General features: G+C 46.4%; 44 protein-coding genes (1 of these 44 only partly in view). 12 read left to right on the top strand and 32 right to left on the bottom strand.

Translation table 11 applies throughout. From position 1 onward, the window contains the following. From EOO49_RS16090 to EOO49_RS16080, 3 genes are all read right to left on the bottom strand, one after another. Positions 1 to 261 (bottom strand): hypothetical protein (locus EOO49_RS16090; RefSeq protein ID WP_290847553.1); only part of this gene is annotated, 261 nt, incomplete at its 3' end. A 380-nt stretch (positions 262 to 641) separates the two neighbouring features. Next, positions 642 to 848, bottom strand: coding sequence for a hypothetical protein (locus EOO49_RS16085; protein WP_290847552.1), 207 nt, complete (start codon positions 846 to 848; stop codon positions 642 to 644). Beyond that, positions 848 to 2104, bottom strand: coding sequence for an FtsX-like permease family protein (locus EOO49_RS16080; protein ID WP_290847550.1), 1257 nt, complete (start codon positions 2102 to 2104; stop codon positions 848 to 850). Before EOO49_RS16080 ends, EOO49_RS16085 begins: the two co-directional genes overlap by 1 nt. A gap of 78 nt (positions 2105 to 2182) precedes the next feature. Between EOO49_RS16080 and EOO49_RS16075 the strand changes: the two genes are divergently transcribed. Further along, a complete protein-coding gene (locus EOO49_RS16075; RefSeq protein ID WP_290847549.1) occupies positions 2183 to 3508 on the top strand; it encodes a DUF1343 domain-containing protein in 1326 nt (441 codons plus the stop codon). A 70-nt stretch (positions 3509 to 3578) separates the two neighbouring features. Then, complete coding sequence (locus tag EOO49_RS16070; RefSeq protein ID WP_290847548.1) at positions 3579 to 3812, top strand: hypothetical protein; 234 nt, start codon at positions 3579 to 3581, stop codon at positions 3810 to 3812. Positions 3813 to 4367: 555 nt separating this feature from the next. Here EOO49_RS16070 and EOO49_RS16065 read toward each other — a convergent pair. After that, positions 4368 to 4862, bottom strand: a complete 495-nt coding sequence (locus EOO49_RS16065) for a YkgJ family cysteine cluster protein (RefSeq protein ID WP_290847546.1) — start codon at positions 4860 to 4862, stop codon at positions 4368 to 4370. A gap of 65 nt (positions 4863 to 4927) precedes the next feature. On the opposite strand from EOO49_RS16065, the gene EOO49_RS16060 reads away from it, so the two are divergent. After that, entirely contained in the window at positions 4928 to 5629 is a 702-nt protein-coding gene (locus tag EOO49_RS16060; RefSeq protein ID WP_290847544.1) for a class I SAM-dependent methyltransferase, read from the top strand. Here EOO49_RS16060 and EOO49_RS16055 read toward each other — a convergent pair. From EOO49_RS16055 to EOO49_RS16005, 11 genes are all read right to left on the bottom strand, one after another. Next, positions 5621 to 6121 (bottom strand): hypothetical protein, encoded by a 501-nt coding sequence (locus EOO49_RS16055; RefSeq protein WP_290847542.1) that lies wholly within the window; start codon positions 6119 to 6121, stop codon positions 5621 to 5623. The two genes, EOO49_RS16060 and EOO49_RS16055, sit on opposite strands and share 9 nt — an antisense overlap. A 1-nt stretch (position 6122) precedes the next feature. Beyond that, positions 6123 to 7295: an aminotransferase class V-fold PLP-dependent enzyme gene (locus EOO49_RS16050; protein WP_290847540.1), complete on the bottom strand. Its 1173-nt coding sequence runs from the start codon at positions 7293 to 7295 to the stop codon at positions 6123 to 6125. 55 nt (positions 7296 to 7350) lie between these two features. Then, positions 7351 to 7731, bottom strand: a complete 381-nt coding sequence (locus EOO49_RS16045; RefSeq protein ID WP_290847538.1) for an energy transducer TonB — start codon at positions 7729 to 7731, stop codon at positions 7351 to 7353. Continuing rightward, positions 7731 to 8363: a 7-carboxy-7-deazaguanine synthase QueE gene (locus tag EOO49_RS16040; protein WP_290847536.1), complete on the bottom strand. Its 633-nt coding sequence runs from the start codon at positions 8361 to 8363 to the stop codon at positions 7731 to 7733. The genes EOO49_RS16045 and EOO49_RS16040 overlap by 1 nt, the downstream gene beginning before the upstream one ends. Before the next feature lie 103 nt (positions 8364 to 8466). Then, the gene (locus tag EOO49_RS16035; protein ID WP_290847534.1) at positions 8467 to 10140 is read right to left on the bottom strand and encodes a tetratricopeptide repeat protein; all 1674 of its coding nucleotides are present in this window, start codon (positions 10138 to 10140) and stop codon (positions 8467 to 8469) included. 27 nt (positions 10141 to 10167) lie between these two features. Next, positions 10168 to 11070, bottom strand: coding sequence for a PstS family phosphate ABC transporter substrate-binding protein (locus tag EOO49_RS16030; RefSeq protein ID WP_290847532.1), 903 nt, complete (start codon positions 11068 to 11070; stop codon positions 10168 to 10170). After that, positions 11067 to 11219, bottom strand: a complete 153-nt coding sequence (locus EOO49_RS16025) for a hypothetical protein (RefSeq protein ID WP_290847531.1) — start codon at positions 11217 to 11219, stop codon at positions 11067 to 11069. Before EOO49_RS16025 ends, EOO49_RS16030 begins: the two co-directional genes overlap by 4 nt. A gap of 76 nt (positions 11220 to 11295) precedes the next feature. Next, on the bottom strand, positions 11296 to 12087 hold the full coding sequence (locus tag EOO49_RS16020; protein ID WP_290847529.1) for an energy transducer TonB: 792 nt from the start codon (positions 12085 to 12087) through the stop codon (positions 11296 to 11298). 15 nt (positions 12088 to 12102) lie between these two features. Next, positions 12103 to 12666, bottom strand: coding sequence for a biopolymer transporter ExbD (locus EOO49_RS16015; protein ID WP_290847527.1), 564 nt, complete (start codon positions 12664 to 12666; stop codon positions 12103 to 12105). A 15-nt stretch (positions 12667 to 12681) separates the two neighbouring features. Then, a complete protein-coding gene (locus tag EOO49_RS16010) occupies positions 12682 to 13299 on the bottom strand; it encodes a biopolymer transporter ExbD (RefSeq protein ID WP_290847525.1) in 618 nt (205 codons plus the stop codon). A 63-nt stretch (positions 13300 to 13362) separates the two neighbouring features. After that, complete coding sequence (locus tag EOO49_RS16005) at positions 13363 to 14184, bottom strand: MotA/TolQ/ExbB proton channel family protein (protein ID WP_290847523.1); 822 nt, start codon at positions 14182 to 14184, stop codon at positions 13363 to 13365. A gap of 304 nt (positions 14185 to 14488) precedes the next feature. Here EOO49_RS16005 and EOO49_RS16000 point away from each other — a divergent pair, with 304 nt between their 5' ends. The 3 genes from EOO49_RS16000 (at position 14489) to EOO49_RS15990 (ending at position 17850) form a co-directional block, all read left to right on the top strand. Further along, the gene (locus EOO49_RS16000) at positions 14489 to 16054 is read left to right on the top strand and encodes a helicase HerA-like domain-containing protein (protein WP_290847521.1); all 1566 of its coding nucleotides are present in this window, start codon (positions 14489 to 14491) and stop codon (positions 16052 to 16054) included. Then, on the top strand, positions 16051 to 16422 hold the full coding sequence (locus EOO49_RS15995; RefSeq protein WP_290847519.1) for a DMT family protein: 372 nt from the start codon (positions 16051 to 16053) through the stop codon (positions 16420 to 16422). The genes EOO49_RS16000 and EOO49_RS15995 overlap by 4 nt, the downstream gene beginning before the upstream one ends. Positions 16423 to 16587: 165 nt before the next feature. Further along, entirely contained in the window at positions 16588 to 17850 is a 1263-nt protein-coding gene (locus tag EOO49_RS15990) for an NAD(P)/FAD-dependent oxidoreductase (RefSeq protein WP_290847517.1), read from the top strand. A gap of 97 nt (positions 17851 to 17947) precedes the next feature. On the opposite strand, the gene EOO49_RS15985 is transcribed toward EOO49_RS15990, so the two are convergent. Beyond that, a complete protein-coding gene (locus EOO49_RS15985) occupies positions 17948 to 19285 on the bottom strand; it encodes an NAD(P)/FAD-dependent oxidoreductase (protein ID WP_290847514.1) in 1338 nt (445 codons plus the stop codon). Between the two features lie 452 nt (positions 19286 to 19737). Here EOO49_RS15985 and EOO49_RS15980 point away from each other — a divergent pair, with 452 nt between their 5' ends. The 3 genes from EOO49_RS15980 (at position 19738) to EOO49_RS15970 (ending at position 22480) form a co-directional block, all read left to right on the top strand. Then, a complete protein-coding gene (locus EOO49_RS15980; protein ID WP_290847512.1) occupies positions 19738 to 19884 on the top strand; it encodes a DUF2256 domain-containing protein in 147 nt (48 codons plus the stop codon). After that, positions 19881 to 21413 (top strand): cryptochrome/photolyase family protein, encoded by a 1533-nt coding sequence (locus tag EOO49_RS15975; RefSeq protein WP_290847510.1) that lies wholly within the window; start codon positions 19881 to 19883, stop codon positions 21411 to 21413. The genes EOO49_RS15980 and EOO49_RS15975 overlap by 4 nt, the downstream gene beginning before the upstream one ends. A gap of 104 nt (positions 21414 to 21517) precedes the next feature. Next, positions 21518 to 22480, top strand: coding sequence for a mechanosensitive ion channel family protein (locus EOO49_RS15970; RefSeq protein WP_290847508.1), 963 nt, complete (start codon positions 21518 to 21520; stop codon positions 22478 to 22480). A gap of 2 nt (positions 22481 to 22482) precedes the next feature. Here the strand turns inward: EOO49_RS15970 and kynU are convergent, their stop codons facing one another. Further along, positions 22483 to 23760, bottom strand: coding sequence for a kynureninase (gene kynU, locus EOO49_RS15965; protein WP_290847506.1), 1278 nt, complete (start codon positions 23758 to 23760; stop codon positions 22483 to 22485). Positions 23761 to 23952: 192 nt separating this feature from the next. On the opposite strand from kynU, the gene EOO49_RS15960 reads away from it, so the two are divergent. Beyond that, positions 23953 to 26688 (top strand): fibronectin type III domain-containing protein, encoded by a 2736-nt coding sequence (locus EOO49_RS15960; protein WP_290847504.1) that lies wholly within the window; start codon positions 23953 to 23955, stop codon positions 26686 to 26688. Between the two features lie 1101 nt (positions 26689 to 27789). On the opposite strand, the gene queA is transcribed toward EOO49_RS15960, so the two are convergent. From queA to EOO49_RS15895, 13 genes are all read right to left on the bottom strand, one after another. Beyond that, positions 27790 to 28839, bottom strand: coding sequence for a tRNA preQ1(34) S-adenosylmethionine ribosyltransferase-isomerase QueA (gene queA / locus EOO49_RS15955; RefSeq protein WP_290847501.1), 1050 nt, complete (start codon positions 28837 to 28839; stop codon positions 27790 to 27792). Between the two features lie 171 nt (positions 28840 to 29010). After that, positions 29011 to 30240 carry a 3-phosphoshikimate 1-carboxyvinyltransferase gene (locus EOO49_RS15950; protein ID WP_290847499.1) on the bottom strand — a complete coding sequence of 410 codons (1230 nt, stop codon included), beginning with the start codon at positions 30238 to 30240 and terminating at the stop codon, positions 29011 to 29013. Between the two features lie 60 nt (positions 30241 to 30300). Next, positions 30301 to 30627: a nucleotide pyrophosphohydrolase gene (locus EOO49_RS15945; RefSeq protein WP_290847497.1), complete on the bottom strand. Its 327-nt coding sequence runs from the start codon at positions 30625 to 30627 to the stop codon at positions 30301 to 30303. Between the two features lies 1 nt (position 30628). Next, positions 30629 to 32614: a DUF3857 domain-containing protein gene (locus EOO49_RS15940; protein ID WP_290847495.1), complete on the bottom strand. Its 1986-nt coding sequence runs from the start codon at positions 32612 to 32614 to the stop codon at positions 30629 to 30631. Continuing rightward, the gene (locus EOO49_RS15935; protein ID WP_290847493.1) at positions 32611 to 34617 is read right to left on the bottom strand and encodes a DUF3857 domain-containing protein; all 2007 of its coding nucleotides are present in this window, start codon (positions 34615 to 34617) and stop codon (positions 32611 to 32613) included. Before EOO49_RS15935 ends, EOO49_RS15940 begins: the two co-directional genes overlap by 4 nt. After that, positions 34614 to 36626 (bottom strand): DUF3857 domain-containing protein, encoded by a 2013-nt coding sequence (locus EOO49_RS15930; RefSeq protein ID WP_290847491.1) that lies wholly within the window; start codon positions 36624 to 36626, stop codon positions 34614 to 34616. Before EOO49_RS15930 ends, EOO49_RS15935 begins: the two co-directional genes overlap by 4 nt. A gap of 4 nt (positions 36627 to 36630) precedes the next feature. After that, positions 36631 to 38547 (bottom strand): DUF3857 domain-containing transglutaminase family protein, encoded by a 1917-nt coding sequence (locus EOO49_RS15925; protein ID WP_290847489.1) that lies wholly within the window; start codon positions 38545 to 38547, stop codon positions 36631 to 36633. 97 nt (positions 38548 to 38644) lie between these two features. Then, entirely contained in the window at positions 38645 to 39097 is a 453-nt protein-coding gene (gene dtd, locus EOO49_RS15920) for a D-aminoacyl-tRNA deacylase (protein ID WP_290847487.1), read from the bottom strand. Next, on the bottom strand, positions 39094 to 40068 hold the full coding sequence (gene rsgA / locus EOO49_RS15915) for a ribosome small subunit-dependent GTPase A (RefSeq protein WP_290847486.1): 975 nt from the start codon (positions 40066 to 40068) through the stop codon (positions 39094 to 39096). Before rsgA ends, dtd begins: the two co-directional genes overlap by 4 nt. A 1016-nt stretch (positions 40069 to 41084) precedes the next feature. Continuing rightward, a complete protein-coding gene (locus EOO49_RS15910) occupies positions 41085 to 42167 on the bottom strand; it encodes a bifunctional 3-deoxy-7-phosphoheptulonate synthase/chorismate mutase type II (protein ID WP_290847484.1) in 1083 nt (360 codons plus the stop codon). Positions 42168 to 42349: 182 nt separating this feature from the next. Then, positions 42350 to 43495, bottom strand: coding sequence for an aminotransferase class I/II-fold pyridoxal phosphate-dependent enzyme (locus EOO49_RS15905; RefSeq protein WP_290847482.1), 1146 nt, complete (start codon positions 43493 to 43495; stop codon positions 42350 to 42352). A 258-nt stretch (positions 43496 to 43753) separates the two neighbouring features. Then, entirely contained in the window at positions 43754 to 44584 is an 831-nt protein-coding gene (locus EOO49_RS15900) for a prephenate dehydratase (protein ID WP_290847480.1), read from the bottom strand. A 1476-nt stretch (positions 44585 to 46060) separates the two neighbouring features. After that, a complete protein-coding gene (locus EOO49_RS15895; protein WP_290847478.1) occupies positions 46061 to 46981 on the bottom strand; it encodes a M20/M25/M40 family metallo-hydrolase in 921 nt (306 codons plus the stop codon). 71 nt (positions 46982 to 47052) lie between these two features. On the opposite strand from EOO49_RS15895, the gene gldA reads away from it, so the two are divergent. Beyond that, a complete protein-coding gene (gldA, locus tag EOO49_RS15890) occupies positions 47053 to 47952 on the top strand; it encodes a gliding motility-associated ABC transporter ATP-binding subunit GldA (RefSeq protein WP_290847476.1) in 900 nt (299 codons plus the stop codon). 265 nt (positions 47953 to 48217) lie between these two features. Here gldA and EOO49_RS15885 read toward each other — a convergent pair whose 3' ends face one another. Beyond that, positions 48218 to 48595 carry a transcriptional repressor gene (locus tag EOO49_RS15885; RefSeq protein WP_290847474.1) on the bottom strand — a complete coding sequence of 126 codons (378 nt, stop codon included), beginning with the start codon at positions 48593 to 48595 and terminating at the stop codon, positions 48218 to 48220. A gap of 80 nt (positions 48596 to 48675) precedes the next feature. Here EOO49_RS15885 and EOO49_RS15880 point away from each other — a divergent pair, with 80 nt between their 5' ends. After that, the gene (locus EOO49_RS15880) at positions 48676 to 49584 is read left to right on the top strand and encodes an NAD(P)/FAD-dependent oxidoreductase (RefSeq protein ID WP_290847472.1); all 909 of its coding nucleotides are present in this window, start codon (positions 48676 to 48678) and stop codon (positions 49582 to 49584) included. On the opposite strand, the gene EOO49_RS15875 is transcribed toward EOO49_RS15880, so the two are convergent. Continuing rightward, a protein-coding gene (locus EOO49_RS15875; RefSeq protein ID WP_290847470.1) for a hypothetical protein crosses the window boundary here: on the bottom strand, positions 49585 to 49667 show its final stretch. The gene runs 490 nt beyond the window's last position; 83 of the gene's 573 nt are visible here — the last part of the coding sequence; its start codon lies off the right edge, out of view; its stop codon occupies positions 49585 to 49587.

Here is a 49667-nt window from a genome sequence, read left to right as displayed (position 1 = left end):
AACCTCCTTTCTTGTTGCCAGTATGCCGATGAACTTGTTGCTGAATGCGGGTGCAAAAGTAGCACGCTTTTTCGTTTCTGCAAGTTTTCGGCAAGGTTTTTTTCGAAGTTTTTTCACGCTCTCACGTAAGTCGCTGGAAAGCCGATTCTTGCGCGCGAAAGTTTTTTTCCGGTTTCTAAGGATTGCGCCACGTGCGACCTCCGCGTGAGGGATGGCGGCGTTGTCTGAGCTCTTTTGCCTGAAACGGATTCTGGCGGCCAAACGGGTTTTCCCAGGCAAAAAGCGAGCGCCTCCAGCCCGACGGCGGCCTCCGATCGCGCTTCTTGGAGGATGATAGGAAATTTTTTCGGGGATCGGCTCTTGGGAAACGGCCGCCGGCACGCCCTCATAAAAGTGGCAGTGGCAGTTGCAGTTGCAGTTGTAGTGGCAGTGGCAGTGGCAGTTGTAGTGGCAGTGGCAGTGGCAGGCAAACCGCGCCGGAAATTGTCGTGGGGAAAGGTTGTGGGAATGTGTTTCTGTGAAATCCTGTCGGAAGTATGGTCTTTGGGTGTCGCTTCTGCTTCTGCAACCACCGCTTCTGCAACTGCCTTCTGCAACTGCTTCTGCTTCTGCAACTGCTACTGCAACTGCAACTGCTTCTGCTACTCTATATACTTCTCATCCCGAACCCGCCTCGATATAAGCGGCAAAATCTGTTCGCCATGACTTTCGTACGAATAGCATTCGCCAGAATTGAGCACATACTCGATCTCGAAAACGCCTAAAGTGTCGAGCACCATCAAAATGAGCCGCTGGTCTTCGTCTTTATATAATATGTAGTCGCCCGATTTTTTGTGAAGCTCTATCATTATTCGAAACGAATGGCGCGCACCGGAGAAATGCGGGTTACTATATAAGAAGGAACGAGTAAAACAAGCAAACTGATGATCAGTGTTCCGATGTTCAACAATAAGATGTATCCGATATTGAAGTAAACCGGAGCAACAGTCACATAATAGTTTTCAGGGTTGAGGCGAATAATGCCGAATTGCTGTTGCAAAAGGATAAGTGCGATTCCGATGGCATTTCCCCAAAACAAACCTCTCAGTATAATGTAACCGGCGTTGTACAGGAAAACCTTTCTTACACTCCAATTCGTCGTGCCCAAAGATTTCAGGATTCCGACCATTTGCGTCCGTTCGAGAATGATCACGAGCAAAGCCACGACCATATTGATCGTTGCGACGATTATCATCACGACAAGTATCACTATTATATTGAAGTCGAAAAGCTTGAGCCAGTCGAATATATAGTAGTATTTTTCGATGATGGTCTTGGTGTCGAGTGCGATCGCAGGATTTTCGGCATTGAACGTATTTTCGTAAACCTCTTGCCCAATCGGTTCGATCTGGTCAAAGTTGTTGACGAATACCTCAAACGATCCCACTTGGGTAGGTTTCCATTTGTTGATTCTTTGCAGATGTCGGATGTCGCCCAAAACATAAGTCGCGTCGAATTCCTGAAGTCCGGACGTGTAAATGCCGACAATCTTGAAAACACGCAAATTCGGTTTTTGGTTGCCTTGCCCTTCTTTCATGAAAAAGGTATTGAACTTGTTCCCGAGTTTGAGTTTGAGCCGATCGGCCAGAAATTGGGACACGATCACTTCGTCGTTGAGATTTCCGGAAACGTTCGGAAGTCGTCCGGCCACGAGAAACTCGTTGAGATTGCTCCAGGCGTAGTCTTTTCCGACGCCTTTAAAAATGATTCCCTCGAATGCATCGGGCGTGCGGATGATTCCGGCTTTGCTCGCCACGGCCTGAATGTGCTTGATTCCGGATATCGATTTGAACTTCGGATAAAAATCCTGTCGCGTCGAAATCGGCTTGACCGAAACTTCCGACTGGTTGTCATCGTAATTCGAGATGATGATGTGTCCGTTGAAGGCCGATACTTTTTCGCGGATTTTTTGCTGAAGGCCGATTCCGGTAGCAACCGACAAGATCATCATGACCATTCCGATGGCGATGGCCGTGATGGCGATTTTTATTATTGGTGCCGAAATAGTACTTTTACGCCCTTTGGACGCAATTAGCCTTTTGGCGATGAAATATTCGAGATTCAAAGTCGTTCGAGTAAAGTCCCCAAATGTACACTTTCGACAGGATTTATCCCGCGTCGGAACAAAATATCACAAGAATTTATGACGCGGCCTGCCACTCAAAAGCCACTTCGATTTTTATCCGCTGTTTTCAGACCTGGCTATTTTGCCGCACTTGCCCTGGCACTTTCGATCGTTTCTTGTAAAACGTCGCAAAGCCGGATCGCCGAATTCTCGAAACCGGCGAAAGCCGCGATCAAAAGCAAGATCCGTCCGACGCGTTTCATGACGGGCGCAGACAACACGACGAGTTATTTCGACCTGATCGAAGGCAAGAAAATCGGGATTGTCACCAACCAAACGGGTTTGATCGAATACGATTCGGTTTATTCGCTTCCCGATACTTTGGAATTGACACACCGCGAAGCAACGGCGACCAAGACAATGCATGTTGTCGATTACCTGAAGCTCAAAGCGAAATTCGACCTGCAAAAAATTTACGCTCCGGAACACGGTTTTCGCGGTGAAACGCCCGACGGTGAAGACATCGTGGACGGAAAAGACCGAAAAACAGGAATCCCAATCCTGTCGATTTACGGAAACAACAAAAAGCCGTCACCCGAGCAATTGGCCGGAATCGAAGTGATGTTGTTCGATCTGCAAGATGTCGGGACGCGATTTTACACCTACATATCGACACTTCATTATGTGATGGAAGCTTGCGCCGAAAACAAGATTCCGCTTATCATTCTCGACCGACCGAATCCGAACAGCTACAAGATCGACGGGCCAACGCTCGATCCGGCGCACAAGAGTTTTGTCGGGATGCACCCGATTCCCGTTTTGCACGGCATGACAATCGGCGAATATGCACTGATGATAAACGGTCAGAAATGGCTCAAGGATTCGATCCAGTGCGATGTCAAGATTGTGCCTTGCGAGAATTACCGTCGTGGCATGCCTTATCATTTGCCGGTAAAACCTTCTCCGAATCTGCCGAATGACCAAGCCATCAATCTTTATCCGAGCTTGTGTTTTTTCGAAGGTACGAATGTGAGTATCGGACGCGGCACTGACAAACAGTTCCAGATTTACGGGTCGCCTTTTCTTCCGACTTATCACTTCGAATTCACGCCACGTCCGAATGAAGGCTCTAAAACGCCGCCTTTGAACGGGAAAGTCTGTTGTGGTGAAGATCTGACCAAAGAACCGAGACTCGATCACATCGAACTCAAATGGTTGATCAACGCTTACAAAAATTTCGAGGACAAGTCCAAATTCTTTATTCCGTACTTCACGAATCTCGCCGGAAGCAAGGTTTTACAACAGCAGATCGAGTCCGGAATGACCGAAGACGAGATTCGCGCCACTTGGCAGCCTGGCATCCAAGCTTTTGAAAAAATAAGAAAACTTTATGAGATTTACTGAGAATCCTCAGAAATCCATTGCGTATTTTAGTGATATGTTCGAATCTAACAACAACACAAATACATTTACTATGAAAGGCGCTGATTTGCTTTTAAGCTATATGGACGAATTACAGCGTATAATCGAGGTAATCAACTCCTACATCGACAAAGGAATGGACTTGTTCAGACAAGCCAAGGCATGGGTCGAGAGAATAATCGAATACATTGGCCGCGGAATTGACTACATCGTCAGTGCGCTCGGCGGAAAAAGACGAACCAGAGTTGACAACCTGGTCGAAGCGGACGATTATATGTTCGTTTAGAAAACAAAGCCTCCTGATTGGGAGGTTTTTTTGTGGCAATTTGTTCGTTATTGGATATTCGTTATTCGTTATTCGTTGTTCGTTATTCGTTGTTCGTTGTTAGTTGTTCGTTGTTCGTTATTCGTTATTCGTTATTCGTTATTCGTTATTCGTTATTCGTTATTCGTTATTCGTTATTCGTTATTCAAAATTAATTTTCTACAGATTCGGCAATCCACGTCAATTCGAACCTTATCCAACTTTTATCCGATTAGGGAATTCGGAAGTTTTGTGAGTGACGAATGTGGAAGTTTTTGGAATAATGAATGTTGAACAACGAATAACGAATGTTGAAGTTTTCTGAACAACGAATAACGAATGTTGAAGTGTTCGGAAGAACGAATGTTGAACAACGAATAACGAATGTTGAAGGTTTCCGAACAACGAATGTTGAAGTTTTCTGAAGAACGAATGTTGAACAACGAATAACGAATGTAGAAGTTTTCGGAAGAACGAATGTCGAACAACGAATAACGAATGTTGAAGTTTTCTGAACAACGAATGTCGAAGTTTTAATCACATCGGCATACGCCTCTTCATTTCCTCGACAATGCGATAAGTCGCCGGACAAATCTCGACGTTCTTCAAAGTCAGACTCGAGATCTGCTGGAACTTTTTTCGATCGGTGTGTGGAAACTCGCGACAAGCTTTCGGACGCACATCATAAATCATGCAGTAATTCTCCGAGTCCAGAAAATGACAAGGCAAGCTTTGCAAAACATAATCCTTGTCTTCGTCTATACGCAAATATTGGTCGATGAATTGCTGCGGTTTCATCCGGAAGTGTTTTGAAATCCTCTCGATGTCAGCCGAAGTAAAAAGTGGGCCGGTCGTCTTGCAACAATTCGCGCAGGTCAAACAATCGGTGCGCTTGAACTCGTTATCGTGCAATTCCTGCATGACATAATCGATGTTTTTGGGCGCCTTTTTCCTGAGCTTGTCGAAATACTTCTTGTTTTCGTTATGCTTATCTTTGGCGAGTCGCGGCAATTGTTTGAGAAAATCCTGCATGCGGCAAAAGTACGAATAAGTCGAATGTCAAAAGACAATTCAGTTCGACCTCAGATTTCAAACTTATGAAAGACCTTTTCGGCCAAGCCATTCTCGATTACCAAACCAACAATTCGCCCGAAGATCTGATCACGGAAACCGATATTTCGGAAGCCGATGAAATGTCGGTCGCGTGGTTGTTCCGAACTTACAAGGAAATGCCGAAAATCGAGAAGAAAGCGCTAGACTTGGCCAAAGGAAAAATTTTGGACGTTGGATGCGGAGCCGGAAGTCACAGCTTGTATCTGCAAAACGACAAAAAACTCGAGGTCGTTTCGATCGACATATCCGCGAAAGCGATTCAAGCCTGCCAATTGCGCTTACTCAAAAACGCCAAGGTTTGCAACGTTCTCGACTTCGAAGGCGAAAAATTCGACACGATCCTCTTGTTGATGAACGGAACCGGAATTTTCGGAAAACTCAGGGAAATCTCAAACTATCTGACCAAACTCAAATCGCTTTTGAATCCCGGAGGACAGATTCTGCTCGATTCATCTGACATCATCTATATGTTCGACGAGGACGAAGAAGGCGCATTTTCGGTTCCAGCCGATCATTATTACGGCGAATTGACGTTCGATCTTTCGTATAAAGGCCAAACTGAGGAATCGTTTCCGTGGCTTTATCTCGATTACAACACGCTGCAAAACGCCGCTCACGCCAACGGTTTGGAATGCGATCTGCTTTTCGAAGGCGAACATTTTGATTATCTGGCGAGATTATCTTGATTCGATTTTGGCTTCGAGCATTTCCAAAAAGTCTTTCCTGCTTCGATTCGCCTCGATCTTGAACGGGAAATGAAACAGCGCCAAACCCATTGCGAGCATAAAGAACGGGATGAGTATGAAAAAATCGGCTTCTTCGGTGAACAGAGTCGTCAAAATAGCGATGCATCCGAAAGTCACGCCGGCCAACCAAATTATCATGAATACTTTTACCGCGGCATCGGGTTGCATCGTGACTTTGATGCGCGAGCCTGACATTGCCGAAGTGACTTCGCCCTTTATCACGGGCAAAAATGAATTCCGATAGGAAATGACGCGCCTGATCGAAAAAGTATTTCCGACAATTTTTCCGATGTAAGGCGTAGAATAACTCGTGTTGATACGAAAGCCGAACGTTTTTTGGGCTTCGACATTGTTTTGCAATCGCTTCAAAACTTCTTCGGCAGAAAGATCGCTTTTGAAAACGACCTGGTCTTTTGGTGGGAAAAATCTCATATCAATGAATTTGGATCAGATTTGTACTCAAAATGATTTCCTGCAAAGACCGGAACAAATAATCGAGATCGGTTTGGGAGACATAAATGTGCGTTGAAATTCTGATATAAAAGTTGCCGTTCAGGTTCATCACCGGAATTTCTATTCGATATTTGTCGAAAAGTAGGTTCTTTAATGCGATTGCGTCGGTGGTTTGGATTGGAATACTGCACATCTGACCCAGAAATTCTTCCGAAATTGGACAAATCGGATGCGTTCCCAGTAAATCAGAAAAACGTTGATAATTGTCCAGAATCAATTTGCGGCTTTCTTTCGCACGGGTTTTCCAATCGATTTTTTCGAGAAAATCCACGCAAGCGCCCGCAGTCAAAAATGCCGAAATGTCGCGCGTACCTTGATTTTCCTGATAATCCAAAAATTGACTCTCGCCCGGAAACGGACTTTCGTAACCCCAACCTACGACAAGAGGATCGAGCAGTTGCTGAAATTCCTTATTCACATACAGAAATGATGAACCTTTTGGCGCGAGCATCCATTTGTGCAAAGTTCCGGTGTAAAAATCAGCTTTGATTTCAGAAATGTCCAAGTCGATATGACCCGGAATGTGCGCTCCGTCGACGATCGTGATCAGGCCGAGTTCTTTTGCTCGCTCGCAGATCTCCTTTACCGGAAAAAGCAACGCCGTCGCGCTCGACATTTGGTTCAGGAAAACGACTTTTGTTTTGCTTGAATAGCCTTTCCAGAAATCTGAAATCATTTGTTCTTTCGAAACGACGGGCAAAGTGAGTTCGGCTCTCACATATTTCGCCCCTGACTTTTTGCTGTAGAAATTCCAGGTTCTGTCCATCGCGCCATATTCGTTGTCTGTCGCGAGAATTTCGTCTGCCGGATTCAGCTCGAGACTTCTCATGATCGTGTTGATGGCAAAAGTCGGATTCGGGGTAAAAAAGAAATCCTGAGGCGAACAATTGAGGAATTTGGCCAAAACTGCTTTCGATTCCTTGAGATATTTGGCGCTGTTGGAAATTATGAATTGCACAGGCTCTGATTCCAGCTCGCGTTGCCATTTTTGGTAATCGTCGAAAATTGGTTTCGGGCAAGCACCGAACGAGCCGTGGTTAAGATAAGTTACCGATTCATCCAGCAAAAACTGTTTTTTATAAGCATTTTCCATTTGAAGCTCTGATAGTTTTCGGACACAAAAAAGGCCGCTGATTAGCGACCCAAATTTAACCTTTTTGAAAAACCAACGGCAAAGTAATCTTAATCGCGTATGGCTTTCCTGCTTTTTTAGCCGGTTCCCATTTTGGAGCGGCTTTTATGATCTTGATGAATTCCTGGGCCGAAGTTGGGCCGATGAATTCGGTCAGTCTTAGATTTTCTATCGTTCCGGTTTCCGACACCGTAAATGTCGCGACCATTTTTCCGGGTTTTTCGAGTTTGGACATATCGAAATGTTCGCGCACATATTTGTGGAAATTGGTCACATCACCGCCCTGAAATTTCGGGTTGGTGATTTCTCCTCCCAAATATACTTCGTCTTCTCCACCGAGTTGTGAAAATCCGGCGAACGAAACCAACAAAACCAGAAACGTGAAAAACTTTTTCATTATGGAATATTTAGGTATTTATGTGTTTGTAGCGAAATTCTCCACTTTGGATTCGCCATTACGTACTCGACAATTTGAGGCGTCATTTCTTCGCGCTTGCTCCATTCAGGTTGCAGGAACAAAATCGCGTCCGGATTCACTTTGGCTGCCTGTTCTTCGGCGAAAATAAAATCGTGTTTGTTGAAGATGATGCACTTCAGCTCGTGGGCCGCGTCGTAAACCGATTGCGTCGGAAGTTTCGTTTTCTTCGGCGAAAGCGTGATCCAATCCCATTCGCCAGACAATTCATAAGCGCCGGAAGTCTCGATATGGATTTTGATAGCTTTTTCCTTAAGCCGATTCGTGAGTGCTGACATATCCCACGTAAGCGGTTCGCCACCTGTCACGACGACGGTATCCGAATAACTCTTGGCATTTCCCACGATCGTATCGACATGCGTCGGTGGATGAAGGTCCGCATTCCAGCTTTCCTTGACGTCACACCAGTGACATCCTACGTCGCATCCGCCAACTCTTATAAAATAAGCGGCCGTTCCCGTGTGATAACCTTCTCCCTGAATGGTGTAGAATTCCTCCATCAGCGGAAGCATCACACCATTGTTCACCATTTCCTGTACTTCCTGTGTCAACATCTCGAAAAATAAAGTGCAAAGATAGTCAATAAACCAAGTCGTATCTAAATGAAAAAACCGACAGTTTCCCGTCGGTTTTGGTATCGTGATTCTAAATCTGGAATTACAATTGTTTCAACGACTGGGTCGCGAAAGCCTCGCCTGGCTGAATGGCCAAAGTTTTGTTGAAATTGTCCTTGGCTTTGGCTTTGTCGTTTGACGCTGCGTAGAAAGCTCCGATGTTGTTGTAAGCTTCGACCAACTTCTTCTTGGTCGCGTCTTTCCCGGTTTCTTCGGCACCTTTTTCGTTCACGACGCGAACGTAATCTTCGTAGCTTTTTGCCATTTCGGCATTGGCATCGATCAAACTGTTGGCACGCGCGCGGAACAAATAAGCGTCCTGAGTCGTCGGTGAATTTTCGGTCACTTTGGCAAAAGCAGCTTCGGCTTTCTTGACTTGCTCAACATCTGGCTTCACATCCTTGCGGTTGTTGGCGTAGTAAAGCGCGTATCCGTAGTAGAACAAATCCTGAGTATAGTTCTTCGAAGTTTCGTTGGTCACAGCAATTTCATAAATCGCAGCTGCCTCGCGGAACAATTTCTGTTCAAAGAATTTCTTTCCAAGTTCGCTCAAATCATACGAAAGGCTCGATTCCAATTCTACAGATTTCTTGATGTCGGCAATTCCCGCATCGAACAAAGCTGTGTCAACTTTTGGAGCGTCTCCTGTTCCGGCGGCTTTTTTCAATTTAGCCAAACCAAGATACATGTGGTCACGCGCAATCACTTTGTTGTTTGGACCGGCGATGAATTTCGTCAACGATTCGATAGCGACATCGGTGTTTCCGTTTTCGTAAGCCGAATAACCAAGATAACGCATGATACGCGGATTCACTTTGTCAAGCTGTTGCATTTTTTGAGCCTCGGCTTCCAAAGCTTTGTAGTCTTTGGCAAGGATCAAAAAGTCGGCGTGACGCATGCGCGAAGTCAATGAATAATCTGTAAGGCTCATGTATTTTTCGTAGTACGTAAGCGCTTTTTGAAGATATTCCGTGTATTTCTTCGTGTCGTTGTTTCCCCACAAGTAGTAAGTTTCGGCGAGCTCGCGGTAAACCGGACCGTAATTCGGGTTTGAAGCGACAACTCCGTCAAAAGCCTTTACAGCTTCGGTGAAGGCACGCGCACCTTTCAACAAAACACCAAGTTGCACTTTCGCACGAATCAATTGCGCATCTGCGGCAGCGGCACTTCTGTAAGCGGCGTAAGCATCGTTTTGGTTTTTGTCGCCGTAGAACGCATCTCCCAAAGCAAGTTGCACCTGCGGATCTTGACCGTTGGCCAATTTGGCTTTGTCAAGAGCGGCGATTGCGGCTTTGTAATCTGGTTTGTCCGAATCCATATAAGCTCTCGCGACGAAAATATATTCTTCGGTATCTTTTTTCTTTACGTCCTTGAGCGCACTGGCGAAATTGGTGGTCGCGCCGGCTTTGTTGCCTTTGTTCAGTTCAAGCTCTCCCAAACCGATATAGTTCAGGTTGCCCTTGTCTTTAGCCGTAATTCCTTTGTCAAAGGCAATTTTGGCCGAATCTTCGATATCCTGTTTGAGGTATACTTTTCCCAAAAGGAAAGAGGCGCGTCCGTCGTTTGGCTTGGCTTGGACAGCAGCTTTTAGCATGCTTTTGGCTTTTTCGTACTGCTCGGCGTCGATGGCTTTTTTGGCCGCTTCGACGTCTTGGGCTTTCACGGCACCGGCCGCCAAAGCGATAAATGCAATACTAAGGATCTTGGTCTTAGTCATTTTATGGAATTTAGTTTACTGTTGTTTCTACTTCTTCTTGATACTGATTTTCCTGCCTGGGATGCGAACCGGAAGCAAACCCGATTTGAGGATGATGCGTTGTCCGCGCTCTCCGGCCATGAACGAAGCAAGTCCGATTCCGAGGCCTTCATACCCTTGCGCATTGACGATATACAAATCGCGTGCCAGCGGATAGGTTTTCTCAGCCAGGCTGTTTTGGCTCGGATATACAAAACTACTACCTGTAAGGCTTTTGACACTCAGAATATTGATTTTTTTAAGATAACTTTCTATTTCCGGAGTTGGTTGCGAAAGCCAATTCAGTCCGATTACTCCAATCGTACCCGGATTTTCGGACACAAATTTGATGACCTCGGCATTTGTCTTGAAAGAATAGACGCCATTTTCCGGCAACGCTTTTACGTTTGCCAATTTGAGCAGATAAGATGCCGTGCCCGAATTCGGATTGTCAAAAACCAACCCTTTTATTTTCGAAGACGATTTTCCCTCGAGGACATTTACGACTTCCTGAAGTGCGATCAATGTGTCGTTTGTGGATTTGTTTCCGATGAGCGCGATGCCGTCAATCCCGAATTGGGTTTCCTTCGGATATCTTTTTCTTGAGCTGAAGAATGCGTTTTCCTCTGCCGACAATTTTCTGCCCAATATCAAAATTCTGGCGCTGTCTTTCGTCAAGGCCTGAATCGCTTCGGCTTCGGACTTCGGAAGGAGCTTGAAACGGCCTTCGTAATCACTTTCAAAGACCGCGACTTGATCCTCGACGATCGGCAAAAGCGTCTCGTCTACCAAAACCGACGCCTTTCCTGTGAGAATGCTTTCTTCTGCAGGTTTTCCTTCAGCTTGTTTGGCGCACATCGCAAGTAGCAAAATGCCTAAAAAAGCCACGATTGGAATCAGTTTTCTTTTCATTCGTCTGGAGTTTCTTTGAAAAATCGGTAAAATCTGAAAAGCGCATAAACGATGAGCAAAACCCCGAAGGCGACACGGTATTTGAATTCCATGTTGATCGGAAAGTCTTTCCAGAAAATTACGGCCAATCCGAGAAATAGATAGACCATGAAAAAGAATATGCCTATAATAAGAAGAAATCGCTTTTTTGGCGATTTCTTCTCATAGTACTTATTGGTTGCCATCTTATTCAGAAGCGGCGATAACGATTGGAAGCGTAAACATACAACGTACCTTTCTACCGTTTTGTTCAGCCGGAACCCATCTTGGGGAACGCTTCAACATTCTGATAGCTTCTTCAGCCGTACCAGGTCCGGCAGGACGCGGCACTTTGATGTCTGTCAATGATCCGTCTTTTTCTACTACGAACGAGATGATCATACGTCCACCCGGAGTATCGTCCGGAGCGCGGAAATTGTCTTTCACGAACTTGTAGAATTTGTCTATACCGCCTGGGAATTCTGGCTTGACCTCGATACCCGCTGCGTTATAGATACTGTTGTCTTCTTCTACAACTTGTTTTGGACCTGTCCCGACCGGATCGACCGTAAGAACTGCATCCGGATCACCTTTGATCGTTTCAGCACCGACTTTCTTGTTTTCGATTTCCTTGATCTTAGGCGGTTCTTCTACAACCTCTTCTGCTTTCGCGACGACAGGCTTAACGAATTTCACCTGGTCGATTTTTGGAGGCGGCGGTGGTGGAGGCGGAAGATCTTTAGGGATTTCCTTCTTAGGAGGCAATTTTACCGCCTTGACTTGCTTGTTGAGATCAACGACCTCGTCGCTTTTGCTATCAGGAAGAAGACGAGCCAAAATTGGCGTACTCACCAAGAAAGCGAAGATGATTGCACCAATAAGCAGTGCCTGCATCGTCATTCTTGGGTTTTGTCTCCTCAACTGGTAAGCACCATATAGCTTGTTTCGTCCTTCGAAGACGATGTCAAGCCATTGCTGTTTCAATATATCCAGTTTCATGGTGTGATTGTATTATTAAGGAGTTGCCGGAGCAGCGCCTTCTAACAGTTTAACTTCCTCCGGAAGAATGTCGGTGATTGCGTAAGTCGGGACATCGTCGATTGCCATTTCGTCAAGTACATCCACCAAATTTCTGTAATTCGATTTCTTGCTTGGTTTGATGATTACGATAAGTCCTTTCTTAGGATCGCCTGTATATTCCGCTACAGTTTTCTTTCTCTTGAGAATCTCGGCTCTCAATCCTGACTTCCCATAAGCGATATCTTTTGGCGCCATAATAGGATTCGTAAGCATTCCCATATAGACTTTCAATTGGTTGTTGTCACCCAAAAGAAGCGTCATGGTTCTGTTTTCGTCAACCTTTACATCGGTCTTCTTGTTCGGATCGTCTTCCTTGTCAGGCAAGCTCAAGTCCATGGACTGAGGTTTTGACAAAGAGGTCGTCAACATAAAGAACGTAATCAAAAGGAAGGCCAAATCTACCATCGCAGTCAAATCGACCTTGGAATTCAGCTTCTTACTGCGGACTTTCTTGGAGCCTTTCTTGCCACCACCGTCGCCCGTATTTAATTCTGCCATTTCTAGTTCTTTATATTAGAAGTCCTTGCCACGAAGACCGGTTACCAAATTAAAATTGTTGACCTTTTGGTTCTGTAAAATATCCATCACCTTCTTGATTTCAGGATATTCCTCTGTTGCGTCGCCCTTGATGGCGATAGTAAGCTCTTTTTGGTGCAAATCGATTGCCGAACGACGGGCGTACTGAATCCAGTCTGCCAATTGGTTGTCCAAAGAATCCTTCGGAATTCCAGGCTGCGTACCTTCTGCATTTCGGTCGCTGTTCTTCATGTCGATAAGCGTTTTCAAATTGGCCATAGAAACACCGAAGTTTTCGATGAGGACAAATTTCGCTTTGTCTTCGGGAGAAAACGTCACATTGTATTTCTGTGCCATCATGTCCAACGTACTTTCTCTCAAATCACGACCTGTAACTCCAAAAAATACCGTCCCTTTCTTACCGATCGTGATCGTAGCCAAATCGCTGTCTGGCAATTTCGTCTGAACGGTTGAACTTGGAGTATCTACCGGCAATGGTTCCGGCTGTTTGGCGGTCGCAGTAAGGATAAAGAACGTCAGGAGAAGAAATGCAACGTCACACATCGCCGTCATGTCGATGCTGGTTGCTTTCTTTGACATTTTTACTTTAGCCATTATCTGGTTTTATTTTAAAGACTTTCCCGTGTATTACAACGGGAAAAGCGTCTCAATTAGTACTTAGTTTCTCGCAGCTCCTCTGAACTTTCTGTAAGTGTTCACGATTGTAGAACCAGCCTCATCGATAGAATACGTCAAAGTATCGATTTTTGATGTGAACAAGTTGTACATGATGATCGAAAGTGCAGATGTCGCGATACCTGTAGCAGTATTGATAAGTGCTTCGGAGATACCGTTTGCAAGAAGCGCCTGGTCAGGAGTACCGGCAGTTGCGATAGCCGAGAAGGCCTTGATCATACCCGTTACCGTTCCCAAGAGACCTGCAAGTGTACCAAGCGACACCAAAGTCGAAAGGATAGTAAGGTTTTTCTCCAACATCGGCATTTCGAGTGAAGTAGCCTCTTCGATTTCTTTGTGGATCGTTTCAGAAGCTTCCTCGCTGCTGACTCCTTCTTTCTTCACTTCCTGATATTTCACAAGCGCGGCTTTGATAGCGTTGGCAACAGAACCTTGTTGTTTGTCGCAAGCAGCGATAGCTGAATCGATGTCACCAGCTTTGATGCTACCTTGAACATTGTTCATGAAAGTGTCAAGATTTCCTTTTCCTGAAGCTTTAGATATAACCATGAAACGCTCAATTGAGAAAACCACAACCATCAAAAGTAGTCCCATCAAAACCGGAACGATAGGTCCTCCCTTGTATACCATTGCAAGATAATTTCCTGGTAGCGGGTGGCCTGCGTTAGTTCCACCTTCAAAGTTGGAACCGTCACCCATTACAAAAGTCCAGATCAAGTATCCGATAAAAATACATGCAATGATAGTAATAGCGGAGAATAGACTTCCTCCATTTGAACTACTCTGTTTTTTAGCGTTTGCCATTTTTACAATTTTTAGTTTTTAAAAGATTATCTTATAGTTTTTTGAATTTTTCGGTAAAAAACCATGAACGGCAAATTTATATGTTACTTCTAAATAAAAAAACTTTTTTTAATATTATTCACATTAATTTAATCTGCCCAAAACCGTTGCCACACCTAACGTGCAAACGATTGAGATAGTATTTCCAAAGATGTTATTTTTTGTTAAAAGGTTGGGACGAAAACAATCTTTTTTACATAATCGGCTATCAACTAAATTCATAACTTTCAGCTTGCAATTTATCCGACCGAAAAAACATAAAAATATGCCTACAAAAGACGAATTCATCTCGGCCATAAACACGGGTTACACCTCAAAAGGAGACACTTTGACGTTAGGATCGGCGATTTTGGACGGTGAACCGATACCCGAAGCCCAAGTCAAAATCCCACTAAAAACCCTAAATCGGCACGGGCTGATCGCCGGAGCGACCGGAACGGGCAAAACCAAAACCATCCAAGTGTTGTCAGAGCAGCTTTCCAGTTTTGGAATCCCGGTTTTGATGATGGACATAAAAGGTGATTTTTCGGGCATTGCCGAAGCCGGAGTCGAGCAACCGTTCGTTTCCGAAAGACACCAAAAAATAGAAATTCCGTTTTCGCCGACCGCTTATCCGGTAGAGTTGATGACTTTATCCGACCAGAATGGCGTGCGGCTTCGGGCGACGGTTTCCGAATTCGGACCTGTGCTTTTCTCGCGAATTCTCGGGCTCAACGACGTGCAATCGAGCGTGGTTTCGATCATCTTCAAATACTGCGACGACAACCAACTCGCGCTTCTCGATCTGAAAGACATCAAAAAGGTCCTCCATTATATAACCGATGAAGGAAAATCCGAAATCGAGGAAAATTACGGGAAGATCTCCACGGCGACCACAGGCACGATCCTTCGCAAAATCATCGAACTCGAGCAACAAGGAGGCGATATTTTCTTTGGCGAACTTTCATTTGATATTTCAGATCTGATGCGGCTTGACGAGAACGGACGCGGTTACGTAAACATCATCCGATTGAACGACATCCAGGACAAACCCAAACTTTTCTCGACTTTCATGCTGAGCCTTTTGGCCGAAATCTATCAGCAAATGCCCGAACAAGGCGACGCCGGACAACCCGAACTCGTGATTTTCATAGACGAGGCGCACCTGATTTTCAACGAAGCCAGCAAAGCACTTCTCGACCAGATCGAAACCATCGTGAAACTTATCCGTTCCAAGGGAATCGGCGTTTATTTCGTCACCCAGAATCCGATGGACATTCCAAACGGCATTCTCGCCCAACTCGGACTCAAAATCCAACACGCTCTAAGAGCTTTTACGGCCAACGACAGACAAGCGATCAAACAAACCGCCGACAACTACCCGACGTCGGAATTCTACAAAACCGACCAAGTGCTCACAAGTCTTGGAATCGGTGAAGCGTTCGTCACGGCCTTGAGCGAAAAAGGCGTCCCGACACCGCTTGCCGCCACGATGATGCGCGCGCCACAAAGCCGCATGGACATTTTGACCGACGACGAAATCAAATCGATCAACGACAAATCCAAACTGTACAAAAAATACAACGAAGTCATCGATCGCGAAAGCGCTTACGAACTTTTGAACAAGAAAATCGCCGAAGCCGAACAGCAAGCCATCGACCAAAAACAAAAAGCCGAAGCCGCTAAACAACAGCAAACCCAAGCCAAAATTGACCAAAAACAGGCGCAACAGCAATCTAAAAAATCAGACGATCAAGTGGGGCAAGTCACAAAATCGGTCGTAAAAGTCCTGACGAGTGCGACTTTCATCCGCGGAGCCTTTTCGATACTGAATAAGATTTTCAAAAAATGACTCGCGGTCTAATCACTATCGGATTGCTTGTTTTGTCGAACATTTTCATGACGTTAGCCTGGTATGGACACCTCAAATTCAAGGAATGGAAGTGGTTCGAAAGCGCCGGATTGATTGCTATCGTATTTATAAGTTGGGGTTTGGCATTGTTCGAATATTTTTTCCAGGTTCCGGCGAATCGACTCGGATTCAAAGACAACGGCGGTCCGTTCTCGCTTCTGCAACTGAAAGTCATCCAAGAAGTCATTACATTGATCGTGTTCGTGTGTTTTTCGATGCTTTTCTTCAAAGGCGAAAGCTTCAAGTGGAATCACGCCGTCGGGTTTTGCTTTTTGGTCTTGGCGGTTTATTTTATTTTCAAGAAGTAAAGCCAACGCGGAGATTTTCCAAAAAGGGCGAATCCTCAAAATACCAAAACGAAATTTCCAACGTTTTCGCAGAATCCGGCCGATTGAAACGCGTTAAGAAACGTTAAGAAACCTTTTCCTGTGCGGGTTTATCGGTAACTTTAACATACGATAACAACAACACAAATGGGAAGAAAACGCATTGCCATCATAGGCGCCGGGTTCGCCGGACTGACTTTGGCGCAAAGACTCAAAAAATCCGATTACGACATCTGGATTTTCGACAAGCACAACTACCACCAATTTCAGCCGCTCATGTACCAAGTGGCGACTGCCAGGCTTGAACCTTCGAGCATTTCGTTTCCGTTGCGCAAGGTTTTCCAAAAATGCAAGAACGTGCATGTAAGGAAAGCTGTCGTTGAAAATGTCGATGTGGCAGCCAAAAAACTTCAAACATCGATTGGCGACTATTCTTACGATTATCTCGTGATCGCGAATGGTTGCGAGACGAATTACTTCGGAAACAAGGAATTGGCAAAGCACGCTTATCCGATGAAATCCGTGCCCGAAGCCATCCAACTTCGCAACCGGATTTTGCAGACTTTCGAGGATTCGATCACGGCAAAACCAGAACAGATCGACGCCTTGCTCACATTTGTCGTCGTCGGCGGCGGACCGACCGGAGTCGAACTAGCGGGCGCGTTGGCAGAAATGAAGAAAAACATCTTGCCGAAAGATTATCCTGACCAGGATTTCTCGAAACTCACGGTCTATCTTTTGGAAGGACTTCCGAATCTGCTCAATGCCATGAGCGACGAATCGCACAAATATTCCAGAAAATACCTCGAAGATCTTGGCGTGAAAGTGCGCACCGAGACTTTGCTCGACAGTTACGACGGCGTGACCGTGACACTGAAATCGGGTGAAACGATCGCGTCCGAAAACGTGATTTGGGCCGCCGGAATTTCAGGCAGCAAACTCGACGGAATTCCCGAAGAAGCCTATACGCGCGGAAACCGATTGGTCGTCAACCGACAAAACGAACTCGCGAATCTGAAAGACGTGTATGCCATTGGCGACATCGCTTACATGGAAACGAACAAATTTCCGAAAGGCCATCCGCAACTCGCCGCTGTAGCAAATGAACAAGCCGATGTGTTGGCCAAAAACTTCGTCCGACTTTCGAAAGGCGTGATGCTAAAACCGTTCGAGTACCACGACAAAGGTTCGATGGCGACGATCGGGAAGCGCAAGGCCGTGGTCGATTTGCCGCAATTCAGTTTTCAGGGCAGATTGGCTTGGTTTACGTGGATGTTCGTGCATCTGATGCTGATTTTAAGCATCAAGAACCGGCTTTTGATCTTCGTGAATTGGGCGTTCAGTTATTTTACGAACGATTCGACGCTGAGGGTTTTGATGGACACGCCCGATCGCAAGCCGAAAGAGTGACTCAGATTCGACAACTTCACAGATTGTAAAATCTGACAACCAAAAAAGCGATTCTTTACCGGAACCGCTTTTTTTATTGCTGATATTTGGATTGTTCTTATGACAGGTAGGCCAAAATTTTGTGCTCGACTTCTTCGCTGTCCCAAACCGACTCGATGTTCGGCATTTGCATCACTTGATCCATGATCGCTTTTTGGCGTTCGCCTTCGGCCAAAGCTTCAGAATAAGGTCTGTCGCTGAACGTGACGCGGCTGTACAAAGGCGTCCATTTTTCGGGATATTTCTCAGAGAAACGCTTCTCGATCTTCTTTTGGAGCAGGAATTTTTCATCGGCTACGCTCGAGGACATTTCCATGAAATTGCGGTAGGACAATTCGGCGATCGCGTCGGCATTGGGCTTTCTCAACTGCTCGTATTGTTTGAAAATCGCGACCCAATCGTCTCCGTGTTTCTCGATCATCTCGTTCAGGATCGTGATGTCCTCGAAACCGGCGTTCATGCCTTGTCCGTAAAACGGAACGATCGCATGGCAAGCATCGCCAATCAACGCGACTTTGTCCTCGAACGTCCAAGGGAAACACTTCATCGTCACCAAAGTCGAGGTCGGATTCTTGAAAAAATCTTCGGCCAACTTCGGGATCACATCAATCGAATCCGGGAAATTCTTCGCGAAAAAATCTTCCACCAACTTTCTGTCGGTCAACGAAGCAAACGAGTTTTTGCCTTCGAACGGCATGAACAACGTGCACGTAAAACTTCCGTCGAGATTCGGAAGCGCGATCAGCATATATTCGCCTCTCGGCCAAATGTGGAACGAGTTCTTGTCAAGTTTGTGCGTGCCATCGGCATTCGCCGGAATGTTCAATTCCTTGTAACCCGTATTCAGGAATTCTTGGGAATAATTGAACATACTCTGGCGTTGCATGCGGTGACGGATTCTCGAAAACGCACCGTCGGCACCAAAAATCATGTCGTATTTAAGGTCTGTCCACTCGCCTCTTTCGGTTTCGCCAATGTGCAAGGTCGAGGTCGCGAGCGTCACGTCCCAAATTCTTTGTTCGAAGAAAAATTCCACTCCGGCGGCTTCGGCCAAATCGATCATCTTTCTGTTCAAAGTGCCGCGTGAAATCGAGTAAATGCTCTCGCCTTCCTTGCCGTATTGCTGAAAATTGAGTTTGTCAGACACGTGGATCGCGCGCTTGTCCATAGGAATGGCGATGCTCCGGATTTCTTCCCCGATGCCAACGGCGTCCACAGCTTTCCAACCGCGCGTCGACATGGCCAAATTGATGGAACGTCCTGAGAACTGGATCGAGCGTATATCCGGGCTTCGGTCAAAAACGTGAACCGTGTGACCCGATTTTTTGAGGTAAATCGCCAATAACGAGCCTACCAATCCAGACCCGACAACTGCGATTTTTAGAGGTGATTGCATTGTCTTTTTGCTAAAACGACGTAAAAGTAAGCATTATAAAACGCAGGGCGACGAGATTTATCATTTTTTGGGCGTTCCGGCGGCGGTCTTTCAGTGCGCAGTTCGCAGTAGCAGTTGCAGTTCCCAACTCCGCTGTAAAAACCTAGAAGCCGCCGTCGGGCTGCCGGCACTCGCTTTTTGCCGCGAACTTTATTCCCAAATCACAAAATCCAAACGGGCAAAAGAGCTCAGACAATGCCGGCATCCCTAACGCAAACTAGTTCCACAGAAACAAATTCAGTGTAGTTTCATCTTCGGCTCGCGATGCATCGCCGGTAAAAAGGCTCGCTAAAGCAGCGCCGCCTCCAAAACCAGCAAACAATATTCAAAAAATTACAAAAATTGATCATCAACAATCCAAAACAAAATCACAATCTGACCCAAACCAAAACCAACATTGCCTAACTTTAAGAATGACGCACCAAAAACCGAATCTGCCAACCAAAACCTGCGAAGTCTGCGGGCGTCCGTTTTCGTGGCGAAAAAAATGGGAAAAGGTTTGGGAAGACGTGAAATATTGCAGCGAAAAATGTCGGCGCACCAAAAACAAAACTACATGAAAACGCTTCGGCTCTTGCTCGGCGACCAGCTCAACGGCAATCATTCGTGGTTCGAAAAACCAGATGGGAACGTGATTTACCTCATGGCCGAAATGCGTCAGGAAACAGATTACGTCAAACATCACATCCAGAAAGTCGTGGCATTTTTCGCGTCGATGCGCAACTTTTCCCAAGATCTGGAATCCAAAGGTCACAAAGTCGATTACCTAAAAATCGACAGTTCTCGAAATCCGCAGCAACTTGACGTAATCATCGATCAGGCTATTGCGCGCCATAACTGCGACAAATTCGAATATTTGCTTCCTGACGAATATCGGCTTGACGAACAATTGAAATCCATCTGTCAAAAACTAAAGATCGGCTTCGAAGTTTTCGACACCGAACATTTCTACACGACGCGAAACGAATTCCAGGATTTTTTCAAAGGCAAAAAGTCACTGCTGATGGAAAGTTTCTATAGAAACATGCGCAAAAAACACGACATTTTAATGGTTGGCGAAAATCCGCGTGGCGGAAAATGGAATTACGACCACGCGAACCGCAACAAATTCTCGGGTCAGGTCGAGATTCCGAAGGCCAAACTTTTTGAGACCGATGTGACTTCTATCGTAAAAGAAATCGAGAAATCAGGAATAAAAACCTTCGGAAACATCAAGCCCGAAAACTTCAATTGGCCAACCACGCGCGACGAATGCTTAAGGATTTTGCGCCATTTCGTGAACCATTTGCTCGTGCATTTCGGCGATTATCAGGACGCGATGCACACCGCCGACAAATTCCTGTTCCATTCGAGACTTTCGTTCGCGATGAATTCCAAGATGATTTCGCCCAAAGAAGTCGTCGATGCGGTTCTCGAGAAGTTTTATGAGGAAAAAGACAAGGTCAGGATCAACGAGGTCGAAGGCTACATTCGCCAAATCACCGGTTGGCGCGAATATGTGCGAGGTTACTATTGGATGCACATGCCAGATTTCGGCACCAAAAACCAATTGAGGAATCACAGGGAATTGCCTTGGTTTTATTGGGATGCGAAGACAAAAATGAATTGCCTTAAACATGCGATCGGCCAAAGTCTCGACGAAGCTTATGCGCACCACATCCAGCGTTTGATGGTCATCGGAAACTTTGCGTTGCTGGTCGGATCAAACCCCAACGAAGTCGACGAATGGTATCTGGGCGTTTACGTCGACGCGATCGAATGGGTCGAAATGCCCAACACGCGCGCCATGTCGCAATGGGCAGACGGCGGTCTGGTCGCCACGAAACCTTATGTTTCATCCGGAAGTTACATCAACAAAATGTCGAATTACTGCCTCAAATGCCATTACGACGTCAAGGATCGCCTGGGCGAACGCGCTTGTCCTTTCAATGCTTTGTACTGGAATTTTGTCGATGCAAAACGCGTGCACTTCGAGGACAATCCCAGGATGACGATGATGTTGAGCCAACTCGACAAGATGAAACCGGGCGAGCTTGCGAAGATTCGCTCTAAAGCCGCGAAGTTGATCGATAACGCTTCATATCTGTAAAGTCAACTGTATTTCTTGAGACTTTACAAAACCTGCGAAAAGTCCTATAACGCGTTTGGCGGCTCGAAATCCTAACTTCGGGATTCACTTTAAACGCCAAAACAATGGAATTCGACTTCAACAATGCCGCCAACCTCATCTTCGACAAACTCGCCCGTTGGGGACAAGCTTTGGTCAAAATGCTTCCGAACATCGCCTTGGCCGCGATCATTTTCGTCATCGGACTTTTCATCGCGAAATTCATCAGGAAAATCGCGCTCCGACTCATCGGGAAAGTTTCTCACAATGTCACGCTGAACAATCTTTTCGCCACCGTAATCTATGTTTTCGCTGTCGGAATCGTCTTGTTTACGGCGTTGAGCGTACTCGGACTCGACAAAGCCGTGACTTCGATCTTGGCCGGTGCCGGTATTTTGGGATTGGCGCTTGCGTTCGCGTTTCAGGACATCGCGTCGAATTTTATGTCCGGGATTTTTATGTCGTTCAGAAAACCACTGAAAGTCGGCGATGTCGTAAAACTCAAAGGTTATATGGGGAAAGTCAAGGAAATCAACCTTCGCGATACGGTTGTGCAGACTTTTCAAGGCCATTTGATCACGATTCCCAACAAGGATGTTTTTCAAAGTCCGATAGAAAACTTTACGACGTTGAACAAGAGACGTTTCGATCTGGACGTAGGTGTTTCTTATGGAGACGATCTCGATCTGGTCAAAAAAGTGACTTTGGAAGCCGTGAAAGACATCGCGGATATTTCCAAAACTTCTCCAACGACGATCATGTTCCGCGAGTTTGGCGACAATTCGATCAATTTCCGTGTCCGGATGTGGATCGACAGCGCTGAACAAGGCACTTTTTCAAAGGTCGGAAGCGAGGCGATACAACGCATTAAGAAAGCTTACGACGAAGCCGGAATCACGATTCCTTTCCCGACGCGCACTTTGGATTTTGGCGTAAAAGGCGGCGTTCCGTTATCGGAAATTGCTTTGAACACGCAATATGCGCCCGAAAACGATGATCCGAATGATTTGGGAATGGACATGGACGATTCGCCCGGAGACGATCAGTGAAGTCAGTGAAGTTCCTCGATGCCTCGTTTCAAGACTTGTCCGAAGTCGTACATATCTTCGAAAGAACAATATAGCGGAACTGGCGCCAACCTTATCACATTCGGTTCGCGCCAATCTGTAATTACGCCGTTTTTCATCAGGTAATCGAAAAGATTTCGGCCTTCTCCGTGAAGGTAAACCGACAACTGGCAAGCTCTTTGGCTTGGTTCCGATGGTGTGATGATCTCAAAATTCCCGTTCACTTCCTTCTGGATTTCCAACAGGATGAACTCAAGGTAAGATGTGATCCTGTCGCGTTTTTCGACCAATTTCTCCATTCCGACCTCGTCGAACATTTCAACCGAAGCCAGATAAGGCGCGAGTGAAATCACGGGCAAGTTCGAGATCTGCCAACCTTCGGCTCCGTGGACCGGATCGAATTCAGGTTCCATCTTGAAGCGTCTTTCCTTGTTGTGTCCCCACCAGCCGGCGAATCTGTGAAGGCTCGAGTCGTGGTGATGGTTTTCGTGCACAAAAATTCCCGAAGCGTTTCCAGGTCCGGAATTCATGTATTTGTAAGAACACCAGGCGGCGAAATCGACGTTCCAGTCGTGCAGTTCGAGTTTGATGTTTCCGGCGCCGTGAGCCAAATCCCAACCGACGTATGCACCTTTCGATTGGGCGTGACTCGTGATGGATTTCATGTCGAAGACCTGTCCGGTGTAATAGTTCACGCCGCCCATGATCAGCAAAGCCAATTCGTCTCCGACCTCATCTATTTTCGCGAGAATGTCCTCGTGGCGAATGTTGTGTTCGCCGTCGCGACGCTTGATCTCTACAATCGCGTCCTTCGGATCAAACCCGTGAAACTTGACTTGGGTTTGCAACATATATTGGTCGCTGGGAAATGCTTTTTCCTCACAAATGATCTTGTAGCGTTTGGCGTTCGGGCGATAAAACGAAACCATCAACAAGTGCAGATTCACCGTCAAAGTGTTCATTACAGTGACTTCTTTCGGTTTTGCACCAACGATTTTACTCAAAGGATTCGCGAATCGCTCCTGATAATCCCACCAAGGTTTTTCGGCATAAAAATGGCCTTCGACCGCAAGATTTGCCCAATCTGACATAATTTCATCGACGAACGATTTTGTGCGTTTGGGTTGCAGTCCGAGGGAATTTCCCGTGAAATAGATGACTTGTCTGTCGTTTACTTTCGGGAAGATGAACTCCTTCCTGTACTTGGAAATCGAATCTTGTGAATCGAGTTGTTGGGCGAATTCGCGAGTGTTTTGGAACATGGTTTTGTAGTTGTCGGGCGTAAATTTACGATTTGGATGTGAACGGGGAAAGTTTTTTTTGGCCGTCGAAAATGCGTCCGACCTAACAATTCCTTCAAATTCAGGCTCGACTTTTAACCCTTTACTAATCGTGTGCTAACCGTTGCAGAAAACGGCGCGTCTACTTTTGCGCCAACTTCAACAACGACCAAAATGAAAAAATTGTACGCTTTTTTACTGCTGATGCTTTGTGGTTTCGGCCACGCCCAACAGCTTTTCCCGTATCTGCAAGCGGCGAAACCCACTTCGATCCAAGTGAACTGGAAAACTTCCGAAAATCCTGAATCAATCGTCACTTACGGTTCTTCTGCCAACCAATTGACGAATTCCGCTACGGGAACGAACCAGATTTTTACCGATACAGGTTACAACAACAACTATTACTTCCACACGGTAAAACTCGAAAACCTGCAGCCGAACACGAAATATTATTACAAGATCAAAACCGGAACGACAGAATCGAGCGTGTATTCGTTCAAGACGATGCCGCTTCCGGGTCAGGCCGCAACCGCCGACGGACATTTGAGATTTCTTGTCCTGGGCGACAACCAAATGCGAAACGTGCCTAGATTCGACACTTTGGTAAGTTCTGCCAAAAGGAAAATCGCCGAAAAGTGGGGCGCGAATCTCGATCCGGCCGATAACATCGCGATGACGATCATGGTTGGCGATCAGGTTGACGTGGGAACTTTGGACCACTACGAGAACGTGCACTTCAAAAAGAACAAGCAATTGTCTGGCTATTTGCCGATCTCGACGCTTGTCGGAAATCACGAAACCTACGGAACGCTTGGCATGCAAGCCTATTATGACCATTACAAACTCGACGAGATGACGTATCAGGGCATTTCGTCGGGAACCGAAAATTACTATGCGAACCAAGTGGGAAATACGTTGTTCATTGCCATGGATACCGAGCACACGAGCGCACAACAACTGGCGTGGGTTGCAAATGTCGTTGCGGCGGCAAACACAGATCCTACGGTGCAATGGATCATTTCCCTTGGACACAGACCGTATCAGGCCGAACAATACGTGGGCGATATCTCGACTTGGATACGAAACAGTGCCATGCCAATCCTCACGACTTCACCGAAACACATCCTGCACATTGGCGCGCACCATCACCTTTACCATCGCGGACAACTCAAAAATACTCCGACTTACCAGATCATCTCGGGCGGCGTCGCCTGGGATCAATATTGGGGAATGGCCGTCGAACAGAATTTCGAAGACGTGCAAAAGACGATCTCGAACTGGATTTACCAGATCATCGACATTGACGTCGTGAACGGAACTTTCGATGTGGAAGCCTATTCGATCGGAAGCGCCTATCAATACAAGGACAACCAATTGATGGATGAATTTCACCGCTACTTGGGATTGGATATTCCGAATACGCCTCAAATCACCAACGCGCTTACAGGAAACGACGTCGAACTTCCGCTCACGGTAGAAACGACGCCCTATGCCACAACTTCCAACCAGGAAATGAATTCCACGCAGTTCACGATTGGGAAAACCGAAAATTTCTCGATCGTCGAAAAAGACGTATATCGCGACTTCGAGGATTTGTTCGGAGCCGTCGGAACGCAGGTCGATTCTACGGCAAATGTCAATCTTGGGCTCGATATTACGAAACTGACTTTACCGACCGGTTCGCTCCCTAACGGACAATACTTCATCAAGGCGCGCCATCGCGACAAGAACCTCAATTGGTCGGCCTGGAGTACGACCAAATCTTTCAATATCATCAATAGCACTTTCGCCAACACCCAAATTCAGCTCGATACGATCGCTTATTTGCCGAACACGCCAATCGAGGTTTCTTTTTCGGATACGCCCGGAAACAACCACGACTGGATCGGAATCTACAAAAACGGACAAAATCCGGGAAGCGGCACGCCTTCACAGGTTTGGGCTTACACAAACGGTCAGATCTCGGGTTCACACATTTTCGCAGGATTGACGCAACCGGGACGTTATTACGCGACTTTGATGGAAAACGACGGATATACAGAAATCGCCGATCGCCAGAAATTCTACGTAGGGCCGTTCCCGAATGTCGCCACCGATCAAGCAGCTTACGCATCCGGAAGTCCTGTGACTGTCACGTTTTCCAACGGGCCAAATCTCGCTTTGGACTGGATCGGGATTTATAAGGTCGGACAAACGCCTGGTGCGGTCAATTCGACGCAATGGAATTATTGCAACGGCAGTTCCGGTAACTTCACTTTCAATAATTTAGCTGACGGATATTACTACGTCCACTACTTCCTTCAAGACGGATACGACACGGTCGGGGCGAAAGTCTTCTTCCAGGTTGGTGACCAGATCACGCAACTGGCGATCAACAAAACGGTGTACAATCTCAACGAAAACATCATCGCCACATGGACGGACGCTCCCGGAATAATCAAGGATTGGCTCGGGATTTACCACGAAGGAGACGATCCAAACGTGGACGAACTCGTGAGCTACACCTATTTCGACGGACAACCTGAAGGTACGATGAACTTGCCCGAAGACAAACTGCCAACCCAGGAAGGCGCATATTTCATCGTAATGTTCACCAACGATTCCTATAACGAAGTCTCGAACCGTATTTCGTTCGTCGTCGAACAACCGCTTGGAATCCCGGAAACTTCGTCCCAGAACGGCGTCCGTGTCTACCCGAATCCGGCAAAAGCAGGCGAACGGACTTACATCAAGTCGCAATATCCAATCGACAAGATCGATGTTTTCGACATGACCGGGAATCTTTTTTACACCTCAAGCAACATCAACGATCACAACTATTCGTTGATAAACAACAGTCTGCCAACCGGAACTTATGTTTTGAAAGTGCATTCCAATAAGGTTTATACCGTGAAGATGATTGTAAAATAAAGGCAAGTTCTTTAATGTAAAAGAAACCGGGACGTTTGGAAGCGTTCCGGTTTTTTTTTGAACCATCAAGAACAGTAAGGACGTTAAGGTTCTTTGGAGTTGGGTTGCGGTTTGGAGCGAGTCATTGTTGGCGGTGCGGATGCGCTTGGCGATGATTTTTTTTGAACCATTAAGAACAGTAAGAACGTTAAGGTTGTTTGGAGTTGGGTTTTGGCGGTTTGGAGCGAGTCATTGTTGGCGGTGCGGAATGCGCTTGGCATGGAGTTTTTTTTGAACCATTAAGAACAGTAAGGACGTTAAGGACATTAAGGTTCTTTGGAGTTGGGTTTGCGGTTTGGAGCGAGTCTGGATGGCTGGCGATGCGGATGCGCTTGGCAATGGAATTTTTTTTGAACCATTAAGAACAGTAAGGACGTTAAGGTTCTTTGGAGTTGGGTTCGCGGTTTGGAGCGAGCCTGTGGTTGGCGATGCGTTAGCGAGCCTGTGGTTGGCGATGCGAAGCGAGCCTGAGTTGGCGATGCGTTAGCGAGCCTGAAGTTGGCGCTGCAAAGCGAGCCTGAAGTTGGCGCTGCAAAGCGAGCCTTTCTCGATGCGAAGCATCGCTTAACGATCTTAACGATCTTAACGATCTTAATGGTTTAAAAAAAAACTGCCGCAGTGAGTGACGATGCGTTAGCGAGTCACTTTTTGGCGATGCGGAGCGAGCCTTCTGGATGCGAAGCATCGCTTAATGATCTTAACTACCTTAATTGTTAAAAAAAACTGACGCAGGAGCGGCGATGCGAAGCGAGCCTGAGGTTGGCGATGCGAAGCGAGCCCGAAATAAAATGTGGACAGCATTTGTTCCCCAAGCCAAATTTGCGTTAGGGATGCCGGCATTGTTTGAGCTCTTTTGCCGTCTGGATTTTTCGGTTTAGGCCTAGCGTGGAAGGCAAAAAGCGAGTGCCCGCAGCCCGACGGCGGCTTTTAGGTTTTGTCCCGAAGCAAAAAATTTGTACAGCATCCAAAACTTAAAACCGAAACCGCCGCCGTAACGCCCAAAAAAAATCCCGCTCAAAAGAACGGGATTGTTTACTATCTCAATGTCAATTCTCTATCGTCTTAAAGAATCAACATCGCGTCTCCATAGGAATAGAATTTATAGCCTTCCTTGATCGCCTCATCGTAAGCTTTCTTCATGAGATCGTGGCCGGTAAAAGCCGAAATCATCATCAAAAGCGTCGATTTTGGTGTGTGGAAATTCGTGATCATACAATCTGCGATCGAGAAATCGTATGGCGGAAAAATGAACTTGTTCGTCCATCCGTCATAAGGATTCAAGCTTCTGTTGGACGAAACCGAACTCTCGATGGCGCGCATCGTAGTCGTTCCGACAGCACAAACTCTTTTTCGGTTGCCAATCGCCTTGTTCACGACATCGCAAGCTTCCTGAGTGATTTTCAACTCCTCGGAATCCATTTTGTGTTTCGACAAATCCTCGACCTCAACCGGATTGAAAGTTCCCAAACCAACGTGAAGCGTGACTTCGGCAAAATCGACACCTTTGATCTCAAGACGTTTCAACAAGTGTTTCGAGAAGTGCAGACCAGCCGTCGGAGCAGCCACTGCGCCTTCTTCTTTTGCATAGATAGTCTGGTAACGCTCGGCGTCTTCCGGAACGACTTCGCGGTTGATGTATTTCGGGATTGGCGTTTCACCAAGCTCTGTCAATTTGTTGCGGAACTCGTCATAAGAACCGTCATACAGGAAACGAAGCGTTCTTCCGCGAGATGTCGTGTTGTCGATGACTTCTGCCACCAACGAATCGTCATCGCCGAAATAAAGCTTGTTCCCGATTCTGATCTTTCTCGCCGGATCGACCAAAACGTCCCACAAACGCTGCTCTGAATTGAGTTCGCGAAGCAAGAAAACCTCGATTCTGGCTCCGGTTTTTTCCTTGTTTCCGTAAAGGCGCGCAGGGAAAACTTTGGTATTGTTCAAAATGAGCACATCGCCGTCATCGAAATAGTCGATCAGGTCTTTAAACATTTTGTGCTCGATTGTTTTTTTCTTGCGATCCACGACCATAAGACGTGATTCATCCCTGTTTTCTGCCGGATATTCCGCTAAAAGTTCCTTGGGAAGATTAAAGTTGAAATGTGATAATTTCATTGAAAGGCTTGAAGTTTAAGGATTAAAGTTAGTTATAGGCGCTTAAACTTTCGGATGCAAATATACGTTCCCGAAATAGGGGTTGTCAAGTGTTTTGCGAAGTAATTTCGGAAATGCTTCCAAATTCCGCCCGCGTTCAGAACTTTTCGCCTCTTGATTTGGCCGATACTGTCAATTTTCCTGTCTGAATTCAAATCCGATGGAAAGCAAATCTTCCCAAAAAGTCGGAAAAGACTTCGAAACGACTTGCGCATCGTCAATCGCAAATTCGGTTTTGAGCGCCAGCGGAGCAAACGCCATCGCCATCCTGTGGTCGTTGTAAGTCGCCACATGAACGTCAGAGCCCACAATATCGGACGCATCCAAATGCAAGCTGTCGTCGGTAACGGAAATCTTCGCCCCGAATTTCGAAAGTTCGATCCGCAAAGCTTCGAGCCTGTCGGTTTCCTTGATTTTGAGCGTGTGCAAACCCGTGAGATCGCATGGAATTCCAAGCGCAAAAGCGCTAACGGCGATGGTTTGGGCAATGTCGGGCGTGTTGTTCAATGCAAATTCGAGCTTCGGAAGTTCGATTTCCGTTGATTTGACGATAGCGATTTTGTTGTCCGAAAAAACGGTTTCCACTCCAAACGACTGGTAGATTTCCGCCAAAGCGCTATCGCCTTGCAAGCTGTTTTTTTTGTAGGACGAAAGTTCGATTTTGGTTCCGATGTCAGACAAAGCCACGATCGAGTAAAAATAAGAAGCCGACGACCAATCTGATTCCACAACAATTGATTTCGGCGTTTCGACTTTTGTCGGATGAACCGAAATGACATTTGCGACAAAACTCGTCTCCACGCCAATTTCAGCCAGCAAAGCCAGAGTCATTTCGATATATGGAATCGACGTGATTTTTCCGTCCAAAGTGAGTTCGAGACCGTTTTCCAGACTTGGTGCGATCAACAGCAAAGCCGAAATATATTGGCTGCTTACGCCCGCGTCCAAAGTGACTTTCGACTTCGACAGCTTTTTCCCAACGATTTTCAAAGGCGGAAAACCCTCGTTCTTTTCATACGAAATGTCGGCGCCGAGTTCGCGTAAAGCATCGACCAAAATCTTGATAGGACGTTCCTGCATGCGATTCGAGCCTGTGAGCGTGATCGATTTTCCGTCCTGGATAGCGAAAAATGCCGTGAGAAAACGCATGGCCGTTCCCGCGTGGTGGATGTCGATCGTGTCGGATTGTGACGAAAGCGCCATTTGCATCGCTTCGGAATCATCTGATTCAGAAGTATTTTCGAGCGAAATTTGCCGATACAATGCCTGAAGCAACAACAATCTGTTGGTTTCCGATTTACTCCCGGTCACGGAAAGTTGCGAACTTTTGTTTACCTGCGATTTTTCAAAACATATTCTCATGTCGGCAAAAATAAAAAAGCCACCTGGAAAATGGCGGCTTCTTAAGGATTGGTTGGGTTTTTATTTCAACTTTTCGTTGTTGTGGTGACGGTCGTGGTCGCGTTTGGTTTTCACTTCCATTTTCTTGTCGAATGCGGCCTGAAGGTCGACTCCGGTTTGGTTGGCCAGACAAAGCACGACGAAAACGACATCGGCCAATTCTTCTCCCAAGTCTTTGTTCTTGTCGCTTTCCTTTTCGGATTGTTCGCCGTAACGACGCGCGATGATTCTCGCCACCTCGCCCACTTCTTCGGTGAGTTGCGCCATGTTCGTAAGTTCGTTGAAATAACGCACGCCGTGGTTTTTGATCCAGTTGTCGACGTCGGATTGGGCATTTCTGATATCCATTCTAAACTTTTTTGAATACGATTTTCTGGTGTTGTTTTTTGACCATTTCGGTGTAAAAATCTTTTATGTTCGGATAGAAAGCCGAGTTGACCAACATCGTTCCCGATTCATAGCTCGCACTGATCAGGACGCTGTTTCCCTGGCCTTGTGCCGCGATTTTGAAAGATACGACATTTTGCCCGGTCGTAATATTCACAGATTCAGGGATGGATTCGAGCGCATACCCTTGCGGAAGGTCGACTTTTATGATGTAGCGCAGTTGTCTCGGATACCCGAAAAAAACCGGCATGGAACGTTCCTCAGCCAAAAACGGATTGCTTTGCGTGCCCAGAAACAAAAGCGGATCGACATAAATCTTGTCGCCAATCGCCTCTGCGTGTTTCGAACTCGCAAAATCGAAACTCTCGACCACCGCATCAACCGACCGTTTTTCGTTGGCCACGACGTAATTCTCGATTTGGATGCCTTCGTAATATTTCTCAAGATATTCCAGATACGAATCCTTGCTCATTCCGCCAAAGCGATTCCTGAAATCGAGTCCGGCCAAATCGTTGAACTGCATGCGCGATTTTCCTTTTACCGAACCGTCGGTTGCGACTTGGCACATTATCGAAAAACTCGAGCGTGTCATTTCTGGAGTCGACATCGAAATTTCTTCGGAATTCCCGTTCTGGCGCACCAACCGGCCGTTCCAGTTCAGCGTTTTTGTCGGAAGAATTCCCGGCGTGGCAAACTTGTTAGTGGCGTCGAGCAGGATTCTTTTTCCATCGACTTCGGCCGCGCAAATCACGTAATTGAAAGCGGTTTGGTTCGGAAACGACGCCACGCCGTGACTGACAGTGCTGATCAGAACCGGATGCGAAACGACGCCGGCCATGTTGAGCATGGAAACCAACATTAAATTGATTTCGCCCACATTTCCGCTTTGCGCAATCCACGCTTTTTCTACGCCATCGCTCGTATAATAACCGTTGTCGCCGTTCCAGGTCATGCGATCCTGAACGAACGCATAGACTTTTTTCATGCGTTCCGACTTCGATTCGATGCCGGCAATGAGCGATTTGAGCTGGGAAAGATAATAGTCAGATTTGGCCAGTTGTCCGCCAAAATCGCTGTCTTTGTAAATCGTTTGTACAAGACCTTCCCAGGTTTGGGAAAAGTTCTTCACCGGATGATCCGGAAACTGGATCAGCTCGAGTTCATACGAAATCGCGGTTCTGTAATTGTTCGGATTGTCTACGAAATCCTCGTTCTTGATCGCCGGAAGTTTGGTCGTGCTATGCGTCGTGACCCTCGCCGTATAATTCAAGATTTCCGTTTGTCCGTACTCGTTTTCATAACCTTGACTTCCGCTTTTCGAGTCTTCTTCTGTCTTGATCGGAAAAAATCCCTGACTGACGGCTTTGTATTGGTAATTGACGGGAATTTCGGTTTTGTACTCGGCATATTCCACCGGAATCTCGCGCTGGAATTTGAACGACGGGAAAGTCTGGATGTTCTCGGACTTGAGTTTGTATTTGATCTCGATGATCGATCCGGGTTTCACATCTGGAAAAACAATGGTCGTAGTTTTCCAATATTCGTTCACTTTTTCCTTGAAAACAGCGTTCGACGCCACTTTCGTCTTCTGGACTTTTCCGCCGACGAGATTGTAGGTCGCGGCTTCCTCGACACGAAGTTGTTCCGGGCGCAATTCTTTGTAACCGATGTAGTACGGAATCTCGAGATTGGCCAAAGACAGCCCTTCTTTCTTGTAAACCTTGATTTTCAATTGATATTCGTGTTCCGCCACGAACCTATTTTCTTTGGCCTTGTAGGCGAACGTCGTCCTGGCTTTGCTGAAAATGACTTCGCCCACCGCCGAACTGTCAATTTGATGCGTTTTGCGCTCCAATTCGGCCACGGTGACTTTACCCAATTGCACTTTTTGGGCCTGCGAAAAAACCGCCGAAACGGTCAAGATCAAAAGAGTCAGCAACTTTCTCATATTTTCTTAAGCACTATTTTCTCGTTTTGTTTGTCTGACATCTTTTGATAGAATTCACTCAAGGATTCGTAATGATCGGTCGGAACAATGGCTTCGTTACGGTCGTAATTTATCGCGATCTGGACGCTTTTCTCCTTGGCCTGGATAACGTATTTGAAAGTTCCAAAGTCGTTCGGCATACTCAAACTGAGCACCGAAGGAATGCTTTCCACGACATAACCATCGGGCAAAGCCAGACTGATGTTGAATTTTTCCTGATTCGGAAACACGAAATCCACGGGATAATCGCGGCTTTGTTGCTTGAAAGGATTTGCGCTTGAGAAAAACGCCATAGGGGAAACGTAAATGCGGTCGCCGATGACTTCTACCGAAGCCGTGTGTTCAAAAGCATAAGACTCGCTCACGGGCTTTTCCGCTTCTTTGTCGATTTCGCGTTTGAAGTTGGAAACCGTGCAGCCCGAGTGACTTTTTTCCAACATCTCAAGATAGCTTTCCTCCTTGATTTTGGCGTAAGTCTCGCGATATTCCAACGCATTGTGTTCGAAATATTGGTGTTTGAGCTGTCCGGAGTATTTTCCTGAGGCATCGATCGAGCCCGTGATGTTCACGATTTCACGCGATTTGTTTTTGGGCATGATGTCGATGAGATCAGAACTTCCGTCTGCGCGGATGATGCGTCCGAACCAATTCAGATCGCGCTTCGGAAGCAAATCGAATCCCGCCGACTTATCCGAGGCATCGAGCAAAACCATTTTCCCGTCAATCTCGACACAAGCGATCACGTGGTTGAAAGAAGCCAAACCGGGATAGATCGAAACGCCATTGCTTCGCGTACTGATAAGCACAGGATTGGCCTTGTGGCCCGAGGTGCGCAACATCGCGGTTAATATCAGGTTTATCTCGGCCGTATTTCCAGTCTTTTCCTGATAGGCTTTTTTCACGCCTTTGTCGCAAATGTAGCCGTAAGTGCCGTCCCAATTCATCGCGTTCTTCACGTGGTTGAAAATTTGGGAAACTTTCTGCTGTTCGCTCGCAGCGCCAACCAAGGCCGTATTCATATCGGTCTCAAAAAAACCTTTCTTCGAAAGTTCCTGACCGAAATCGGGATTTTCGTTTATGTTTTTCACGACACTTTCCCAATCGGTCGTGTAGGTCTTGACTTTTCCTTCGCGATCGCGCGTAGACGAAAGCTCGTGCGACAGCGACGACGTGTAGTTGGAGATATTGTTCACATAAGATTCGTCGTTCAGCGCTGGAACGTTCTTCATGACATAATTGGTAACAATGTCTTGGTATTCAATACTGTACACATCGTCTTCCATCAATCCCGTTCGGACATTCTTGACGCGTTCCTTGCCTTCAAAGCGACGCAGGTTCGAACCCGAAGTGACCTGAGGTTTCAAAGAGCCTTTCACGTGTACCTGATAGTCGAAATATTCCGGAATCGCGGTCTGGAATTCGGCGTATTCTACGGGAATCGTCTCCTGGAAAGACCAGTCGGGCATGTTCTGAAAATACGGAGATGTGATCTTGTAAGTGTATTCTATGACCGACCCTTCGCGCACATTTGGCATCACGACTTTCTTGCGAGACCAATGTTTGCTGGATTTCTCCGTAAATTCCCCATCGCTCTTGAGTTTTGATTTCTCGATTTTTCCGTTCACGAGATTATAAGTGACCGCATCATCTATCGCCACTCTTTCGTTTTCCTTTCCGAGGTAAAACGGAATCGAGAAATTCGCCAGATCGTAACCGCCCTTCTTGAAAATCTTGACCCTTTTGGTGCATTTGGTAACCATACTGAAACCGTCAGATTTGGAAAAAACCAACGCGGTTTCGCCTTTTTTGTACAGAACGGCCGCGACGGCGCTTGTATCGGCGGCGTATTGCTTTTGCTGCAATTGCGCGATCGTAACTTTCCCGAGATCCATTTTTTGGGCGGTCAAGCCGAAAGGAAGCGCGACCACAAACAACAGGGCAAGATTGAATTTCATCGTTTTCATATTTTCTTGAGTACTACTTTTTCATTTTGTTTGTCGACCATTTTCTGATAGAAATCGCGCAACATCGGATACGATTGCGTCGGGACGAGCGCCTGGTTGATTTCGTAGTTCACCATGATCTGAAGTTTCGGGCCGTTCGCGGCGATGCTGTATTTGAATGTTCCGAGGCTTTCTTCGGTAGCCAAACTCGTTCCCGTCGGAAGGCTTTCCACTGCATAACCTTCGGGCAAGTCGACCATGACGAGATATTTGCCGCGCGTCGGATACACGAAATCTACCGGATAATCGCGCGTTTCCATCTTGAACGGATTCTCGGCTTCGGCGAAAAACAACAAAGGTGAAAAATACAGCCTGTCCCCAATGATTTCGACGGCGCCGTCTTTTTTGAACGCACAACTTTCAATGAAATCCTTATGGCATTCCTTCTCGTTTTCGCGTTTGTAGTCAGACAATTCGAACTTTCTGAAATCGTTTTCCAGTTCCTCGAGATACGCTTCGTCTTTTTTGCCCACCGATTTCACGCGGTGTTCCAAAGCCTTGTGAGCCGAAAGTTGCCGACGCATCTTGCCTTCGATATTTCCCATCGGATTCACCTTGTAAACCAGCGTCATATTGGAGTTGGCCGCGTCGTTCGGCAACATCGAAACATCTCGGGATTTTCCGTTTTTGTCTACTAATAACCCACGCCAATTCAGGTCGCGCGCGGGCAAAATTCCCGGGCTTGAATAAGGATCGGTCGCGTCAAGCAACACGAGATTCTCTCCTATTTTGACCGAACTCACCACGAAATCGAAGGCCGCGGTCGCCGGAAAAAGCGAAATGCCATGCGAACGCGTCGAAACCAAAACCGGATTGGCATCGAGTCCGGCGAACCTTAGCATCGAGGTCAGCATGAGATTGATCTCGGCCGCATTTCCGGTTTTTTGCTTGAATGCCGACTTCACGCCTTCGTCGCACCAATACGTCTTGCGCCCGTTCCATTTCATGTTGGCCTTGACGAATTCGCAGATCAGCAAAACTTTTTCCTCAGGTTTTTGTGCCGATGCGAGCAAAGGCTTGAGTTGTTCCTCGAAATATCCGGTTTTGGAAAGCTCGCCTCCAAAATCGTCGGACTCGTGGATGTTTCTCGCCACCGCGTCCCAATCGGTCGAATACGTTTTGACCGTCGAATTCGGGAATTTGGTCATCATCAATTCGTGCGAAATGCTGCAAATGTAGTTTCGGAAATTGCCCATGTACTTTTCTTCCTTGAGCGATCTGACGTTTGAAATCCCGTATTTCGAGACATTCTCGACGAATTTCACGTCATATTCGTCATAAGTCGTCTTGGTGACATAACCCTCATCCGAACGGTTTTTGTCAGAAAAATGCACCGAACTCTGACGCGTCGTAGTCTCTATTTCCAGCGGCAAAAATCCTCTTTGGTTGTGACTGAACGTGAAATATTCGGGGATCGTCGTCTTGAATTCAGAATAAACGACAGGAATTTCGGCCTGGAAATACCAATCGGGCAAATTGAAAAGGAAAGGCGATTCGATCGTGTATTCGTATTCGATGATCGAACCTTCTTTCACATTAGGCATCACGGCCTTTTTCTGTCCCCAAAATTTATTTTCCTTGGTGTCGAAAATGCCCTCGCTCTTGAGTTTTGTCTTTTCAACCTGACCGTTGACAAGATTGTAGGTGTAACAATTGTCGAAGCTGATTTTCTCGCGCTTGTTCGAACTTTGGTAGTAAGGCACTTCGATGTTGGCGAATCTATACGCGTCTTTTTGGTAGATTTTTATCCTGCCTTTTACTTTGGTCACGATCTTGAAACCGCCGTCATTCTTGTCGTATTCGAATTTGACGTCTCCGATCTTATACAGATATTCCGCCTCGGCCGACGGTTCGAAATCGCATTTGGTCTTGGTGAAATCGGCAGCGTTCACTTTTTGGATCTCATACTTTTTCTGTGCAAAAGACAGCGCAAAAAGCAGTACAAAAACGATAGTCAGTTTGGTTTTCATAAGGTTAGGTTTTCTTGACCAACACGGCTTTGGCGGCGTCGAATTTGGCAACTTGTTCGCAAAACTGTCGGTAATTTTCATATTCCGTGTTTGGATAAACGCCGTCTTTCATGAGAAAACTGCGCTTGTAGACCAAAGTGTTGGCTGATTTTTTGGTGATTTTCGACTCGTATTCCCCGAATTGCGTCTTGAGATTCGCATCCGATGGAAGCGCCTCGACATCATATCCGTCGGGAATCGTGATCTCGATTTCCTGATCTTCGAAAAATCCGCGTTCCAACTCGAACGGATTCTGTCGGTTGCGGTAGCGTTTGGGAGTATCGGTAAACGGACTGAAAGCATTGACGGCAAACAAAAGGCGATTGCCACTTACATTCGCATAGGCCGGCGTGAACAAATTCACGTTTTCGGTAAATTTCACCGCGTCCTTATCGTTCCTGAAATCGACTTTTTCCAGTTTGAGGCTGTTCAAATGCGAGAATTGTTCCTTGAAATATTTCTCCTGATCTTTGGGCGAAAGGCGTTCGTGCGAGAAAACACCGTCGTAATTTCCGCCCGAACTCATCGTCGAGACCAAACCTGTCATCGCTCCGTCCGAAGTGAGCGAATATTTCCCGATGAGAATCTGGCTGTTGTCTTTCTCGACGAGATTTCCTGTCCTGACGATTTCCCCGCCTTCGGGTTTGATGACCAAAACGTTGCGACCATCGGTGAATGTTCCCTGAAATCCGAAAGGCGCGGTTTGGCTCGTGCATTCCATCCAAACATAATTGTCTTTGTGAGGCATGGCCAAAATCACGTGATCGCCTTGGGGCGAGACGAAATCCGGCAAAAGACCGCGTCGCGATTCGCCTCCTGAATAAACCAAAGTGAAATAGGACGGAATTCCGGCAACGGCCAAAAGCGAGCGAGTGTAGTTCGATAGCGCTTTGCAGTCGCCGTATCCGAGTTTGTCGACATCGGAAGCTTTCATCGGTTTGTAGCCGCCGATGCCAACCTGAATCGACACATAGCGCGTCTTATCCTGAACGTATTGGTAGATTTTTCTTGCGATCTTGAGCTGGTCTTTTTCGTCTCCGACGAGCTGTTTGACCTTGATTTGCGTTTCCGGACTCAATTCATCTGTCCCGACCAAGAGTTTGTCGTAATACCATTTCCCGAAATCTTTCCAGTTCGACGCTTCGCCTTGGACGCCTTCGAGAGAGAATTTGTCGAGTCGAAAATTCACCATCGGACAAACCTTGTAAAACGGCGGACTGTCGGCCTCGCCTTTCAAAGCCGGAATTTTCGTGGCCGTAAACGAGATTTTGCCCGCTTGCTCTTCTTTTTTGATGTCGAACCTGCCTTCGAAATTCAGTTCCTTGTATCCGAAACCCAAATTTGGTGGATAATTGATCTCGATATGATCTTTCTCGGTGCTCACGAAATATCCGCCAAGCGCCGACCAACGCGGCAATTGAGCCGTATTCGTACTCGTGTATTCGCAGTCGAAAACCATCGTGAAAGGATAACCGATTGGCGTATAATCAAGGTAAAGCATCCTGTCGTCGTTGAAAACCGAAAAGCCGTCGCCCAAACTCACATCCCTGAAATCTTTCTTTTTGAAAACCTTGATTTCCTTTCCCATTGCGTCGTAAACGCGGGCTTCGATTTTGGAAATGCGCAACGTCGGACTGTAATATTGCGACGGTCGGGCGTGTCGAAGGCCGTATTCGTTCAAGACCGTACAAGCCGACGAAATTTTGCATGTGACCGAATTCTGTGAATTGATCGTATAAGATTCTTCGCTCGAACGCATCACCGCATTTGCGTTTTCCTTGAGTTCGGCCGGAATGAGCAAAGTCGAATACTCGAGCTTCTGGCCAAAGCCGAAAGTCGAAACCAAACTTAAAGCGAAAAAAAACAGGTAACGTATATCCATAGCAATAAAGCCGCTAGTGCGGCGCGAAAACATTGGGAAATTTTTAACTTTTGTGGTGCGTCAAAAATAGCAGAAAATCACAAACGCGAAAGATAAATTATTCGCGATTTTTGGAATCTATGAGAATCGTGACCGGACCGTCGTTCAACAGCCTGACTTTCATGTCGGTGCCGAATTTTCCGGTTTGGATCTTGCGCCCTGTTTCTATTTGAAGTGCAGAAACGAATCGTTCGTAAAGTGGAATAGCGCTATCTGGCTTTGCAGCTTTTATGTAAGACGGACGATTGCCTTTTTTTGTCGCCGCATGAAGCGTGAACTGGCTTACGACGATAATGTCACCTGAAATTTCCTTTACGGAAAGGTTCATAACGCCGTCGGCATCCGCGAAAATCCGCAGGTTGGAGACTTTTGAACAAAGCCACGAAATGTCTTCTTCCGCGTCGGCTTCCTCAATTCCGACCAAGACCAGAAGTCCGGTTTTGATGTCGGCGACGATTTCTGAGTCGATCGTGACCGATGCTTCCGAGACGCGTTGGACGACGACTCTCATTGCTCTTGTCCGTTTATCGCGCGTTCGTCCTCGAAATCATTGGTTCGGAAGTGTTCGTCCTCGCCTTCGAGAATCTGTATGTAACTTCTGTAACGCGACCAGGCGATCTCGTCTTTTTCCAAAGCGTCTTTCACGGCGCAATTGGGTTCGTCCTTGTGCAGGCAATTGTTGAATTTACAATCTTGTTTTAGCGCGAAAAATTCAGGAAAATAGTCTCCGATTTCTTCTTTTTGCATGTCGATGATACCAAAACCGCGAATTCCCGGCGTGTCGATGATGCTCGCGTCGAACGACAGATCGAACATCTCGGCGAATGTCGTGGTGTGCTGGCCTTGCTGGTGTTGCATCGAGATTTCTTTTGTCTTCAAGTCCAAAGTCGGCTCGACCGCATTCACCAAAGTCGATTTCCCGACGCCAGAATGCCCTGAAAACATGCTCGTTTTTCCCCTCATCATCTCCTTGAGTTTGTCGATTCCCTTGCCTTCCTTGGCCGAAACGCGCAAACAATCATACCCGATTTGGGAATAAACGTGCTGCATGTAAAGTTGTTCGTCAAGCATCGCCTCGTCAAAAGTGTCGATTTTGTTGAATACCAGCACTGCTTTTATGTCGTAAGCTTCGGCCGTGACCAGGAATCTGTCAATGAAACTCGTAGTCGTCGGCGGATTGTTTATCGTCACGATCAGGAAAACCTGGTCGACGTTAGAAGCGATGATGTGGATTTGTTTGGACAGATTTACCGATTTCCTTACAATGTAATTCTCGCGATCGCGGATGTTGGTGATTACGCCGCGAATTTCGTCAGCGCCTTTGTCGAGTTCGTAATCGACGACATCGCCCACCGCGACGGGATTCGTGCTTCGAATGCCGGATATTCGTAGTTTTCCTTTGATTCTGCAATCGAGGAATTTACCCGATTCGGTTTTTATCGTGTACCAGCTTCCTGTGGATTTGTAGACTGTTCCTGTCATGGGGTAAAATTAGGCATTTAAATAATCTTTTTCTAGCTGCGCTGGCTTGGTTTTTTTCCGGCTGCGCCGTGGTGTGTTTTAGCCGGCTGCGCCGTCGTGTTCTAAAGCTGCGCTGTCGTACGCTCTGTACCTGTTTTCGCCGGCTGCGCCGTCGATGCTAATACTTTTTTCGCCGGCTGCGCCGTCGCTTGCTTTGAATTTCTTTCGTCGCCTTCCGCGGGACTACTTTTGCCTGGCCGCAAAAGTAGCAAAAAGGCCTTGCGGCTCGAACCAAAAACGCGACCTGACAGCCTTGAAATTTGGAAAAGAGGCGAACAATTCACTGAACCGCTGACGCCTCTTTTTTCCCAAATTCCAAGACGTCAGGTGCCCGCGTTTTGTGCTTAGGCCGCGGACTAATCGGAAGTGTTCATTTGCTTTTTAGCTTGCTTCGCGGCGCTAAAAATTGTCTCCGCAGGAAAATCTTGGGTTTTGAGAACTTCCCGGTTGTCTTCGTGGCAAAAAACAGATGTGTCTTTGACGGAAACAATCGGTTGGCTCCGCGAGTTCCTTTCATTTCCGAATTTCCAAGGCTGTCAGGTCGCCAAAATCGGTCGTGCCGCGAGCCTTTTTGTTACTTTTGCGGCGAGGCAAACCGAGGAACGAGGTTCACTGAATCCTTAAAAAAACAATAAAAATCAATGAAGTAAAAGTAAGCCCCGCTGGCAGGCGACGAAAGAAATTCAAAGCACGCGACGGCGAAGCCGTCGAAAATAAGCAAAATGAGCGAAGCTCATTTATTTAGGCTTCGAGAGTGAGATAATTTCCGTAAACACAAAAGGAAAACAAAAAGAATAAAGATCGTCTTAGGACAATCCATAGCCCGGATGACGGCAACTAGCCTTTTGCAGAAAAAACCGCATTTTTCTAAGTTTAAAACAGCGACCGCAGGAAGCTCGTTTTAAACCCAAGAAAAACCGGTTTTTGCAAAAAAGCTAGTGCCGGTCAGCCGGAAAAAGCTCAAAAAAAGAAAAAAATCAACTATTGATAACCTTCTCCTGATGCGTAATACTTTCCTGGTGAATCGCCTTGAAAATCTTCAAAACAAAGTCTTCGGTAAGGCCTTTTGACGACCCTTCGGCAATCATTTTGTCGAGGATTTCGTTCCAGCGCTTGTTTTGGAGAATCGCGACATTCTTCTCTTTTTTCAAAGCCCCGATTTCGTCGGCGACCTGCATTCTCTTTCCCAGAATTTCCAGGATTTTCGTGTCGGCTTCGTCGATTTTGGTTCTCAATTTTGCCATTTTGGAATTGAAATCACTTTCTTCGACCGTGAGTTCTCGCGTTTTAAGGTCGATGAACATTTGCTTGAGATTCGTAGGGGTGACTTGTTGGGCCGCGTCGCTCCAGGCATTGTCGGGATCGATATGGGTTTCTATGATCAGTCCGTCGAAGTTCAGGTCGAGCGCTTGTTGGGCGACATCTTTGACCATATCGCGACGTCCGGTGATATGGGACGGATCGTTTATGATAGGCAAATCTGGAAACTTGCTTTGCAGTTCAATAGGCAATTGCCACTCCGGAATGTTTCTGTATTTGGTCTTTTCATACGTCGAAAAACCTCTGTGGATCGCTCCCAGATTGCGGATTCCGGCATTGTACAAACGCTCGATTCCGCCAATCCAAAGCGCCAAATCTGGATTTACCGGATTTTTTACGAGTACGATTTTGTCCGTGCCTTGAAGTGCGTCGGCGATTTCCTGGACAGCGAATGGATTTACCGTAGTACGCGCGCCAATCCACAAAACGTCGATATCATGTTCCAACGCCAATTTCACGTGGGTTGCGTTGGCGACTTCAACGGCCATCGGCAATCCGGTTTCGGCTTTGGCTTTTTGCAGCCATTTGAGTCCGATCGCTCCCACGCCTTCGAATCCGCCCGGACGCGTTCTTGGCTTCCAGATTCCGGCGCGGAAAAAACTTACGTCGGAGTCTTTCAACTCGCGTGCTATCTGCATGACTTGTTCTTCGGTTTCTGCCGAACACGGGCCGGCGATTACGAGTGGATGGCTTAAGTTTAGGGCGTTGAGCCAGTTTCTTAGTGATTTGTCGTTTTCCATTTGTCTTGTTTTTCTGCCACAGAGGCTTTTGATTTTGTATTCTTAGCGCTGATTTTTTTGCCGCGGACACCAAGTCACATAGGCGTTTACACTTTATTTTTTAGCCGAGAATTCGCGAATTTCTGCTGGCGACGAATCTAAATTCGCGCATTCGCGGCTCACGTACTACTTTACATTCGTGGTCACAATCTTGTCAAAACCTCGCGGATTTTTTCCTCGGACAAACAAAGCGAGAATCGGATGTAGCGATTTCCGTTGCTTCCAAAGATTTTTCCCGGCGTGATGAAAACGTGTTTCTGATACAAAAGCTCGTCCACGAAAACTTCCGCATCGGGTATGGAATCTGGTAATTTCGCCCAGACGAACATCCCGACGGCATCTTTGTCGTATGAACATCCGAGTGAATCCGCAAGTTCAAACACCAATTCGCGTCGGCGGCTGTAGCTTTCGTTTTGCTTGGCGAACCAGGATTTGTCTGACTTCAAGGCTTCGATCGCGCCTTTCTGGATGCCGTAAAACATGCCAGAATCCATATTGCTCTTGACTTTGAGAACCGCATCGACCAAGGTTTCGTTTCCGATGACGAACCCGACGCGCCAACCCGACAAATTGAACGTTTTTGAAAGCGAATTCAATTCCAATGCCACGTCTTTCGCACCATCGGCCTCAAAAATAGAGATCGGGTTCTCGTTCAGGACAAAGCTGTATGGGTTGTCGTTCACGAGCAAAATCGAATGCTTTTTTGCGAATGCGACGAGTTTCTCGAACAACTCGAGACTTGCGTTTGCGCCCGTGGGCATGTGCGGATAATTGATCCACATGATTTTCACTTTCGACAGATCCTGTTTTTCCAACGCTGCAAAATCGGGCTGCCAGTTCGTTTCTTGGGTCAGATCGTAAAATTTCGGGATTGCGCCGACCAGATTTGTCACCGAAGTATAGGTAGGATAACCGGGATTCGGGATCAGCACTTCATCGCCCTCGTTCAAAAAAGCGAGCGAAATGTGCATGATTCCTTCCTTTGAACCCATAAGCGGCAGGATTTCCGAATTGGGATCGGCGGCGACGCGAAACTGGTTCCGGTAGAAATCGGCAATCGCTTTTCGCAACTCGGGCAAACCTTGATAGCTCTGGTATTGGTGCGCTCCGGCATCTTGTAACGCGTTTTGGATCGCGGCGATGACTTCATCCGAAGGCAAAAGATCAGGACTTCCGATTCCCATGTTTATCACCGGATTTCCTTTCGAAATCAACTCCCGAACCTCGCGCAGTTTCTGAGAGAAATAATATTCTTCGACGGTGTTTAGTCTATTTGCTACTCGTATCATTGTTAAAACTTCAACATTCGTTATTCGTTATTCGTTGTTCGTTATTCGTTATTCGTTGTTCGTTATTCGTTGTTCGTTGTTCGTTATTCGTTGTTCGTTATTCGTTATTCGTTGTTCAATATTGGTTGTTCTTTTCGTTCGCACGCCGTTTTTCTTGCCATCCACTCTTCGAAATTACTTGTTCGTTATTCTGAAATCGTCTGTCTATTTTTCGAATATCGAACAACGATTAACGGACAAGTAATTTCGAAGTTTGGATTACCGAATTCCAGCCTTGTATTCGCCAAGCACTTTAAAATGCGTGGTCATGAGTTCTAAAATCTTTTTGGCTTTTTCGTAATGCTTGTACTTTTCGAAAACCACATCGACGAAAAACGAATATTGGAAAGGCGTTTCGATGATCGGCATCGATTGGATTTTGGTCAGGTTCAATTTGGAACTTGTCATCATATTCAAGACCGATGCAAGTGCGCCAGGCGTATCGTCGAGTTCAAACTTGATCGAAGCTTTGTCGATTTCTTCTTTCGGAAGCACTTTGTTCTGGGTTTTGACGATCACGAAACGTGTCATGTTGCTTTTTACAGTGTGGATTCCGGCGGCCAGGACTTCGAGTCCGTACATTGGCGCGGCTTTTGGTCCGGCGACGGCACCGATTCCCGTGAGTTTCTGTTCCTTGATCCTTTGGGCGGTTTCGGCCGTATCGCCGCTTTCTACCAATTTGATGTGCGGATACTCGGCAAAGAAAACTCCGCATTGCAACAGCGCGATAGGATGCGAATGCACTTCCTTGATATCGGCTATCGTTTGCCCCGGAAGCACCATCAGGTTCATGTGGATGTTCAGGTAATGCTCGCCGATGATGTGCAGATCGTTCTTGTCTATCAGCGCGTAATTCGGGATAATCGAACCCGCAATCGAATTTTCGAGCGCCATGACGCCTTTGTGGGCGCGATTTTCCTTGAGCGAACGAACCAAAGCCTCGAATGACATGCACTCGTCCAGCGCACTTTCGCCAAAGTATTCGCCCGCAACCTGATGGTGGAAAGAACCTTTTATGCCTTGAATCGCTATCGTTAAATCTGTTTCCATTTGTGAACTTGAAATTGTGCCAAAAAAAAATCCCGACTTGTGGTCGGGATCGTATCGTTTTCTGAATTAATAATAACCTAGAGCAACTACACAGCAATCCCGATCTCCTTGCGGAAATAATAAAAATTGCTAAAATAAAACCAGTTGTTCTGCATTTGTGTATTTGCTTCGGTGGCTAAAGTAGAAAAAAAACTTTCCTTGCCCAAGGTGTTTTGAAATTTTTGTGAAAATCGGAAAAAACTACGGGGAGAATTCCAAATTCCAAATTCCATCCCGATAGCTATCGGGACAAAATCCCAAATCCCAAATCCCAAATCTGGATCTGAAACTTTCCCAAAGCTTCGCTTTGCTCTGTTGGCGTTAGATGGGCGGGTATAAATTTTATCGAACGAATTACTGTAAACCGACGAAATTATCTCTAAGAATGAGAACTGACATAAATCACGAGGCACACTTTTAACAAATTTTACAGATTTTCTGTAATGGAAAAATCGGCGTTTTTTGTATGGATAACACTCGCCCTTTCCCCTTAGAAAGCAAAGTTAGGAGTTCCTGCAATATGTCTATTACAGAAAATCTGTAGTTTTTGTTAAATGGGTGGCAATGCAAATTTCAAACCTAAAATTCTAACCCTGGCGCGAATCTTCACGACGAATCGACAAAAAATCTGTCCGATAAGAGAAATGCTACGCGTCTAAAAATCGTGTGTTCTGTTAGAATCTTTGAATCCGCAGCCAGAATTCTTCAAGCCACAAATTTACTGTCGTTAGAATACTCGGTTCTTGCACCAATAGTAGAAGTCAAGGTATTTCGAAAAATTACCTGATTTGAGTCTGGATTTTGTATTCGCTTTGGGTCGCGTTAGGGATTTGAGGCGTTATCCTTTTTCAAGGGCGGCGCAGCGAGCCCGCAAAGATAAAGCCGGAAGCCCGGCGCCGGCAAGGGAGTGATCGAGGTGGGATTTTGAACCGGCGCAACGCCATTGGAAAATCCAAATTCCAAATCTCAAATTCCAAGTCCCAAAATCCCAAAATCCCAAACTTTCCCAAAGCTTCGCTTTGCTCAGTTGGCGTTAGATGGCAGGTATAAATTTTATCGAGCGGATTTCTGTAAACAGACGAAATTATCTCCAAGAATGAGAACTGACATAAATCACGAGGCACACTTTTAACAAATTTTACAGATTTTCTGTAATGGAAAAATCGGCGTTTTTTGTAGGGATAACACTCGCCCTTTCCCCTTAGAAAGCAAAGTTCGGAGATCCTGCAATATGTCGATTACAGAAAATCTGTAGTTTTTGTTAAATGTAGGTGGCAATGCAAATTTCAACAATCTATCGAACAGCAATCGGTAAGGTAAAACAAAAAAGTCCGGATAATTAGCTCGGAATTTTTTTGATTTCCATTTTGGACTCGAGGCAAACCAAGGGTTTAAGCCAAGTTTTCACGATCCGGCTTGGGATTTGGAATTCCCTGCCTACTTTTTCCTCACGCGACCAGGCGTTTCCTTCCCGCTAATTATACTTTGTGAGCTGATTGCGATCGACTTGATGATTTCGGTCATGTTCGCCATATCGAGTGTCGCGACTTCGTCGGAAAGCTTGTGGTAGTTCTTTTCGTCGTCCATCTTGGAGGTGGAAATCGTATGCGCCGGAACGCCTAGCGCCGCCAATGTCGCGTTGTCCGAGCGATAGAACAATTGCATTTCCGGATAAGGATCGGGTTCGAACTTGAATTTGCTGCCTTCGAGATTCTTTTGCAGGATTTTTCCGAAGTCGGACTTTTCGTAACCTGTGATGTAAGCCGAATTCTTGCCCCATTTGCTTTCAGTGCCGATCATCTCGATGTTGAACATCGCCACAACTTTGTCCGGATCGATGTTCTTCGAGAAATGCCGCGATCCGAAACCGCCGATTTCTTCACCGGTAAAAGCCACGAAAATCAAAGTGCGTTCGTTTCCGCCTTTTTTCTTGAAATAGTCGGCCAAAGCGATTACCGCCGTTACGCCCGAAGCATCGTCGTTCGCGCCGTTATAGATTTTGTCGGAACCCGAAGTTTCCATTCCCAAGTGATCGTAATGGGCTGAAAAAACCACGAATTCATCCGGTTTCGATTTTCCCGGAAGTATGCCGATTACGTTGTTCGCCGATTTCCCCTTGACGGAAAAGTCCTGTCGGAAGGACTTGAGTTCGCCGTAAAATTTGAGGTCGATCCTGGCGAATTCCGATTCGATGAATTTGGACGCGATTTCGATTCCGGGCTCGAAAATTTGTCGGCCTTGCATCTCGTCGGACGCCAATTTGGTTTCGATGCGCGTCACTTCGGCTTGACCGATATCGGCTTTCTGGGCAATGGATAAGAAAGAGACCAAAAGCAGCGGCCACAAAACTTTTTTCATAGATTCACGTTTAGAGTCCTAAATATACTTGAAAACAATTAAAGGTTTACATTTGCCGTAAATATCAGAATATGTCCATCGAAGTCAGCAATATCACCAAAATGTACGGCAACCAAAAGGCGCTTGACAATGTTTCCTTTTCGATAAAAAAGGGTGAAATCGTAGGTTTTTTGGGTCCGAATGGCGCCGGAAAATCGACTTTGATGAAAATCCTGACCACTTATATCAATGCCGATTCCGGTTCGGCTGCGGTGAACGGACACGACGTTTCTACTGACGAAAAATCGGTGCAGAAATCGGTTGGCTATTTGCCCGAACACAATCCGCTTTACCTCGATTTGTATGTTCGCGAATATTTGGGCTTTAACGCCGATGTCTACAAAGTGAGCAAAAACCGAATCGAGGAAGTGATCGAATTGACTGGTCTGACGCCCGAATCCCACAAAAAAATCGGACAGCTTTCGAAAGGATATCGTCAACGCGTCGGTCTGGCCAACGCACTTTTGCACAATCCCGAAGTCTTGATCCTGGACGAACCGACAACCGGACTCGATCCGAACCAATTGGTCGAGATCAGGAGCGTGATCAAAAACGCCGGAAAGGACAAAACGGTTTTCCTATCGACGCACATCATGCAGGAAGTCGAGGCGATTTGCGACCGCGTAATCATCATCGACCACGGCCAGATCAAAGCCGACAACCGCCTCGAGAAAATCAAGGAAGTGACGCAACAAGTCGTCGAAGTCGAATTTGGACAGGCTGTTTCACAGGAAATCATCGACCGCATCCCGAATTTGACTTACTCGAAAAACGTGTCGGGCAATATTTGGGAATTGACGTTCAGTTCTGACGAAGACATGCGTGCAAAACTATTCGAATTCGTGCAGCAAAACGATTTGAAAACACTTCAGATTTCCCAAAAGAACCGCGACCTGGAAACGGTCTTCCGGGAAATGACGCGCAAAAAATAACTACCGCCAACCAAAAAACCGCACTGGTACAATTAAGTCCAGCGCGGCGAATTGAAGCACCAAAGTGGTTGGTGCCAACGCTCAATCCTTTTTGGTAAGAACGTGTGGTAAGGTAGGCGAACCGAAAGCGCAGCAACCACAAAAACTGTTTTTGTGACCTAATTGGGAAGAAGTGACGCCATTCGGCTTATTTGTAGGAATTTAGACGGTTAGATAAGACTGAGATTTGTAGTTTTTCTCTGATTTTTCGCCGCGATTTCAACTCTCAAGTACTGCATTTTGCACAAACGCCAGATATGACGCCGTTAAAGTTCGTAGGTTGATAACCTGATGGAAGTTTCAGTGAAACCTCAGAGCCGAGACATTCCATCGTGCCGCATTCCAGGCAACGGAAATGGAAGTGGTTGTGTTGGTGTTTGTTTTCGCCGCAGTTCACACAAACGGCAAAATACTGTTTTCCGTCGTCGCCGACGATTTTGTGTAAAACGCCATCGTCCGAAAAACTGTTCAGCACGCGATAAATCGTGGCGCGATCTACCGAATCTCCTAACTTTTCGTGCAAGCTTTCCTGACTCACGGCATGTTTTACCGACTTGATCGAATCGAGAATCAGTTGCTTCGACTTGGTGTTTCGCTTGTTCATTCCACAAAAATAAAAATAATTAATGCGACTTTATCGCAATAAAGAGTTAATTCGTAAGTTTGTTTTCTAAACCCTCGATCATGTCCCAACCGAAATTCTTCGACGCCATACTAATCGGTGGCAGTTACGCCGGACTTTCCGCGGCGATGGCACTTGGCCGTTCTCTCCGTAATGTACTCGTAATCGACAGCGGAACGCCTTGCAACAAGCAAACGCCACATTCACACAATTTCCTCACGCAAGACGGAAAATCGCCGGCCGAGATCGCCAGAATCGCCAAAGATCAGGTTTTGGAATACGACACGATCGAATTCGTTTCGGCGCTTGCGACCGAGGCCAGAATCGCGCATTGCGGCTTCGAGGTCAAGACTTGGGACGGCGAAATCTTCGCAGGGAAAAAACTTTTGTTCGCCTCTGGAATCGAGGATATTTTACCGGAGATCGAAAGCGCGGCAGACTGTTGGGGAATCTCGCTCATCCATTGTCCGTATTGCCACGGCTACGAATTCAGGAACGGGAAAACGGGGATTTTGGCCAATGGGGAAACGGCGTTCGAAATGGCGCGACTGCTCTCGAACTGGACAAAAGACTTGACCGTTTTTACGGATGGCGAATCGGAAATCACATCGGAAAAACTTGCGAAACTGAACACCAAAGGCATTTCCATAGTCGAAAATCCGATAGCGAAAATATTGAACGAATCGGGCAAAATGAGTGGCGTGATTTTATCCGATGGGAAAGAAATCGAGATTGAGGCGATATACACGCGTCCGGCGTTTGTGCAACAATCGGATATCCCGAAAACGATCGGTTGTGAGTTCCAGATTTCGGGTCACATCAAGGTCGATGCTTTCCAGAAAACCTCAGTTGACGGCATTTTCGCGGCCGGAGACAATTGTTTCCAGATGCGATCGCTATCGAATTCGGTCTTTGCCGGAAGTCTCGCCGGAGCGATGATCAACAAGGAATTGATCGAGGAAAGTTTCTGATCATTTGAACGTGAGCGAGTGAAAAGCCGCGTCCATCAAATCGGAATGCTTTACCTTGTCGTTGCTCATGAACGTGACGATAA

The organism is Flavobacterium sp. (genome assembly GCF_004295795.1).
Lineage (GTDB): Bacteria > Bacteroidota > Bacteroidia > Flavobacteriales > Flavobacteriaceae > Flavobacterium.
This window is presented reverse-complemented; position numbering and strand designations above follow the sequence as displayed.

What these genes read in the sequence shown, in the direction of transcription:
- EOO49_RS15935 (WP_290847493.1), bottom strand. Translation starts at nt 34,617, where the DNA reads ATGAAAACGATGAAATTCAATCTTGCCCTGTTGTTTGTGGTCGCGCTT.
- queA (WP_290847501.1), bottom strand. Translation starts at nt 28,839, where the DNA reads ATGAAATTATCACATTTCAACTTTAATCTTCCCAAGGAACTTTTAGCG.
- EOO49_RS15940 (WP_290847495.1), bottom strand. Translation starts at nt 32,614, where the DNA reads ATGAGAAAGTTGCTGACTCTTTTGATCTTGACCGTTTCGGCGGTTTTT.
- EOO49_RS16055 (WP_290847542.1), bottom strand. Translation starts at nt 6,121, where the DNA reads ATGAGATTTTTCCCACCAAAAGACCAGGTCGTTTTCAAAAGCGATCTT.
- EOO49_RS16070 (WP_290847548.1), top strand. Translation starts at nt 3,579, where the DNA reads ATGAAAGGCGCTGATTTGCTTTTAAGCTATATGGACGAATTACAGCGT.
- EOO49_RS16005 (WP_290847523.1), bottom strand. Translation starts at nt 14,184, where the DNA reads ATGGCAAACGCTAAAAAACAGAGTAGTTCAAATGGAGGAAGTCTATTC.
- dtd (WP_290847487.1), bottom strand. Translation starts at nt 39,097, where the DNA reads ATGAGAGTCGTCGTCCAACGCGTCTCGGAAGCATCGGTCACGATCGAC.
- EOO49_RS16020 (WP_290847529.1), bottom strand. Translation starts at nt 12,087, where the DNA reads ATGAAACTGGATATATTGAAACAGCAATGGCTTGACATCGTCTTCGAA.
- EOO49_RS15985 (WP_290847514.1), bottom strand. Translation starts at nt 19,285, where the DNA reads ATGCAATCACCTCTAAAAATCGCAGTTGTCGGGTCTGGATTGGTAGGC.
- EOO49_RS15925 (WP_290847489.1), bottom strand. Translation starts at nt 38,547, where the DNA reads ATGGATATACGTTACCTGTTTTTTTTCGCTTTAAGTTTGGTTTCGACT.
- EOO49_RS16050 (WP_290847540.1), bottom strand. Translation starts at nt 7,295, where the DNA reads ATGGAAAATGCTTATAAAAAACAGTTTTTGCTGGATGAATCGGTAACT.
- EOO49_RS15930 (WP_290847491.1), bottom strand. Translation starts at nt 36,626, where the DNA reads ATGAAAACCAAACTGACTATCGTTTTTGTACTGCTTTTTGCGCTGTCT.
- EOO49_RS15905 (WP_290847482.1), bottom strand. Translation starts at nt 43,495, where the DNA reads ATGATACGAGTAGCAAATAGACTAAACACCGTCGAAGAATATTATTTC.
- EOO49_RS16045 (WP_290847538.1), bottom strand. Translation starts at nt 7,731, where the DNA reads ATGAAAAAGTTTTTCACGTTTCTGGTTTTGTTGGTTTCGTTCGCCGGA.
- EOO49_RS15910 (WP_290847484.1), bottom strand. Translation starts at nt 42,167, where the DNA reads ATGGAAAACGACAAATCACTAAGAAACTGGCTCAACGCCCTAAACTTA.
- EOO49_RS15900 (WP_290847480.1), bottom strand. Translation starts at nt 44,584, where the DNA reads ATGGAAACAGATTTAACGATAGCGATTCAAGGCATAAAAGGTTCTTTC.
- EOO49_RS15995 (WP_290847519.1), top strand. Translation starts at nt 16,051, where the DNA reads ATGACTCGCGGTCTAATCACTATCGGATTGCTTGTTTTGTCGAACATT.
- EOO49_RS15885 (WP_290847474.1), bottom strand. Translation starts at nt 48,595, where the DNA reads ATGAACAAGCGAAACACCAAGTCGAAGCAACTGATTCTCGATTCGATC.
- rsgA (WP_290847486.1), bottom strand. Translation starts at nt 40,068, where the DNA reads ATGACAGGAACAGTCTACAAATCCACAGGAAGCTGGTACACGATAAAA.
- EOO49_RS15960 (WP_290847504.1), top strand. Translation starts at nt 23,953, where the DNA reads ATGAAAAAATTGTACGCTTTTTTACTGCTGATGCTTTGTGGTTTCGGC.
- EOO49_RS16075 (WP_290847549.1), top strand. Translation starts at nt 2,183, where the DNA reads ATGACGCGGCCTGCCACTCAAAAGCCACTTCGATTTTTATCCGCTGTT.
- EOO49_RS16015 (WP_290847527.1), bottom strand. Translation starts at nt 12,666, where the DNA reads ATGGCAGAATTAAATACGGGCGACGGTGGTGGCAAGAAAGGCTCCAAG.
- EOO49_RS15970 (WP_290847508.1), top strand. Translation starts at nt 21,518, where the DNA reads ATGGAATTCGACTTCAACAATGCCGCCAACCTCATCTTCGACAAACTC.
- EOO49_RS15945 (WP_290847497.1), bottom strand. Translation starts at nt 30,627, where the DNA reads ATGGATATCAGAAATGCCCAATCCGACGTCGACAACTGGATCAAAAAC.
- EOO49_RS15880 (WP_290847472.1), top strand. Translation starts at nt 48,676, where the DNA reads ATGTCCCAACCGAAATTCTTCGACGCCATACTAATCGGTGGCAGTTAC.
- EOO49_RS15980 (WP_290847512.1), top strand. Translation starts at nt 19,738, where the DNA reads ATGACGCACCAAAAACCGAATCTGCCAACCAAAACCTGCGAAGTCTGC.
- kynU (WP_290847506.1), bottom strand. Translation starts at nt 23,760, where the DNA reads ATGTTCCAAAACACTCGCGAATTCGCCCAACAACTCGATTCACAAGAT.
- EOO49_RS16000 (WP_290847521.1), top strand. Translation starts at nt 14,489, where the DNA reads ATGCCTACAAAAGACGAATTCATCTCGGCCATAAACACGGGTTACACC.
- gldA (WP_290847476.1), top strand. Translation starts at nt 47,053, where the DNA reads ATGTCCATCGAAGTCAGCAATATCACCAAAATGTACGGCAACCAAAAG.
- EOO49_RS15990 (WP_290847517.1), top strand. Translation starts at nt 16,588, where the DNA reads ATGGGAAGAAAACGCATTGCCATCATAGGCGCCGGGTTCGCCGGACTG.
- EOO49_RS16030 (WP_290847532.1), bottom strand. Translation starts at nt 11,070, where the DNA reads ATGAAAAGAAAACTGATTCCAATCGTGGCTTTTTTAGGCATTTTGCTA.
- EOO49_RS16035 (WP_290847534.1), bottom strand. Translation starts at nt 10,140, where the DNA reads ATGACTAAGACCAAGATCCTTAGTATTGCATTTATCGCTTTGGCGGCC.
- EOO49_RS16085 (WP_290847552.1), bottom strand. Translation starts at nt 848, where the DNA reads ATGATAGAGCTTCACAAAAAATCGGGCGACTACATATTATATAAAGAC.
- EOO49_RS15950 (WP_290847499.1), bottom strand. Translation starts at nt 30,240, where the DNA reads ATGAGAATATGTTTTGAAAAATCGCAGGTAAACAAAAGTTCGCAACTT.
- EOO49_RS16040 (WP_290847536.1), bottom strand. Translation starts at nt 8,363, where the DNA reads ATGTTGACACAGGAAGTACAGGAAATGGTGAACAATGGTGTGATGCTT.
- EOO49_RS15975 (WP_290847510.1), top strand. Translation starts at nt 19,881, where the DNA reads ATGAAAACGCTTCGGCTCTTGCTCGGCGACCAGCTCAACGGCAATCAT.
- EOO49_RS16065 (WP_290847546.1), bottom strand. Translation starts at nt 4,862, where the DNA reads ATGCAGGATTTTCTCAAACAATTGCCGCGACTCGCCAAAGATAAGCAT.
- EOO49_RS16025 (WP_290847531.1), bottom strand. Translation starts at nt 11,219, where the DNA reads ATGGTCTATCTATTTCTCGGATTGGCCGTAATTTTCTGGAAAGACTTT.
- EOO49_RS15895 (WP_290847478.1), bottom strand. Translation starts at nt 46,981, where the DNA reads ATGAAAAAAGTTTTGTGGCCGCTGCTTTTGGTCTCTTTCTTATCCATT.
- EOO49_RS16060 (WP_290847544.1), top strand. Translation starts at nt 4,928, where the DNA reads ATGAAAGACCTTTTCGGCCAAGCCATTCTCGATTACCAAACCAACAAT.
- EOO49_RS16010 (WP_290847525.1), bottom strand. Translation starts at nt 13,299, where the DNA reads ATGGCTAAAGTAAAAATGTCAAAGAAAGCAACCAGCATCGACATGACG.